The organism is Ruegeria sp. HKCCE4148, from assembly GCF_017872495.1.
Taxonomy (GTDB): domain Bacteria; phylum Pseudomonadota; class Alphaproteobacteria; order Rhodobacterales; family Rhodobacteraceae; genus Ruegeria.
The window spans coordinates 1-57671 of the sequence record NZ_JAEDOS010000008.1 but is presented as its reverse complement, the minus strand read 5'-3'; the positions used below and the strand labels follow the sequence as shown (position 1 = coordinate 57671).

The 57671-nt window shown below is 56.9% G+C and carries 55 protein-coding genes and 1 riboswitch (1 of these 56 running past the window's edge); of the genes, 36 read left to right on the top strand and 19 right to left on the bottom strand.

Features of this window, described 5'->3' with window-relative positions; translation table 11 throughout:
* The 22 genes from I9187_RS17720 to I9187_RS17615 form a co-directional block, all read left to right on the top strand.
* A protein-coding gene (locus I9187_RS17720) for an AsnC family transcriptional regulator (RefSeq protein WP_171177165.1) crosses the window boundary here: on the top strand, positions 1–287 show its 3' portion. The gene continues 703 nt to the left of window position 1, outside the view; only the last 287 of its 990 coding nucleotides appear in the window; the start codon falls outside the window, past its left edge; its stop codon occupies positions 285–287.
* Complete coding sequence (locus tag I9187_RS17715; protein ID WP_171177167.1) at positions 284–733, top strand: Lrp/AsnC family transcriptional regulator; 450 nt, start codon at positions 284–286, stop codon at positions 731–733. Before I9187_RS17720 ends, I9187_RS17715 begins: the two co-directional genes overlap by 4 nt.
* On the top strand, positions 730–1212 hold the full coding sequence (locus I9187_RS17710) for an AsnC family transcriptional regulator (protein WP_171177169.1): 483 nt from the start codon (positions 730–732) through the stop codon (positions 1210–1212). The genes I9187_RS17715 and I9187_RS17710 overlap by 4 nt, the downstream gene beginning before the upstream one ends.
* Before the next feature lie 3 nt (positions 1213–1215).
* Positions 1216–2433 (top strand): heme d1 biosynthesis radical SAM protein NirJ, encoded by a 1218-nt coding sequence (nirJ, locus tag I9187_RS17705; protein ID WP_209940283.1) that lies wholly within the window; start codon positions 1216–1218, stop codon positions 2431–2433.
* 73 nt (positions 2434–2506) lie between these two features.
* Positions 2507–4030 carry a nitrite reductase gene (locus tag I9187_RS17700; protein ID WP_171177173.1) on the top strand — a complete coding sequence of 508 codons (1524 nt, stop codon included), beginning with the start codon at positions 2507–2509 and terminating at the stop codon, positions 4028–4030.
* Positions 3987–4250 (top strand): hypothetical protein, encoded by a 264-nt coding sequence (locus I9187_RS17695; RefSeq protein ID WP_171177174.1) that lies wholly within the window; start codon positions 3987–3989, stop codon positions 4248–4250. Before I9187_RS17700 ends, I9187_RS17695 begins: the two co-directional genes overlap by 44 nt.
* A 214-nt stretch (positions 4251–4464) precedes the next feature.
* Positions 4465–4803, top strand: a complete 339-nt coding sequence (locus tag I9187_RS17690) for a hypothetical protein (protein ID WP_245223278.1) — start codon at positions 4465–4467, stop codon at positions 4801–4803.
* Between the two features lie 44 nt (positions 4804–4847).
* A complete protein-coding gene (locus tag I9187_RS17685) occupies positions 4848–6971 on the top strand; it encodes a NosR/NirI family protein (RefSeq protein WP_216599077.1) in 2124 nt (707 codons plus the stop codon).
* Positions 6972–6986: 15 nt separating this feature from the next.
* Entirely contained in the window at positions 6987–8894 is a 1908-nt protein-coding gene (nosZ, locus tag I9187_RS17680) for a TAT-dependent nitrous-oxide reductase (protein WP_209940282.1), read from the top strand.
* A 3-nt stretch (positions 8895–8897) separates the two neighbouring features.
* Entirely contained in the window at positions 8898–10154 is a 1257-nt protein-coding gene (locus I9187_RS17675) for a nitrous oxide reductase family maturation protein NosD (RefSeq protein WP_171177183.1), read from the top strand.
* Positions 10144–11037, top strand: coding sequence for an ABC transporter ATP-binding protein (locus tag I9187_RS17670; protein ID WP_171177185.1), 894 nt, complete (start codon positions 10144–10146; stop codon positions 11035–11037). The genes I9187_RS17675 and I9187_RS17670 overlap by 11 nt, the downstream gene beginning before the upstream one ends.
* A complete protein-coding gene (locus tag I9187_RS17665; RefSeq protein WP_171177187.1) occupies positions 11034–11855 on the top strand; it encodes an ABC transporter permease subunit in 822 nt (273 codons plus the stop codon). The genes I9187_RS17670 and I9187_RS17665 overlap by 4 nt, the downstream gene beginning before the upstream one ends.
* On the top strand, positions 11852–12367 hold the full coding sequence (locus I9187_RS17660) for a nitrous oxide reductase accessory protein NosL (RefSeq protein WP_171177189.1): 516 nt from the start codon (positions 11852–11854) through the stop codon (positions 12365–12367). Before I9187_RS17665 ends, I9187_RS17660 begins: the two co-directional genes overlap by 4 nt.
* Complete coding sequence (locus I9187_RS17655; protein WP_171177192.1) at positions 12364–13260, top strand: FAD:protein FMN transferase; 897 nt, start codon at positions 12364–12366, stop codon at positions 13258–13260. Before I9187_RS17660 ends, I9187_RS17655 begins: the two co-directional genes overlap by 4 nt.
* A gap of 133 nt (positions 13261–13393) precedes the next feature.
* Entirely contained in the window at positions 13394–13906 is a 513-nt protein-coding gene (gene napF, locus I9187_RS17650; protein WP_171177307.1) for a ferredoxin-type protein NapF, read from the top strand.
* Positions 13906–14199, top strand: a complete 294-nt coding sequence (locus I9187_RS17645) for a chaperone NapD (RefSeq protein ID WP_171177194.1) — start codon at positions 13906–13908, stop codon at positions 14197–14199. Before napF ends, I9187_RS17645 begins: the two co-directional genes overlap by 1 nt.
* Complete coding sequence (napA, locus tag I9187_RS17640; RefSeq protein WP_209509358.1) at positions 14196–16688, top strand: nitrate reductase catalytic subunit NapA; 2493 nt, start codon at positions 14196–14198, stop codon at positions 16686–16688. The genes I9187_RS17645 and napA overlap by 4 nt, the downstream gene beginning before the upstream one ends.
* A 27-nt stretch (positions 16689–16715) precedes the next feature.
* Positions 16716–17534 carry a ferredoxin-type protein NapG gene (gene napG, locus I9187_RS17635; protein WP_171177198.1) on the top strand — a complete coding sequence of 273 codons (819 nt, stop codon included), beginning with the start codon at positions 16716–16718 and terminating at the stop codon, positions 17532–17534.
* A complete protein-coding gene (napH, locus tag I9187_RS17630; RefSeq protein WP_171177200.1) occupies positions 17531–18448 on the top strand; it encodes a quinol dehydrogenase ferredoxin subunit NapH in 918 nt (305 codons plus the stop codon). Before napG ends, napH begins: the two co-directional genes overlap by 4 nt.
* A gap of 12 nt (positions 18449–18460) precedes the next feature.
* On the top strand, positions 18461–18898 hold the full coding sequence (locus I9187_RS17625; protein ID WP_171177202.1) for a nitrate reductase cytochrome c-type subunit: 438 nt from the start codon (positions 18461–18463) through the stop codon (positions 18896–18898).
* A 29-nt stretch (positions 18899–18927) separates the two neighbouring features.
* Positions 18928–19620, top strand: coding sequence for a NapC/NirT family cytochrome c (locus I9187_RS17620; RefSeq protein WP_171177204.1), 693 nt, complete (start codon positions 18928–18930; stop codon positions 19618–19620).
* Positions 19621–19633: 13 nt separating this feature from the next.
* Positions 19634–19891, top strand: a complete 258-nt coding sequence (locus I9187_RS17615) for a hypothetical protein (RefSeq protein WP_171177206.1) — start codon at positions 19634–19636, stop codon at positions 19889–19891.
* Between the two features lie 57 nt (positions 19892–19948).
* Here the strand turns inward: I9187_RS17615 and I9187_RS17610 are convergent, their stop codons facing one another.
* Positions 19949–20995, bottom strand: coding sequence for a glycosyltransferase (locus I9187_RS17610; protein WP_171177208.1), 1047 nt, complete (start codon positions 20993–20995; stop codon positions 19949–19951).
* A gap of 69 nt (positions 20996–21064) precedes the next feature.
* Positions 21065–21763, bottom strand: coding sequence for a class I SAM-dependent methyltransferase (locus I9187_RS17605; RefSeq protein ID WP_171177210.1), 699 nt, complete (start codon positions 21761–21763; stop codon positions 21065–21067).
* A gap of 461 nt (positions 21764–22224) precedes the next feature.
* On the opposite strand from I9187_RS17605, the gene I9187_RS17600 reads away from it, so the two are divergent.
* From I9187_RS17600 to I9187_RS17580, 5 genes are read left to right on the top strand one after another with little or no spacing between them, the layout of a single operon-like run.
* Positions 22225–25437, top strand: coding sequence for an adenylate/guanylate cyclase domain-containing protein (locus I9187_RS17600; protein ID WP_209509357.1), 3213 nt, complete (start codon positions 22225–22227; stop codon positions 25435–25437).
* 38 nt (positions 25438–25475) lie between these two features.
* The gene (locus I9187_RS17595; protein ID WP_171177214.1) at positions 25476–26360 is read left to right on the top strand and encodes a family 1 encapsulin nanocompartment shell protein; all 885 of its coding nucleotides are present in this window, start codon (positions 25476–25478) and stop codon (positions 26358–26360) included.
* A gap of 14 nt (positions 26361–26374) precedes the next feature.
* Complete coding sequence (locus I9187_RS17590) at positions 26375–27199, top strand: DUF3237 domain-containing protein (protein WP_171177216.1); 825 nt, start codon at positions 26375–26377, stop codon at positions 27197–27199.
* The gene (locus I9187_RS17585) at positions 27192–29315 is read left to right on the top strand and encodes an FAD-dependent oxidoreductase (protein ID WP_171177218.1); all 2124 of its coding nucleotides are present in this window, start codon (positions 27192–27194) and stop codon (positions 29313–29315) included. Before I9187_RS17590 ends, I9187_RS17585 begins: the two co-directional genes overlap by 8 nt.
* A 3-nt stretch (positions 29316–29318) precedes the next feature.
* Positions 29319–30389, top strand: a complete 1071-nt coding sequence (locus I9187_RS17580) for a polyprenyl synthetase family protein (RefSeq protein ID WP_209509356.1) — start codon at positions 29319–29321, stop codon at positions 30387–30389.
* Here I9187_RS17580 and I9187_RS17575 read toward each other — a convergent pair.
* The 4 genes from I9187_RS17575 to I9187_RS17560 all read right to left on the bottom strand — a co-directional run bounded on the left by I9187_RS17575 (position 30380) and on the right by I9187_RS17560 (position 34878).
* Entirely contained in the window at positions 30380–30850 is a 471-nt protein-coding gene (locus tag I9187_RS17575; RefSeq protein ID WP_171177220.1) for a hypothetical protein, read from the bottom strand. The genes I9187_RS17580 and I9187_RS17575 overlap by 10 nt on opposite strands.
* A 66-nt stretch (positions 30851–30916) precedes the next feature.
* Entirely contained in the window at positions 30917–31696 is a 780-nt protein-coding gene (locus I9187_RS17570) for a carnitinyl-CoA dehydratase (RefSeq protein WP_171177222.1), read from the bottom strand.
* A gap of 3 nt (positions 31697–31699) precedes the next feature.
* The gene (locus I9187_RS17565) at positions 31700–33715 is read right to left on the bottom strand and encodes an acetate--CoA ligase family protein (RefSeq protein ID WP_171177224.1); all 2016 of its coding nucleotides are present in this window, start codon (positions 33713–33715) and stop codon (positions 31700–31702) included.
* Positions 33716–33717: 2 nt separating this feature from the next.
* Positions 33718–34878, bottom strand: a complete 1161-nt coding sequence (locus tag I9187_RS17560; RefSeq protein ID WP_171177226.1) for an acyl-CoA dehydrogenase family protein — start codon at positions 34876–34878, stop codon at positions 33718–33720.
* Positions 34879–34958: 80 nt separating this feature from the next.
* Between I9187_RS17560 and I9187_RS17555 the strand changes: the two genes are divergently transcribed.
* A complete protein-coding gene (locus tag I9187_RS17555) occupies positions 34959–35897 on the top strand; it encodes a GlxA family transcriptional regulator (protein WP_171727710.1) in 939 nt (312 codons plus the stop codon).
* 160 nt (positions 35898–36057) lie between these two features.
* Here I9187_RS17555 and crcB read toward each other — a convergent pair whose 3' ends face one another.
* The 10 genes from crcB to I9187_RS17505 all read right to left on the bottom strand — a co-directional run bounded on the left by crcB (position 36058) and on the right by I9187_RS17505 (position 47895).
* Positions 36058–36420 carry a fluoride efflux transporter CrcB gene (gene crcB / locus I9187_RS17550; protein ID WP_171177230.1) on the bottom strand — a complete coding sequence of 121 codons (363 nt, stop codon included), beginning with the start codon at positions 36418–36420 and terminating at the stop codon, positions 36058–36060.
* A complete protein-coding gene (locus I9187_RS17545) occupies positions 36413–36784 on the bottom strand; it encodes a CrcB family protein (RefSeq protein WP_171238276.1) in 372 nt (123 codons plus the stop codon). Before I9187_RS17545 ends, crcB begins: the two co-directional genes overlap by 8 nt.
* Before the next feature lie 106 nt (positions 36785–36890).
* Positions 36891–38471 carry an FMN-binding glutamate synthase family protein gene (locus I9187_RS17540; protein ID WP_171177235.1) on the bottom strand — a complete coding sequence of 527 codons (1581 nt, stop codon included), beginning with the start codon at positions 38469–38471 and terminating at the stop codon, positions 36891–36893.
* Positions 38472–38511: 40 nt separating this feature from the next.
* Complete coding sequence (locus I9187_RS17535) at positions 38512–40254, bottom strand: thiamine pyrophosphate-dependent enzyme (RefSeq protein WP_171238275.1); 1743 nt, start codon at positions 40252–40254, stop codon at positions 38512–38514.
* A 322-nt stretch (positions 40255–40576) separates the two neighbouring features.
* Positions 40577–41632: a sn-glycerol-3-phosphate ABC transporter ATP-binding protein UgpC gene (ugpC, locus tag I9187_RS17530; protein WP_171177238.1), complete on the bottom strand. Its 1056-nt coding sequence runs from the start codon at positions 41630–41632 to the stop codon at positions 40577–40579.
* A complete protein-coding gene (locus tag I9187_RS17525; protein WP_348540134.1) occupies positions 41632–42879 on the bottom strand; it encodes a hypothetical protein in 1248 nt (415 codons plus the stop codon). Before I9187_RS17525 ends, ugpC begins: the two co-directional genes overlap by 1 nt.
* Positions 42880–42884: 5 nt before the next feature.
* On the bottom strand, positions 42885–44093 hold the full coding sequence (locus I9187_RS17520; RefSeq protein ID WP_171177242.1) for a carbohydrate ABC transporter permease: 1209 nt from the start codon (positions 44091–44093) through the stop codon (positions 42885–42887).
* Positions 44093–45325 carry a sugar ABC transporter permease gene (locus I9187_RS17515; RefSeq protein WP_209940281.1) on the bottom strand — a complete coding sequence of 411 codons (1233 nt, stop codon included), beginning with the start codon at positions 45323–45325 and terminating at the stop codon, positions 44093–44095. The genes I9187_RS17520 and I9187_RS17515 overlap by 1 nt, the downstream gene beginning before the upstream one ends.
* A gap of 57 nt (positions 45326–45382) precedes the next feature.
* Positions 45383–46738 (bottom strand): extracellular solute-binding protein, encoded by a 1356-nt coding sequence (locus tag I9187_RS17510; RefSeq protein ID WP_171177246.1) that lies wholly within the window; start codon positions 46736–46738, stop codon positions 45383–45385.
* Positions 46735–47895 carry a substrate-binding domain-containing protein gene (locus I9187_RS17505; protein ID WP_171177248.1) on the bottom strand — a complete coding sequence of 387 codons (1161 nt, stop codon included), beginning with the start codon at positions 47893–47895 and terminating at the stop codon, positions 46735–46737. Before I9187_RS17505 ends, I9187_RS17510 begins: the two co-directional genes overlap by 4 nt.
* Positions 47896–48155: 260 nt before the next feature.
* Positions 48156–48359: riboswitch (cobalamin riboswitch) on the top strand.
* A 128-nt stretch (positions 48360–48487) separates the two neighbouring features.
* On the opposite strand from I9187_RS17505, the gene I9187_RS17500 reads away from it, so the two are divergent.
* Genes I9187_RS17500 through I9187_RS17480 form a run of 5 tightly spaced genes read left to right on the top strand, consistent with a single transcriptional unit; the run spans position 48488 to position 51903 of the window.
* The gene (locus tag I9187_RS17500; RefSeq protein ID WP_171177249.1) at positions 48488–49273 is read left to right on the top strand and encodes a DUF4198 domain-containing protein; all 786 of its coding nucleotides are present in this window, start codon (positions 48488–48490) and stop codon (positions 49271–49273) included.
* A 5-nt stretch (positions 49274–49278) separates the two neighbouring features.
* A complete protein-coding gene (cbiM, locus tag I9187_RS17495) occupies positions 49279–49890 on the top strand; it encodes a cobalt transporter CbiM (RefSeq protein WP_171235057.1) in 612 nt (203 codons plus the stop codon).
* The gene (locus tag I9187_RS17490) at positions 49887–50468 is read left to right on the top strand and encodes a cobalt ABC transporter permease (RefSeq protein ID WP_209940280.1); all 582 of its coding nucleotides are present in this window, start codon (positions 49887–49889) and stop codon (positions 50466–50468) included. Before cbiM ends, I9187_RS17490 begins: the two co-directional genes overlap by 4 nt.
* On the top strand, positions 50468–51250 hold the full coding sequence (gene cbiQ / locus I9187_RS17485; RefSeq protein WP_171177257.1) for a cobalt ECF transporter T component CbiQ: 783 nt from the start codon (positions 50468–50470) through the stop codon (positions 51248–51250). Before I9187_RS17490 ends, cbiQ begins: the two co-directional genes overlap by 1 nt.
* On the top strand, positions 51247–51903 hold the full coding sequence (locus tag I9187_RS17480) for an ABC transporter ATP-binding protein (protein WP_171177259.1): 657 nt from the start codon (positions 51247–51249) through the stop codon (positions 51901–51903). The genes cbiQ and I9187_RS17480 overlap by 4 nt, the downstream gene beginning before the upstream one ends.
* Here the strand turns inward: I9187_RS17480 and I9187_RS17475 are convergent.
* Both I9187_RS17475 and I9187_RS17470 read right to left on the bottom strand, forming a co-directional pair.
* Positions 51840–52157 (bottom strand): hypothetical protein, encoded by a 318-nt coding sequence (locus I9187_RS17475; protein WP_174827342.1) that lies wholly within the window; start codon positions 52155–52157, stop codon positions 51840–51842. The genes I9187_RS17480 and I9187_RS17475 overlap by 64 nt on opposite strands.
* Before the next feature lie 477 nt (positions 52158–52634).
* The gene (locus I9187_RS17470) at positions 52635–53558 is read right to left on the bottom strand and encodes a LysR substrate-binding domain-containing protein (protein WP_171177261.1); all 924 of its coding nucleotides are present in this window, start codon (positions 53556–53558) and stop codon (positions 52635–52637) included.
* Between the two features lie 96 nt (positions 53559–53654).
* Here I9187_RS17470 and I9187_RS17465 point away from each other — a divergent pair, with 96 nt between their 5' ends.
* The 3 genes from I9187_RS17465 (at position 53655) to I9187_RS17455 (ending at position 56039) form a co-directional block, all read left to right on the top strand.
* Positions 53655–54740: a hypothetical protein gene (locus I9187_RS17465; RefSeq protein WP_171177263.1), complete on the top strand. Its 1086-nt coding sequence runs from the start codon at positions 53655–53657 to the stop codon at positions 54738–54740.
* A gap of 125 nt (positions 54741–54865) precedes the next feature.
* Positions 54866–55444, top strand: a complete 579-nt coding sequence (locus I9187_RS17460) for a peroxidase-related enzyme (protein WP_209509354.1) — start codon at positions 54866–54868, stop codon at positions 55442–55444.
* A gap of 424 nt (positions 55445–55868) precedes the next feature.
* Positions 55869–56039 (top strand): hypothetical protein, encoded by a 171-nt coding sequence (locus I9187_RS17455; protein WP_171177269.1) that lies wholly within the window; start codon positions 55869–55871, stop codon positions 56037–56039.
* A gap of 540 nt (positions 56040–56579) precedes the next feature.
* Here I9187_RS17455 and I9187_RS17450 read toward each other — a convergent pair.
* Entirely contained in the window at positions 56580–57572 is a 993-nt protein-coding gene (locus I9187_RS17450; RefSeq protein ID WP_171177271.1) for a helix-turn-helix domain-containing protein, read from the bottom strand.
* Positions 57573–57671 lie beyond the last annotated feature (99 nt).

Sequence of the window (57671 nt, the reverse complement as noted above, 5' to 3'; positions counted from 1 at the left end):
CGATGGTCGTTTGGGATTTGCCAGCGGAACAAATTGACACGGCCGGTCCGGCGCTGGCCGCCTATCCCGGTGTCACGCTGTGCTATGAGCGAAATCCGGTTGAAGATGTCTGGCCCTATCGCCTCTATTCGATGATCCACGCCCGGACCCGGAACGAGGCTCTGGGTGTGCTGGCTGGCGCGATGGAGTTGCCCGAGTTGGCCGGCGCGCGGAACAAAGTTTTGTTTTCGACCCGCTGTTTCAAGCAGACCGGAGCCTTGATTCAAGCGCGGGAGGTTGCCGCATGACTCTGGACGACAAAGACCGCGCGATCCTGAACCGGATGCAGGACGATCTGCCGCTCACCTCTCATCCTTATGCGGCAGTGGCCGACGAGCTTGGCCTGTCCGAAACCGAGCTGCTGGAGCGTCTGACACGGCTGAAGGAAGACCGTGTCATCACACGCTTTGGTCCGTTTTTCGACGCTGCTGCTATGGGCGGGGCCTTCTGCCTTTGCGCCATGGCTGTTCCGGCTGAAAATTTCGAAACCGTCCTGACGAAAGTCAATGCACACCCGGAGGTCGCCCATAATTATGAACGTACGCACCGGCTGAACATGTGGTTCGTGCTGGCCACCGAAACACCTGCGGGGATCGAGGCCGCCGCCGATGCCATCGAACGGGAAACGGGGATCGATGTTCTCCGTTTCCCCAAACTCCAGGAATTTTTCATTGGCTTCCGGGTGGCAGCATGATCGATGCAACCGACAGACAGATTATCGAGGCGTTGCAAGGGGGCTTACCCTTGTCGCCGACCCCGTATGCGCAGGTTGCCAAGGATCTTGAGCTACAGGAAACCGATCTGCTTGAACGGCTGACAGCCCTGAAAGCACGGGGTGTGATCCGTCGCATTGCTGCGGCACCCAATCACTACAAACTGGGCATGACCTCGAACGGCATGACGGTTTGGGATGTGGACGATGCCTGCATCACCAAGCTGGGTGCACAGATCGGTGCGCTGCCCTTTGTGACCCATTGTTATGAACGGCCCCGCGCCCTGCCCGACTGGCCTTACAACCTGTTTGCCATGGTGCATGGCACCAACTGCGATGAGGTTGAACAAAAGCGCGCCGAGATCGCCGCAATTCTGGGCGACGCCTGCCGGGCCAAGGATATCCTTTATTCCACGCGCATCTTGAAAAAGACCGGGCTGCGCCTGAAAAAGAAAGGCTGAGACATGTTCCGCCTGACAGAGTACATGCACCAACTGGTCAACCCGACCCCGGTGCGCAAACGCCGCCCGGGCCCAGTGAAGCCGGTGGTGATCTGGAACCTGACGCGACGCTGCAACCTGAAGTGCCGCCATTGCTATACCGTCTCAGCAGATGTGGCGTTCCCCGGTGAGCTCAGCCATGAGCAAGCCATGGTAACCCTTGAGGATCTTGGCCAGTTTCGCGTCCCGGCCTTGATCCTCTCGGGTGGGGAGCCGCTTGACCGGTTCGATTTCTTCGACATCGCCAAACGTGCCCGCAATCTGGTGCCTATGCTGGCTTTGTCGACCAACGGCACGCGGATTTACGAGGAAACCGCCGATATGATTGCCGATGTGGGGTTCAACTATGTGGGCATCTCTCTGGACGGAATTGGAGCAACGAATGACTGGTTTCGTGGCGTCGAAAGCGCTTTTGCTGACGCCTTGCGCGGTGTGCGTGAATGCAAGAAACGTGGCATCAAGGTCGGCCTTCGGTTCTGCCTGACCGAAGGCACGCAGCATCACTTGCCTGACTTGCTGAAGCTCTGTGATGAAGAAGGGGTCGACAAGTTCTACTTGTCTCACCTCGTCTATGCCGGGCGGGGCGACAAGAACCGAGGCGAAGACGCCGCACATCAACTTACTCGCAAGGGATTGGACCTGCTGTTGGAGCGCGCGTGGGAAGCCGCGTCAGGCGGGCGACCGTTGGATATCGTGACGGGCAACAATGACGCCGATGCAGGGTATTTCCTGAACTGGATCCGTGCGCACTTTGATGCCGAAAAGGCCGCGCATGTGCGTACGCATCTGGCCGCATGGGGTGGAAACTCCAGCGGGTTGGGAGTCGCCAATATCGACAATCTGGGTCGGGTTCATCCGGACACCTATTGGTCCGATTACACGGTCGGCAACGTGAAAACCAAACCGTTTTCCGAGCTTTGGACCAGCGATGACCCGATGCTGGCCATGTTACGGACCCGTCCTCGCCCACTGAAAGGTCGCTGCGGTGCGTGTGAGCTGAAGGACGTCTGCGGTGGCAACACGCGTATTCGCGCCTTGCAACTGACAGGCGATCCCTGGGCCGAAGATCCGGCCTGTTACCTGTCTAACGAAGAAATCGGCGTGGATGACACAGGAGAGCGCCTGCAGGTCACGCCGTTCCGGGGGAAAAGCCATGATCCGGCGCATCAGTTCTTTGGATAACCCCTCCCTGTTCCGGCAAATCGTGCCACCTGTGGAGCCTGCGGGAGCCTCCGGCGGGAGTATTTGGAAAAAGATGAAGATCGGACTGTTGTGTTCCGTTCTGACGGCTGGTTCGGCATGGGCCGACGCGCCAGCGGATTACGCTGAGCACTGCGCGTCATGCCATGGCGAGAACCGCTTAGGCGGCGTTGGGCCAGCTTTGATCCCCGAGACGTTAAAGCGAATGCGGGGACCGCGGGTTGCAGCGGTGATCGCCGAGGGCCGCACCGCGACACAGATGCCTGCGTTTTCACATGAGCTCGACGCTTTGCAGATCGAAGAACTGGCGGGGTGGCTAAAATCTCCGCTCGAGAGCGACCCGGAATGGGGTGAAGCTGACATCATGGCCAGCCGTATTCTGGACGAGGATTACACCCCGGTCGAAGCACCCGTGTGGGATAGTGACCCGATGAACATCACGCTGGCGGTGGAGACCGGTGATCATCACGTCAGCGTTCTGGATGGCGACACGTTTGAAGTGCTGGACCGGTTCGAGACCCCTTTTGCCGTTCATGGCGGGCCAAAATTCAGCCCAGATGGCCGATACGTTTTCATCATGTCCCGCGATGGCTGGGTTCAGAAATACGACATCTGGGCGTTGAAGCAGGTTGGACGCGTTCGCGCGGGCCTCAACAGTCGCAACATCGCCATGTCAGGCGACGGAAAATGGGTGGCCGTTGCAAATTACTTGCCCAACAGCCTGTCCCTGCTGTCGACCGCGGACCTCTCGGTTGCCACTGTCATTGAAGTCAAAAGCAAGAAAGGCGTGCCCAGCAGGGTGTCTGCCGTCTATCAGGCTCCACCGCGGGAGAGCTTTGTTTTGGCCCTGAAGGACGTGCCCGAAATTTGGGAGGTGTTCTATGGTGCCAATCCGCCGCAATTCGGAATCGGGCATGATTTCCGCATTGAAGGCCAGTTCAAGAATCCTAATCCTTTCCCCGTGCGCAAGATCACCACGCCAGACTATCTGGACGATTTCTTTTTCGATCAGAGCTATGAGTTTGTCATGGGGGCGTCCCGTGGTGGCAAAGGCGGTCAGGTGATTGATCTGGTGATCGGGCACAAGGTCGCCGATCTGGATCTACCGGGGATGCCGCATCTTGGTTCTGGGATTACATGGAAGCATGGTGATACGACCGTGATGGCAACGCCGCACCTGACCGACGGCACAGTTTCCGTGATCGATATGGAAAGCTGGGAAACCGTCAAACGGATCAAGACAGAGGGACCCGGGTTCTTCATGCGCAGTCATGAAAACTCGCCTTATGTCTGGGCCGATGTGTTTTTTGGCCCGAACAAGGACGCGATGCACGTGATCGACAAGCAGAGCCTTGAAATCGTGAAAACTCTGCGCCCCGCGCCAGGCAAAACCGTGGCTCACGTGGAGTTCACCAAAGATGGTAGCCACGCGCTGGTTTCGATCTGGGAAGATGATGGCGCAGTGATCGTCTATGACGCGCAGACGCTGGAAGAAGTCCGTCGCCTGCCGATGCGCAAACCGTCTGGAAAGTACAATGTCTGGAACAAAATCACCTTCTCGGAAGGCACCAGCCACTGACGGCAAATGGCCGGTTTGGAAACTTGCCATTCTGCTCTATCCCGCCACGGCTCTGACCGTGGCTATCAACCTGTTTTTGTTGGGTTTAATCTCACACGGCATCGGGTTCGGAGCGATTGAACCAGTTCCCGCACTTCTGTGGTCCGTCCCTTTGGGCATTCCAGCGACATGGCTGGCAGGCCGCTGGGTACGCGGTTTGATGGACGAAGCAGACGGCTGAGCAAAGAGTCCGTCTGCCTAACCAAAGTCAAGTATCGGCAAGCAGGAATCCCATACGGTTCAGGAAAGACTTCCGAGTTGGATTCTCCATGTCCGCCTATCACTTTCTCCACATCCTCCCTGACCGCGTCTTGCGTGCGGTCTGTGGAGTGGCGGGCGCCCTTCTTCTGTTGTTGCAAATGCTTGGTCCTGTGCTGGCGAGTCCCGGACAAAGCATGTGGGTAGAGATCTGCTCGGAGGCAGGCGCGGTTTGGGTTGAGGTGGACCTTGAAGAGGAAAACACCGATCCAACCGCGCCCTGCCCGAAATGCGCCGACTGTGCGCTATGCGCGGTAACAACAGCCGGACCTGTGCCAGACACTCCGCTGCTGGTCGCGGACCGCGCCCAGCAAATTGTACTCCCTGGGATTGGTGATCCGTGTAATTACCATAACTCGAAACGACTGTGGCCCGAAACCCGAGGGCCCCCGTTTACGACCCAAGAAGAATCTGAACGCGCCCTGCGCGCGTCCATGGCGTCCACCCAAATATTCGGAGGTGCGCCGTGGTCGTAAGTCGCGCAATCCATTTCCTGCTGGCTTTCTCCCTGTCCTGCCTGATGGCGATCAGCGCCCATGCCGACAGTCTGGCCAGTTTCCTGCCCGAGATTGAACCCGCCGATCTGGCCCCCGGTGCCGATTCCTTTGGCCCGGTACGTGACGACGTTCCGGTAGCGCCTGTCCTGAAGGATGGCGAAACTGTCGCCTGGGCATTCTTGACGTCTGACTTTGTGGGCACGACAGGGTATTCCGGCAAACCCATCCATGTGGTCGCCGGTATCGATGAGGATGCGGTGCTGACTGGCGTGCAACTGGTCAAGCATTCGGAACCCATCGTTCTGATCGGGATCCCCAATTCCCGCATGGTCGAGCTGACCGAAGGCTATGCCGGTCTGGACCTTAGGGTCGAGGCCGAAACCGGTGGCGAGGGGCATGACCTCGACATCATCTCGGGCGCGACGGTCACGATCATGGTCATCGACGACAGCCTTGTGCGCGGCGGCATCAAGGTGGCGCGGGCGCTGGGGCTGGGTGGGTTGTCTCCGCTGCAGGCCGATGGACCGAAGCGCGAGGTCGATCTGGCGCAGGATGCGGTTTACGACTGGACCACCCTGTCGGGCGACGGCTCGGTCCGGCGGCTGACGCTGGATATCGGGCAGGTCAACGCGGCGTTCGAGGCCACTGGCGATCAACGGGCCATCAAACGCCCGGAACCAGGCGAACCGGATGACACCTTCATCGACATGCATATGGCGCTTGTCTCGGTTCCGTCGATCGGCAAGTCGCTGCTGGGCGAGGCCGAATATCATAACCTGTTGAACTGGCTGGATGAGGGCGAGCAAGCCATTCTGGTGCTGGGACGCGGGGCTTACAGTTTCAAGGGATCGGGCTATGTGCGGGGTGGCATCTTTGACCGGATTCAGCTGATCCAAGGCGACAGCTCGGTGCGCTTTTTTGACAAACAACAGCGCCGTTTGGGCAAGGTTGCCGCGCCGGATGCACCCAGCTTTACCGAACTCGACATCTTCAAAATCCCCGCCGATGCCGAGTTTGATCCGGCTGAACCGTTCCGTTTGCAACTGCTGGTGCAACGCGCGATTGGTGCTGTCGAAAAGACATTCTTAACCTTCGATCTGGGTTACAAGCTGCCGGAACAGTACCTGCTGCCGGTCGCCGCGCCCGTGGTGGTCGATGACGCCACCGGTGAAGCCGCCGCCAAAGCCGCACTATGGCAGCGCATCTGGAAGGACCGTACTGTCGAGATCGCGGTTCTGGGTGTGATGCTGTTGGTGCTAACAGCGACGTTCTTCTTCCAGTTCCATGCCACCATGGACGCGCGTGTCTTCTACTGGTTCCGCATCGGATACCTGACCATGACTCTGTTCTTCATCGGCTGGTACGCCAATGCGCAGCTGAGCGTGGTGAACCTGATGGCGCTGGCAGGCAGCCTGCGCACCGGTTTCAGCTGGGATGCCTTCCTGCTGGATCCACTGGTGTTCATCCAATGGTTCGCCGTGGCCGCAGCGCTGCTGTTTTGGGGGCGCGGGGCCTATTGCGGCTGGCTGTGCCCGTTCGGCGCGCTGCAGGAACTGACCAACAAGATCGCGCGGGCGTTCAAGGTGCCGCAATGGACTTTGCCCTGGGGTCTGAACGAACGGCTCTGGCCTGCGAAATACATGATCTTCCTTGGCCTCTTTGGCCTAAGCTTTGTGTCAATCCCGCTGGCAGAAACCTATGCCGAGATCGAACCGTTCAAGACCGCGATCATTCTGAAATTCATGCGCGACTGGCCATTTGTGGTCTTTGCGCTGGCTCTGCTGGGGATCGGGCTGTTCATCGAACGGTTCTACTGCCGCTACCTCTGCCCGCTGGGCGGGGCGCTCGCGATCCCAGCCCGTATCCGCATGTTCGACTGGCTGCGCCGTTACAAGGATTGCGGCAGCCCCTGTCAGACCTGCGCCAACGAATGCCCCGTTCAGGCGATCCACCCCACAGGCGAGATCAATCCGAACGAGTGCGTCACCTGCCTGCATTGTCAGGTGCTCTACCAGTCCGAGGACAAATGTCCCGTCGTTATCCGCCAGTTGAAACGGCGGGCCAAGACAGGGTCGGTCACACCTAATACCCCCCTCGGGCAACCACCGGCGAACCATCCGAACGCCAAACCGCAATCCGTTTCCTAAAAAGGAGGAACGATCATGTCGGAACATGACAAGAAACTAAACGTCACACGCCGCGGGCTGCTGGGTGCATCTGCAACTGGCGCCGTGCTGGCCGGGACCGGTCTGGGCAGCACCCTGATGACCGCCAAAGAGGCCAGCGCCGCCGCTAATGCTCATCTGGAGCCCGGCGAGTTGGACGAGTACTATGGCTTCTGGTCCTCGGGCCAGACCGGTGAGCTGCGCATTCTGGGCGTGCCCTCGATGCGTGAGCTGATGCGGGTGCCAGTATTCAATCGCTGTTCGGCCACCGGCTGGGGTCAGACCAATGAGTCGCTGAAAATTCTGACCGAAGGCCTGCTGCCCGAAACCAAAGAGTTCCTAGCCGCGAACGGCAAGGTCACCTATCACAACGGGGACCTGCACCACCCACACATGTCTTTCACCGATGGCACCTATGATGGTCGTTACCTGTTCATGAACGACAAGGCCAACACCCGTGTGGCTCGCGTACGCTGCGACGTGATGAAATGCGACAAGATCATCGAGATCCCGAACGCACACGATATTCACGGCCTGCGTCCGCAGAAATATCCACGCACCGGCTATGTCTTTGCCAATGGCGAACACGAGGCACCGCTGGTCAACGACGGCCAGATTCTCGACGATCCGTCGCAATACGTGAACATCTTCACCGCCATCGATGGTGATACGATGGAGATCGCGTGGCAGGTGATGGTCTCTGGTAACCTCGACAACACCGACTGCGACTATCAGGGCAAATACGCCTTCTCCACCTCATATAACTCGGAAATGGGCATGAATCTGGCCGAGATGACCGAGAATGAACTGGACCACGTGGTCGTATTCAACCTGAAAGGCATCGAAGAGGCCGTTGCTGCCGGCAACTATCAAGAGTTGAACGGCGTCAAGGTCGTGGACGGGCGCAAAGAGGCAGGCGGCAACCTGACCCGTTACATCCCGATCCCGAACTCGCCGCATGGTGTGAACGCCGCGCCCGACAAGAAGCATATCATGATCAACGGTAAGCTTTCGCCGACCGTGTCCGTGATTGATGTCGAAAAAGTGGACGCGCTGTTTGCAGACAACGCTGACCCGCGTTCCGCGATCGTGGCTGAACCGCAGCTGGGTCTTGGCCCGCTTCACACTGCGTTCGACGGTAAGGGCAACGCCTACACCACCCTGTTCCTGGACAGCCAGGTGGTGAAATGGGACATCGCCAAGGCCATCGAAGCCTATGGTGGTTCGGACGTTGATCCGATCCTCGACAAGGTGGATGTGCAGTATCAGCCCGGCCACAACTCGACCTCGATGGGTGAGACCGCCGAAGCCGATGGCAAGTGGCTGATTTCGATGAACAAGTTCTCGAAAGACCGCTTCCTGAACGTGGGTCCGCTGAAGCCTGAAAACGAGCAGTTGATCGACATCTCGGGCGACAAGATGAAGGTAGTTCATGATGGCCCGACCTTCGCGGAACCGCACGACTCGATCCTTGTGCACCGGTCCAAAGTGAACCCGGTCAATGTCTGGGATCGAAATGATCCGATGTGGGAAGATGCCCGCAAACAGGCCGAGGCCGATGGTGTTGATCTGGACGAAGGTGCCGAAGAGCCCATCCGGGACGGCAATAAGGTCCGCGTCTACATGACCTCGACCGCGCCAGTTTTCAGCATGGAGAAGTTCACAGTCAAACAGGGTGATGAAGTAACCATCTATGTCACCAACCTGGATGACGTGGATGACGTGACCCACGGGCTGTGCCTGTCGAACTTCGGTATCGCAATGGAAGTGGCACCACAAGCCACCGCGTCTGTCACCTTCATCGCCGACCGTCCTGGTGTACACTGGTATTATTGCCAGTGGTTCTGCCATGCGCTGCACATGGAGATGCGCGGCCGGATGTTTGTTGAGCCGCGGAGCGCATAAGCAATGCGCTGGTCCCTGCTCATACCGCTCCTGCTCGGCTCGCCCCTTTGGGCGGCGGACTGGGATGTGCCCAACCGGGCGGGGGCCATCAACGAGATACTGGCGCAGGCGGCGGATGGAGACACCCTCCGCCTGAGCCCCGGTGTTTATACTGAAACGTTGGTTCTGGACCGGCCCGTCACCCTTGACGGGCTGGGACAGGCCACCATCGACGGACAAGGCCAAGGCAGCGTTATCACCGTGACCGGGCCGGGCGTGACGGTGCGCGGGCTGACGGTGATCGGCTCAGGCTCGGACCATGACGGGATCGACAGCGGAATCCAGCTGACCAAGACGGCATTCGCACCGGTGGTCGAGGATAATGTCCTGCTAGGTAATCTCTATGGCATCGACATCCACGGTGCGAAAGACAGCATCGTGCGGCGCAACCGGATCGAAGGACGACAAGACCAGCGCATGAACGACCGCGGCAATGGCGTCTATGTCTGGAATGCGCCGGGTGCGCGGGTTGAAGACAACGACATTCGCTATGGCCGCGACGGGATCTTTGTGAACTCGTCGAAGAAGAACACCTTTACCAGCAACCTGTTCCGCGATCTGCGTTTCGCGGTGCATTACATGTACGCGGACAATTCAGTGGTCAGCGACAATGTCTCGATCGGTAACGATCTGGGCTACGCGGTGATGTTTACGACCAATGTGACCGTGGCCAACAATGTCTCGATTGGCGACCGCGAACATGGCGTGATGCTGAACTATGCCAACAAGAGCGTCATCACCGGCAACGTTGTGAAAGGTGCGAAAGAGAAATGCACCTTTCTGTATAACTCGAACAAGAACGAATTCACCGACAACTGGTTCCAGGGGTGCGGCATCGGCATCCATTTTACCGCTGGTAGCGAGCGCAATCGCATCGTTGGAAACGCCTTTGTCGGCAACCGGACACAGGTGAAATACGTCTCGACCAAGTGGGTCGAGTGGTCTGAGGACGGGCGCGGAAATTACTGGTCCGATTTCGCCGCCTTTGATGTGGACGGCAACGGCATTGCCGATGCCCCCTATCGCCCCAATGACTCGATGGACCATGTGCTGTGGACCCAACCCGCAGCCAAACTGCTGCTCGGCTCCCCTGCCGTGCAGCTGGTGCGCTGGTCGCAATCGGCCTTCCCGGCGCTGCTGCCGGGGGGTGTGATGGACAGCAATCCACTGATGCAAGCCCCTGAACCCCCAGCAATGAAAAAGGTGCCTCATGACGGATAAGGCCCTGTCAATCGACCATGTTCTCAAGGACCGAGGCAAAACCCGCGTCCTTGACGACATCACCCTGTCTCTTGCCTCTGGACAGCGCGTTGCGCTGCTGGGCCATAACGGCGCGGGCAAGTCGACGCTGATCAAATCCATCCTCGGCCTGACGCCGATCAACGGTGGAACAATCCGGATCGGAGAGGCAACCCCGGGCAGCGCGCAAGCGCGGCGCGAGACGGCCTACCTTCCCGAGGCAGTGTCGTTCCACCCTGCCCTGACCGGACGCGAGCAACTGACTCTGTTTGCGAAACTGTCCGGCGCAAAAGCTGATGTGCCCGGCCTTCTGGAACGCGTTGGCCTGAGCGACGCGCTGGACCGCCGGATTGGTGCCTATTCGAAAGGCATGCGGCAGCGATTAGGTCTGGCGCAGGTGCTGCTGGGCCAGCCAAAAGTGGCGCTGTTAGATGAGCCGACAAGCGGCTTGGACCCGATTTCCCGGCAGGATCTTTATGCCATCATCGACGAGCTGGCTGCGCAAGGCACCGCCGTACTGATCGCATCCCACGCGCTCACCGAGGTCGAGGCTCGCACCGATCTGATCGCTATCATGCGCAAGGGTCAGATGGTCGCCGACGACACGCTGAACAATCTGTCGGCTTTGGCCGGTCTACCGATCCGCTTGAAAGTACGCGCCAGCGTCAATGCTGATGCCTTGGCCGCCGAATTGGGCGGCAGCCGCATCAACGGCGCGTCGGTGGAACTACTCTGTAGCCCAGCCGACAAGATGGAAGCCCTGCGCCGCATCGCTGGCATGGGCGACGCGGTGGCGGATGTCGAGATGACACCGCCGAAACTGGAAGACCTCTATCGCCATTACGCACAGGAGGAATTGAAATGACCCGCTTCCTCGCCGTCACCCGCACCGAAATGCTGATCCTGAGCCGCAACCGCTGGCTGCTGGTTGCGACATTGATCATGGTGCTGTTCGCTTTAGCCCTTACATTTGCGGGCAGCGCACCAACCGGCACACTGGGCGTGGACATGCTGACCGTCTCGGTCGCGTCGATGACCACCTTGTCGGTCTATCTTGCGCCCTTGCTGGCCCTAATGATCTCGTTCGACGCGATTGCAGGCGACTTGGATCGGGGCAGCCTGTCGCTGCTGTTGTCCTACCCGGCGGGTCGCGGGGAAATCCTGTTGGGTAAGTTCACCGCCCATCTGGCGGCGCTGGCCTTTGCCATGGCCGTCGGCTTCGGCACCGCAGGCGCGGTGGCCGCGTTCTTTGGCGGCGCAGGGCCCGAAAGCCTAATGGCACTGGCGCGCCTCATCCTCACTTCGATCCTGTTGGGCGCCGTGTTTTTGGCGCTGGGATACCTTCTGTCTGCCCTGGCAAAGGGGGCCACGGCGGCGGCGGGTTTGTCGGCCGGGCTCTGGCTGGTTTTTGTCGTCCTCTATGATCTGGGCCTGTTGGGGGCCGTCGTCATGGACAAGGGCGGCACCTTCACCCAATCCGTCTTTCCATGGGTGATGGTGGCCAACCCGGCCGACGCATTCCGACTGTGGAACATCGCCGCGACCGAAGGCGTGGCCATGGCATCCGGCATGACCGGGGCTGCGCAAGCCCTTCCCGTCTGGGCCGCGCCTGCGTCTCTGCTGATCTGGCCCGTGTTGGCCTTCGCCCTCGCCCGGCTTGCATTCCGGAGGGTTGAACCATGAAACGTCTCGCGCTGATCGCGCTGGTCGCGCTGGCGGCTTGCAAGGAAGAGGTCGCCGAAGCCCCCGATCCGGTCGATCTGACCCCAGATGCGCTGAGTTTCTTCTGCCAGATGAACATCGCCGAGCATGGCGGACCCAAGGGACAGATTCACCTGGAAGGCTACCCAGCCCCACTGTTCTTTGCGCAAGTGCGGGACATGGTGGCATATCTCAAAAGTCCGGAACGTGACGCGAAAATCACGGCCGTTTATGTCAGCGATATGGGAATTGCGCCAAGTTGGCGCCAGCCGGGGATATCCAACTGGATCGCCGCAAATGACGCGACCTTTGTCGTCGGCGGCAATGTGGCCGGGGGCATGGGCGCGCGCGAGGTGGTGCCGTTTGCCAATCCCACTGACGCTCAGACATTTGTTGACACTTACGGCGGGACGGCGATGCCCCTTCCAGACATCCCCGATGCAGAAGTGCTCGGCCCTGTTGATCTTGATCTGTCGTTGGAGACCCCTGTATGACCGCCCTATCCCGCCGTCGATTTCTGTTTATCTCAGCCGCGTGCGCGGCGGCGAACCCGGCATGGGCCTCGGACGCGCGATGGAATGGAACGGCGTTGGGTGCTGCTGCAAGTTTGCGGCTGGTTGGTTTGTCGAACACGGATGCCGCACCGATCATTGCTGCTGTTGAAGCGGAAATTTCCCGACTGGAAGACATCTTTAGCTTGTACCGCCCAGACTCGCAGCTGAGCCGGTTGAACCGGGACGGTGTACTTACTGCTCCGGCTCAGGAATTGTTGAATGTGTTGAGCTTGTGCACAGCCCTGCACCAAGCTTCGAAAGGTGCGTTCGATCCAAGTATTCAACCGATGTGGTTGGGTTTGGCGAACGGGGCTCGCCCCAAAGACTTGATTGAGGCTCAACGCCTGGTTGGTTGGGAAAAAGTGTCTTTTGACGCGTCTAATGTGCGCCTTCCGGATCCGGGCCAATCGGCCTTGACGTTGAACGGCATCGCGCAGGGTGCCATCACCGATCGCATCGCTGCTCTGCTACGCGACTTTGGCTTGCGAGATGTTCTGGTAAACATGGGAGAGGTCGCCGCTTTGGGCACGCGAAGCGATGGAACGCCTTGGAAAGTTGGGTTGGCCAAACCGGATCAAAGGGTGTTGAAACGCATTGCGTTGCGGAACCGCGCCGTTGCTACGTCGTCATCCTTGGGCACACAGCTAGGTCACGGGCTTGGACATATCCTCACCTCTGCAGGGCCAGTGCGCCGCAACAGAACAGTTTCGGTTTCAGCACCGAACGCAAGCCTAGCAGATGGGCTTTCAACCGCCATATGCGCCGCCCCAGACAGTCACGCAGAGGAAATTGTTCAACGGTTTCCCGGCACCCGGATTGAATTGAACGCCTAAGAAAGCCGCCAAAGTGTCAAAGTGATCAATAAAATTTCTGAACGAATATGACTTGGATCAAGTCAGATTCGCGACTTGGCGGTTATCAAAACAAACACGCGAACAAAAAATGTCCACATTCGAGTCACCAGCCATGAGCCAGATGACGAGTAGACGCGCTTTTCTCAGCGCGCGCATACTTAGGGAAGATCGCGATGCGATCCGCCCGCCGGGCGCGGCCGTTTCGGACTTTGCAGATCTGTGCACACGCTGCGAGGATTGCGCCTCGGCTTGCCCCGAAAACGTCATCACATTCGATGACGGTGGTTTTCCCACTCTCGACTTTTCCGCAGATGGTTGCACCCTATGTGGAGACTGCGCCCAAGCGTGCCCAACACTTGCGCTGTTGCCCGAACGTGTGGCCCAATGGCCGTGGCGTGCACAAGTTGATGCGGCAAGCTGCCTGTCAATGAACGGGGTCAGCTGCCGCGTATGCCAGGACAATTGCGAGCAAGACGCCATCCGCTTTCGTCTGCAACTGGGCGGACGGGCGGAGCCTGCGCTTGATACCGAAGTCTGTATCGGTTGCGGAAGCTGCTCTGCTGCCTGCCCCGCCGGGGCCATCTCGATGCACCGCCCCACCCCACAACACCCGGAGGTGACCTAATGAATATCTGTGGCTGTCTCGTCCACATCGCCCCAGATCACACCGACGCCGCGCGTGCGGCAATGACTGGAACCCAAGGCGTCGAGCTTCATGCCGAAGCCGAGGATGGCCGGTTTGTAGTGGTTGTCGAGGATACCGCTGAAAAGCTGGCCTCGGACACCATTATGGATCTGCACCAGATCCCCGGCGTGATCTCTTTGTCGCTGACATATCACCATTTCGAAGATCCGGCGGAGACATCTCCGCAATCAAATGCCCAAAGCCAACCGACCAGCAGGAGGCCCATGCAATGACTGTTTCTGAATCCCGTCGTACTTTTCTAAAGGCATCCGCCGCTGCCGCAACGGCCTCGGCCGCTGGCATTCCGATGGCCGCCGGTCAGGCCAATGCGCAGGCCGATGCGCCCGATATTCGCTGGGACAAGGCCGCTTGCCGTTTCTGCGGCACTGGATGCTCGGTTCTGGTTGGCACCAAGGATGGCCGCGTTGTCGCCACACAAGGCGACCCCGACGCACCCGTGAACCGGGGTCTGAACTGCATCAAAGGCTATTTCCTGTCCAAGATCATGTACGGCAAGGATCGCCTGACCACCCCACTGCTGCGCAAAACCAACGGCGAATACGACAAGAACGGTGAATTTGAGCCCGTCAGCTGGGATGAAGCCTTTGATGTCATGGCCGCCAAATGGAAAGAGGCCCTGGCCAAGAAAGGCCCGACCAGCGTCGGCATGTTCGGCTCGGGCCAATGGACCGTCTGGGAAGGTTACGCTGCGGCCAAAATGATGAAAGCAGGCTTCCGGTCAAATAATATCGACCCCAATGCACGCCATTGCATGGCCTCGGCTGTTGTGGGTTTCATGCGTACCTTTGGCATCGACGAGCCGATGGGGTGCTATGACGATCTGGAACACGCCGATACCTTCGTGCTGTGGGGTTCGAACATGGCCGAGATGCACCCGATCCTGTGGTCGCGCCTGACGGATACGCGCCTGACAAAACCGGGATGCGAAGTGCATGTACTGTCGACCTTCGAGCATCGCTCGTTCGAACTGGCCGACAACGGAATGGTGTTCGAACCACAGACAGACCTGGCAATCCTGAATTATATCGCCAACTACATCATCCAGAATGGCGCGGTGAACGAGTATTTCGTGCGTAACCACGTCAATATCACTAAGACCGCAACCGATATCGGTTATGGCCTGCGTGAAACCAATGCGTTGCAGCAGGAAGCCGCGAACCCGAACTCGGGCAAGCTGGAAACCATCAGTTTCGAGGAATACGCCGAGGCTGTCGCACCCTACACGCTGGAGTACACTTCCGAGCTGTCCGGCGTCCCTGCGGATAAGCTGGAAAAACTGGCGCAGCAATATGCAGACCCAACACGCAAGGTCATGAGCCTGTGGACCATGGGCTTCAACCAGCACACACGCGGGTCCTGGGTGAACTCTCTGATGTACAACGTGCACCTGCTGGTGGGTAAGATATCGGAACCCGGCAACTCGCCCTTCTCGCTGACCGGTCAGCCCTCGGCCTGTGGCACCGCGCGTGAGGTCGGCACCTTTGCCCATCGCCTGCCCGCCGACATGGTCGTCGCGAATGATGAGCACAGGGAAATTTGCGAAACCGCTTGGAACATTCCGGCTGGCACCATCCCGCCAAAGCCCGGCTTCCACGCCGTGTTGCAGCACCGCAAACTGAAAGATGGTGAGCTGAACGCTTACTGGGTTCAGTGCAACAACAACATGCAGGCTGCGCCCAACATCAACGAAGAAGGCTATCCCGGTTACCGCAATCCGGAAAACTTCATCACCGTATCTGATCCTTATCCGACAGTTACGGCGGTGTCTGCCGACCTGATCTTGCCCACCGCGATGTGGGTCGAGAAGGAAGGTGCATATGGCAACGCGGAACGCCGCACCCAATTCTGGCGTCAACAAGTCAAGGCGCCGGGCGAAGCGAAATCCGACCTGTGGCAGTTGATGGAGTTTTCGAAACGCTTCACCGTCGAAGAGGTCTGGGGCGAAGAGCTGCTGGCCAAGATGCCCGAACATCGCGGCAAGACCATGTATGACGTGCTGTTCGCCAACGGCAGGGTTGACCAATTCCCGCTGTCCGAAACTGCGGAAGGCTTCGACAACGACGATGCCGAGCATTTCGGTTACTACGTCCAGAAAGGTTTGTTCGAGGAATATGCCGATTTCGGGCGTGGTCATGCGCATGACCTTGCTCCGTTCGACATGTATCATCAGGCACGCGGCATGCGTTGGCCGGTCGTGGATGGCAAGGAAACGCTCTATCGCTTCCGCGAAGGATATGACCCCTACGTGCCCGAAGGCGCGGATGTGAAGTTCTACGGTCACAAAGACGGTAAAGCCAAGATCATCTTTGCGCCGTACGAACCTGCCGCCGAAGTGCCCGATGAGGAGTACGATCTGTGGCTGTCAACGGGCCGCGTTCTGGAGCACTGGCACTCGGGCTCGATGACTCGCCGGGTTCCGGAACTGCACCGCGCTTATCCGTCGGCTGTGGTGTACATGCACCCAGAAGACGCGCGTGATCGCGGCTTGCGGCGCGGGCAAGAGATTGTCCTGTCCACCCGTCGCGGGGAAGTCACCAGCCGAGTGGAGACCCGAGGCCGGAACAAGGTGCCGCGTGGTTTGGTCTTCATGCCCTGGTTCGACGAGCATCAGTTAACCAACAAACTGACGCTGGACGCGACCTGCCCGCTTTCGAAAGAGACCGACTTCAAGAAGTGCGCCTGCAAGGTCGAGCGCGCGTAACCAGCAAGGATTGTACGGGTAATTCCCATGCCTCTTGTCGACACACCCCTTTCGCCGCAACGGCGCCGGTTCCTGCAGGACTCGGCCCGCGCGGCGGGCGGCTGCGTTGTCGCCGGGTCGGTGCTGGCCTATCTGGCCCGCGACGCCCGCGCGCTGCCAGCCGAGGCTTTGCGCCCGCCCGGCGCATTGCCGGAAAAGGAGTTTCTGTCGGCCTGCATCCGCTGCGGTCTGTGTGTGCGGGATTGCCCCTACGACACCCTGAAGCTGGCCGAACTTGGATCGGATGCGGTAGCAACCGGAACGCCGTTTTTCACCGCGCGGGATATTCCCTGCGAAATGTGCGACGACATTCCTTGTGTGGCCGCATGTCCAACAGGGGCATTGGACCCCGGGTTGGACAATATCGACGATGCCAAAATGGGCGTCGCGGTGCTGGTCGATCAAGAGAACTGCCTGAACTTCCTCGGCCTGCGTTGCGATGTCTGTTACCGCGTTTGTCCGGTGATTGATGAAGCGATCACGCTCGAGACCGAGCATAATACTCGATCCGGTCATCACGCGCTGTTCATTCCGACCGTCCATTCCGATCGCTGCACTGGCTGCGGCATGTGCGAAAAAAGCTGTGTTCTACCCGAAGCAGCCATCAAGGTTCTGCCTACGCGGCTGGCGCGTGGTAGTTCGGCAGAACACTACCGGAAAGGCTGGGAAGAAAAGGCTGCCAAGGGCGCGCCGGTTGTCGAAGGGATCATTGATTTGCCCGACCGTTTGCCAGGACCTGGCACCGACAACTTGGTTTCTCCGGGCGGGTTTGCCCCCGGATATGAACTACCCGGAGTCGGACAATGAGCGCCCGCACGCATATGCCTGTAGGTCACGAGGCAGTCGAAAGCAAAGGTTGGATCGGCGCACATCGCTATCTGTTATTGCGCCGCGTAAGTCAGCTGTTCTTTCTGGTTCTGTTTCTGCTGGGTCCGTGGTTCGGCATATGGATCGTGGAAGGAAACCTGGCGGGGTCGCTGACGCTGGGCGTGTTGCCCCTGACAGACCCTTTCATCCTGTTGCAAAGCTTCGTTGCGGGTCATTTGCCTGAGGTGACGGCACTGATCGGCGGGCTGATCGTTTTGGCGGTTTATGCGCTGATCGGCGGTCGGGTCTATTGTTCCTGGGTTTGCCCTATCAACCCGGTGACGGATGCCGCGAACTGGCTGCATCGCAAGCTGGATCTGCCCAAAGGTTGGCAGCCCAAGCGCAGTTCGCGCCTGTGGGTTCTGGCAACTGTCTTGCTTGTGTCGGGCCTGAGCGGTGTGATCGCGTGGGAGCTGGTAAATCCGATCACCATGCTCCATCGCGGACTGGTTTTCGGCATGGGTTTTGTTTGGGCCATGATTGCCGCGATCTTTATCTTTGACGTGATTGTCTCACGTCATGGCTGGTGTGGTCATCTGTGTCCAGTCGGTGCGTTCTATGGCCTGATCGGGTCAAAAAGCCTGCTACGTGTAAGCGCCACCAATCGCGCCGCCTGTGACGACTGCATGGATTGCTATGCGGTCTGTCCGGAAAATCAGGTGATCTCACCCGCGCTGAAAGGCAAGTCGGGACACACGCCACTGATCCTGTCACCCGACTGCACAAACTGCGGACGTTGCATCGATGTCTGCGCAGTCGACGTTTTTAACTTTACTCACCGGTTTGACGACCACGTCGTTCAACCTTCCGATCCAGTTGCCGCGCCTGAACCGCGCGCTGCCAGACCTATCTAGGGGAGTGCCAAGATGAAAAGATCAATCGTTACAGGCGGAATTGCCCTTCTACCCGTATTGTTGCTGAGCGGATGGGCCCTCGCGCAATCCGTACAAGTTGAAACCCTGCGAGGCGCGGACGTGGACGAACCGATCCCGCTGGATCAAATCCACAAAAATGTAGAAGGACGGATGCAGCGCAATTATCGCCAGCAGCCGCCGCTGATCCCACACTCGATCGAACAATATCAGATCGATGTGCGCACCAATCAGTGCCTGTCCTGCCATGACTGGTCCAAAGCTGGCGAGAGAAATGCACCGACCCTTTCGATGACCCACTATCTGGACCGCGAAGGCCGCGAGTTGGATCGCATCGCAGGAACCCGGTATTTCTGCAATCAGTGCCACGTTCCGCAAGCGGACGCGCCGCCGCTGGTCGATAACGTGTTCCAGCCCTCAACTGGCAACTGATTCAACTCAAGACTGAAAGGAGCAGCGACATGGCAGACTCCCCCGAAAAACGCGGCTTTTTAGGTCGACTGTGGAACGCGATCTGGACACCGGCGGTAATGTTCAGCTCGGGCTTTCTGATCCTTGCAGGATTTCTGGCCGGTATCCTGTTCTGGGGTGGGTTTCACTGGACCCTGGAATTGACCAATACAGAAGAGTTTTGTGTTTCGTGCCACACCATGGAAACGAATCTGGGCGAATACCGCGAGACGATCCACTACAACAACCATTCCGGTGTGCGTGCGATCTGTTCCGATTGCCACGTTCCGGATGAGTGGAACCACAAGATCAAAGCCAAGATCATGGCCGTGAAAGACGTCTATCACGAGCTTGCCGGAACCATCAGCACGCCCGAGAAATACGAGGATCACCGGCTGGCAATGGCCTCGGCGGTGTGGAAAAAGATGAAAGCGTCCGACAGCCGCGAATGCCGCAACTGTCACAACTTCGACTATATGGACTTTACCATTCAGGAAACCCGCGCCGCGTCGGAACACCAGCGCGCTATCGACACAGGCATGACCTGTATCGATTGCCACCAGGGTATCGCGCACAGCCTGCCGCCGAACTACCTGGAAACATATGAGAATGTGACCGCGGGACTTGAAGGCGAAGTTCTGGAAGAACATGCGACCGCATCTGGCGACGATATCCGTGACTTCCTGAACAACAGCTCGAATTGAAGGGGGAGCGGAGATGCTAGAGATACTGGGAACGATAGGCGGCAACATCCTAAGCCTGCCCGGCATTCTGGGGCTGGCCCTTGGCATGATGACCCGCAAGCTGTGGCTGGGCGCGGCATTGGGTGGCGCAGTCGGTATATTCGAAACGCTGGTGTTTGCTGGCTTTCAATTCGCGCAAGTCGAAGGTTTAGAGCTTGTCATCGCCGTCGTGGTCGGTGTCTGCGCAGGCAGCTTGGGCACGGCCATTCGACTCAAGGGTTCTACGGCCTGACATAGATCCGGTTCCGCCACCCCGGCGGGACCGACACACGCCAACAGACCTTAGGGCTCAATCTGGATTCAATCCAAGGAAGTTAAACAGTTCAGGAAACGGGTAGTCCTGCCTGTCGGCATCCGCCCCAAAAGCAAGAATGCCGGATTGGCGGTCTGCAAATGTGCCGTCTGAAAAGTAGGGCAAGCTTTTGTCGTATCTGGACAACGTTTTCTCCGAAATGCCATGCGTTCTTTTCATGTAGTGCGTCAGACGTTTCTTCGGAAAATTCTCAGCCGCGATTTCATTATGCACATCATCAAGTCCGAAGTGCTTTAGAAAAGCCAAAAGGGACAGGGTATAGATCTCTTCTATTTCGCGGGTCGTGTTGGCCCAGGGTTTGACTGGTCCTGTAAAGTGAACGTAACGGGGGTTCAGCAAAGCTATGATCTTGCCCGGCAGGTATGAGTGCTGCCAATTCCACGATGGCGACAACTCTAGCCAGTTTCCGTCCACAGCAATGTTAAGTGCGCTTTGGTCGGCCAAGGGCAGAGGATCACTCGCACCAGTCAACGCGCCAAGCGCCTTTTCAAAGATGTTTTCCGCAATCAAAGCCCTGCTGTTGACGAACAGCATACCGGCATTGAAGTACTTTTGCTGCGCGCCTGCAGGTAATAAATTGAAGTCTGCGTTTTTCCAGAACCGGCCCTGCGTCCAGCGGGTGTTATCGGCCACGGCCGCAATGGGCTGTTCAAAACCCTGCAACTGCATCAGGTCTGACGGCGACCCCCAACGTTGCACGATGTCATTATCAAGATACAGTACAAATTCGTGCAAATGAGACAGATCGCCTAGTGCTTTTAGCCTGAGCAAAGTCGCCTGGGACACGTAACCATGCGACTTGAATTTTTCGGGCGGGACAATATCGTCCAAACAATAGACGATCCTGAAATATCTTGAAAACAGAGTTTCCAACCGCGGATCTACCTGAGCCGAGACATAAAGGTAATGCTGAATCTCGTTGGTCGTGTCGAGCAAGAATGATCGCACCAACGCATAGGCCGCCTGCCAAATCTGGTTTTCGTCCGTGCACAGCACGACAGCCATTTTTTTGTCGCTGGTCATCCGACACAATCCTGCGGGTCATAACTTGAACGCAAAAATGGGCCGAAAGGTATCGAGAGCGATAGGCTATCAATCATATTGACCAAGTACTTTTTGCATCGCTAGGATTTTGGGTGCGCCGCGTCGCTTGAACTTGTCGGGGAAGACGAAGGCGAACCCGATTTCATCCGCAAGAGCGTTCAGATCGCGCTCGATCTCCTGATCAGAGTGCGCAAACCTACGGGTACGTTGGAAGTCATGGAATAGATCTCCCGTCTTGGGAAAATCCGGGTTCTCAAACGTGCCCGGTTGCCAGTGGAGGTCCTCGATAATGTAAATCCCACCATCCTTGAGTTTTGGCCACATCTCCAAAAGCGCGAATTGCTGATGATGCGAGGCGTGCGAAGCGTCGTCGATGATCACATCAAAGGGCTGTTCAAACTGGGCCGCTGCAGCTTTGATGTTCTCACGCTTTTCCATATCGCATTGGACGAAATCAAACCTAGGCCCCTTGCGCCAAGAAAAGTCCGAGATATCCAGACCCGTGACATGAGCATGTTCGAAATATTCCAGCCACATATCAACCGATGGAACGCGATCCGTTTCACGGTCTGCCCGACGCCCCCGCACCTCGGGGCCACCGCGCAACAACCCCATTTCAAGCAACCGAATAGGCTTGTCCCGAAGCGGGTGAAACAGAAGCTCGTACAGCCGCGTGTAACCATGAGCCAGATCCGTCAGTCCCTTGTCGGTACCGTGTTTTTTGGCCAGCTGGGTGAGATTGGGCATTTTTGGGGCCGCGCTCCGTGAATTCAGACTTGTGATCATCCCTACTGCATTGAGCGAGGGCCGGGTATTTGTCAATCAGCGATCCTGTTGGCCTTGAACGCTGTTTGGGTCGAGTACCTCGTAGCGTTCTAATTCAACACGCGGCCTCGTTCTTTGTCATTGGGTTGCTGCAATTCATTTCTTAACCGATTTCAATTGGCAAGCTGAGCAGCAAAAACGAACCTGTGGAACGGGATTCCCCCTTTCCAATATCGCTTTGATACCCTGACTCACTATTCCCAACTGAAGGCAGCAAAGGCGGGTTGAAATTTCAACAGGATTTCTTCAAACAAGATAACTCGTTAACGAAGTTGCCCTTGCGTCAAGCGCCTTCTAAAAAATCCTCTCTATTTTTGCCTATGCAAATACAATATAAACTGTGGGGACTATGAGGGGAAAAATATGGGCGGGATCGCAAGACTATGACGCGGGTCCTTGAGGCAAAACGTATTTCCAAAGTTCTAAATCTGGCCGGTCTGACGGATCATTTATCGATGTTCCGGCAAGAAGGCGTGGACGACCAGCTTTTGGACGATCTGACCGACCCGGAACTGCGCGACCTTGGGTTGAGCGTTGGGGAAAGAAAAAGGTTTCGCAAAGCTCAGGCGGAACTCAAAAGCAAAGACGCGTCAGGCCGAGATGGAGTAAAGTCCGAGGCCGAACGAAGGCAACTGACTCTGGTCTTTTGCGACCTCGTCGGATCCACGCAGCTTGCACAGCGCTATGATCCCGAAGACCTGATGCAGATCATGAATCTGTACTTGGATACAGCCATCGGCACCTTGAAACAGCATGGCTGTCATCTGGCCTATCGTCAGGGCGATGGCATCATGGTGTATTTTGGGTATCCCAAAGCAATGGAAGACGACGCTGAGCGGGCTGTAAGGGCAGTTTTGGAAACCATTGAGGCTGTTCAAAACCTGGACAACAAATTCGGTGAAAAACTTAATCTGCGTGCAGGAATCGCAACCGGAATGGTCGTTGTTGGCATCGTGTCCTCGAAAAGCCTTGGGTCTGAGGAATTTTTGGTTGGCGAGACGGCGAACCTTGCGTCCCGGTTGCAAGGGCTCGCTAAGCCTGGGGAGGTGATCGTCTCATCAGAAACAATGCGGCTGACACAGGGAACGTTCGAATTCGAGCCGCGCGGTAGCCATGATTTGAAAGGGTTCGAAGACCAGCGCAAAGTCTTTTGCGTGCTCAAGGAAACCGTATCTGCCAGTCGATTTGAGGCCCGGACCGGACAATCTGCAGTCAAACTGGTGGCACGGCACGACGACCTGTCGACTTTGACTCAGCTTTGGTCTGCAGCACAGGAAGGGGCCGGCAGAATGGCACTTGTCGGCGGCGCGGCAGGTATAGGCAAGTCGAGACTGATCAAGTCGCTGTCTGAAACGGTCGGGGTCAAACCGCTTACCCTACAATGTACGCCACACCTGACCAGTCTACCTCTACACCCTATAATAAACGAGTTACGACGTGTGTCAGGCGACCAATCCGACGAAAATATCCAGGCTGCGGTAACAGGTTTTGTTCAATCCGCCTCGCGTGTGAACGAAACGGACTTGCCCGTCCTGCTGGATTTGGCAGGTGTCGACTCGGGCGCGCCCGCCGAACCTGATCCGCTGAAAAAGGCGCGGAAATCCATGGATGTGCTTCTGCGCAGCCTTGCCAGCATATGCGACAGGCGCGGCACGTTGCTGTTGGTTATAGAAGATGTTCACTGGGCAGATGCCACCACATTGGATTTTCTGGACACACTTGCTGCCAATCTGGCAGGTTTCCCGGTACTTATGGTTCTGTCACACCGGCCTGAATACGAGCCGCCAGAGCATTACCTGGACAAGGCGGCAACCGTCGATCTGTCACCGCTTGCAAGGACAGAGGCATCCGAGTTGGTACGCCGTGTGGCCGAGCCCTTTAGTCTGCCAGTTATTCTGATCCGTCAGATCATTGAAAAAGCGGATGGGGTTCCTCTGTTCATTGAGGAAATAACAAAGGCGGTTCTGGATCAGCTACCCGCCGACGCGCCGATCAATGCCGAGGTGCTGGATGCGCTGAGCGTTCCATCCACGCTGCAGGATTCGTTGATGTCACGCCTTGACAGAATGGAAAACGCCAAACCTGTTGCGCAGTTGGGATCAGTCATCGGGCGCAGCTTTTCAGCACGCATGATCGACGCGGTCGCCCAGGACAGCATGGATGTCGACAAAGCCTTGCTGGAATTGATGGCGGCCGGTGTACTGTTGGCGACCAGCGACGAAGGGTCCGCCACCTATACGTTCAGCCACGCGCTTGTTCAGGATACCGCCTATAACTCTCTGCTACGCGACGATCGTCAAAAACTGCATCTGAAAATTGGCAAAGCCCTACTTGAAAAGCACAAGGCCTTTGGCAACCCAGCCCCTGACACCATCGCGCATCACTGCGATTTGGGTGGTTTAAAGGACGAAGCTGTCGCCCACTGGTTCACCGCAGGCGAGCAAGCCCTGTCCCGACTCGCGAACTTGCCCGCGATCTCAGCCTTTCGGGCGGCGCTGCGCAATCTCGGGTCCATGCCCGCAACTGCCGAACGTGACGGGTTCGAATTGCGCGTTCAGATGAACATTCTGCCCGCTTACATGGCGATCTATGGCTGGTCTGCTGATCAGGTCGGAGAGACAGCCGCGCGCGCCATGGAGCTTGCCCAGTCTCTGGGTGATGGAGAGACGCTTTTCGCTGCAACCTTCTGCCGTTGGACCAATTTCTTTGTTGGTGGCCAAATGAATCACGCAATGGAGATGGGACAGGCGCTGGATGCGATGGCTGGAATGACCGGGGATCCGGTTGCCAACGTTCTCACCGCCCGCGCGCTGAGCTTCACCCATTACTTCCGTGGTGAGTTCGCCGAATGTGAGCGTCAGCTTGACCGGGCCTTTGCCCTGATATCGCCAGAACTTGATATGGCGATGATGCCGATGACGCAGTCTTCGACCATGGCTTCGCTGTTGGCGATTCAAGGATGCCTGCTATGGCAGCAAGGTAAGTTCGACAAAGCTGAAACTGCGCGTCTTAAGTCCATTGAAGTCAGCAGGGCGCTGAACCACGCGCCCAATCTGGTCTATATCATGGGTGCCTGCTGCATGTTCCTGCCTTACGCTGGTGAGTGGGACAGGATGGACGTAACGATGAAGGAAGCCCGCAAGATCGCAGATGAGGAAGGGTTCCTGTATCTGCACGCCATGCAGGACATCTATATGGGTCTTGCACAGGCCGGGAAAGGCGACCTTGCTGATGTGCCCGAACAGATCGAAGCGCGCATGAACCTGATTTCGAAATCAGGCGGCAACTTCACTTTCCCGCAGAATCAGATCGTATTGTCGGAAATAATGATCGATCATGGTGACCTCGATAGGGCGATGGACCGGCTCGAGGCGGTCTGCGCACCCGGCTGGGAACGCGGAGAAACGCTAAACAAGCCTGAATATCACCGCGTGCGAGCCAAGGCCTTCGCGGCAAGCGGGAAAATAGATGCAGCCAGGGCTGAAGCCGTGCAGGCACTAACGCTGGCGCGCAGCATTGGGGCTATTGTGCAGGAAGATCGGGCCAGACAATTTCTGGACCAACTGACCGAAAAAAAATTGAACAAAACCAAGTGAACCGCCAAATATGGCGGCAAAACCAAGAGGGATTTGACATGACCGATGCATTGGACTGGGGCGACGCCCAGTGGAACGCCGTGAACAAAGCCGTCCATGATGAGGCGCTCCGCGCGCGGGTGGCCGCAAGTTTTCTGCCACTATACGGGCCGCTCCCCGCTGATACACAATCGGTCCCGCTGAACCGGCTTGAACTGGTCGACAACGAAAACGGCACTGCAAAACGCCTTGGTGTCAACGACTTTGACACCACGCGCCTGACCACTGTGTCTGTGAACGTCTATCTGAAAAGCGCGCAGATGGCCGACCCCGAGCTGTCCGCGGCGTTGATCATGTTCCGCCGTGCGGCTGCGATTGTGGCACGGGTCGAAGACGACATCATCTTCAACGGCCAACCGGGCACCGGGCAAGGTCCCAAACCCAACTCTAGCGCGCCCACCTCTTTGCCACCGATCTATACCGTCAGCGGCGGCGGCAAATACGAAGGCTTGCTGGAAGCGGGTGAGACATCTTCTGGTTCGTCGTCAGCAAAGAAGACAACCTACACCGGCACCAAAGTGTTCGAAGCGGTGGTTGCGGGTATCAATGAACTGGAATCGCGCGGGTATCTGGGCCCCTATGCCTGTGTGATGGGCAATGGCCTGTTCCAGGCCGTGACGACGCCGCTGGAAAACTCGATGGTGCTGCCGCGGGACAGCATTCTGCCGTTTCTGGATGGTCCGTTGCTGCGCTCGGGCACCCTGCCCGCGAATAACGCAGCGCTTGTGTCGCTGCAAGGCGCACCTGTTGAAATCGTGGTGCCATCTGAAATCGCGGTCAAGTACTTGCAGACTTCGTCGGAAGGTGAGCATGTCTTCCGTGTGCAACAGAAATTCCGCCTGCGGATCAAGGAAGAACAGGCCATCTGCACCCTCACCTGCTGACCGGAGGCTTGGCTGTGCGCGAGTTTACAGACCGGGGTGTAACCCTGCGCTGGTCAGAAACGATCAGTGCAACCGGTGACAAGCGAGCTTTGATAGAAGCTGGACCATCCGTTTCGCCTCATGACACAATGCGGCTGATCTGTTCACCGGATGGCGGCCCCGAGCGGGCCATTCGCGGCTGGCCTTTGAGCTATGATAAGAAAACCGGGCTTCAGCGCTTTGCGGCAACACTTCCCTCGGTAGCACAGGACAAGACACTTTGCTGGCGTCCGGTATTGACGTCTGGCGGCCATGAGTATGACCCAGGACCGGACACTGCCCCCAAGACAGCACCGGTGCAAAAGCCAAACCCCGCGCCACAACCACCGGTTTTGGACCATATCGCCAAGTTCGTTGTCCCCTTCGCCAGCGATTTCCACCCTTCGGGCGAGACGCCGGACGGGGTTTGGTTGCATTTCGCCATCAAGGAAGGCGGTACGGTCGAAGGCCCTCATTTGAATGGGGTGATTGAACCGGTTGGAGGCGACTGGATGCGTGTGCGTCCTGACGGCGTGGGGCTTCTCCATGCCAAAGCGCTGATCAAGCCAGCGGACGGCGGCGCTCCGATCCTGTTTGAAGATACCGGCATGTGTGAGTTTGGCCCCGATGGTTATGCCGCACTGTTGAAGGGGAACCTGCCTGCGTCGGCCCCTGTGCGGGTGGCGTCGCGCTACCTGACCTCGAACCTGCATTACAGCTGGATGAATCGGGTGCAGGGGTTTGGCATTGGCGAAGCCAGCCTGTCGGACATAACCCTGCGCTTTGACGTCTATTCCGCGAAAGGAACATCAGATGGCTGAAAAGGTTGTCATTCTTGGGGGTGGCGTGGCCGGCATGAGCGCCGCGCACGAACTGATCGAACGCGGTTTCGAGGTTGAGATCCACGAACGCCAAATGATCCCCGGCGGCAAGGCACGCAGTATCCCTGTGATGAAGGGTGAAGGCGATCACGGCTCGAAGGCAAAGCATATCAAAGCGCTGGAGAATTGGGCCGAGATGGACGGGGCCAGCTATCCGCCCGGAGTGAAACGCCCATGGTTGCCAGGCGAGCATGGGTTCCGGTTCTTCCCGAACTTCTATCGACATATTACCGACACGATGGCCCGTACGCCTTATTACGACAAAGGCACGTGCTTTGATAATCTGGTGCCGACCACTCAGGTTCTGGTCAGTCAGTTCGACAAGCCCGGCATCATTGTACCCGAGCGATTTCCTCGCACCCTCAAAGACGTGGCGGATGCGTTCAAGACAATTGCCTTCGCGCTCTCGCCAAGGGACCAGATAGCATATGAGGATGTCGAGCATTTCGTTGCCTGCATGTGGCGGATAGCGACGTCCTGCAAGGAACGCCGGTTCGACGAATATGAACGGATCGGATGGTGGGATTTCATCGGGGCGGAAGACCGTTCGGAAGCGTATCAGAAGTTTCTTGCCATCGGCCTGACACGGTCTCTGGTGGCCGCTAAAGCCACGACTGCCAGCACCAAGACCGTTGGCGACATTGCCGTGCAGCTGCAGTTGGGCATTGCCACGCCTGAGCCGCATTGCAACAGGTTGCTGAACGGACCGACCAACTTAGTATGGATTCAGCCCTGGCTGGATTACCTCAAAAGCAAGGGGGTCGTTTACAACTTCGAGTCCAAGGTAACAGGCATCGAATGCCAAAACGGGCGGATCACCGGTGCGACGGTTGAACAGGATGGCAGAGAACAGAACGTAACAGGCGACTGGTTCATCAGTGCCATGCCGATCGAGCGCATCGCGCCACTTCTCACGCCCGAGATGATGGCAGCCGATCCGGCGCTTGCCAAACTGCCACTGCTAGCAAACGACGTTCAGTGGATGAACGGTATTCAGTTCTATCTGACCAAAGAGGTCACACTTACAAACGGGCATGTGATCTTCATCGATAGCCCGTGGGCTCTGACCGCCGTGTCGCAAAAACAGTTTTGGCCGGGGATCAACTTTGACAACTGGGCTGAAGGCAAAACCAAAGGCCTGCTTTCAATTGATATTTCGGAATGGGACAAGCCGGGCTTGAACGGAAAGACCGCGCGCAATTGCACCCGGGAAGAGATTGCAAAAGAAGTTTGGGAGCAGCTCAAACGCAGTCTCAACGTGGATGGCGAGACTCTGCTGCGGGATGAGGATATGCACTACTGGTTCCTTGATCCCGACATCGTGCAGGACCCCGAAGATCCCAAACGCCAAAGCAATGTGGAACCTCTGCTTGTCAACCGCATCAACAGTTGGCGATTGCGGCCAGATGCGGCCACGCTGATCCCGAATTTCTTTCTGGCATCCGACTATGTGCGCACCTTTACTGACCTTGCCACAATGGAAGGGGCGAATGAGGCCGCGCGCCGGGCAGTCAACGCGATCCTGCAACGCAGCGGATCGGATGCCGAGCCCTGCCAGATCTGGGACCTGCACGAGCCTGATATCCTGAAACCGCTGCGCGCCTATGACTACGCGCGTTATCAAGCGGGTCTGCCGTGGGACAACAGGTTTGCTGTCGCGGTCGAAGCTGCACTGAAAATGGGCCAAGACACCGCAGGGATTGATCGCGGTGGTGACGGGCCATTGGCAGCCATCGGTGAACCGGCTGCAGAGTATTCAAAACCCGGCGGTATCATCGAAGACCCGGCCATTGCCGAAGCGCTGCGCATGATTTGCCCGCCAAAAGAACTGTTTGATCTGATGGCCAGCTATGAACCAACGGCAGATCTTCCGATACCCGGAGATGAGGTTGCCGAAGATGTGGCCTATGATCTGGGCCGGGACAGCGGTCAGTCTGATGTGCTGTCCAGAGCCCTGCCGATAACGGATGCACCCTTTGCCTCTGCTGGAACCGGGTTTGCCCCCGCCAGCGCGCAGAGCAGCAAACCTCGCGTGATCATCACGCAGAAGGGTTAACCTTTGAAACCCGGAACCGCGCATCTGGACCCTGCGGCACAGCAGGAGTTTCTGAAACAGCTGACCTCTTACGGGGATCGCGCGCGCGAAACTCTGTTGGGGCTTTTGCCAACGGGTGAACCCCAGGCTTACCTGTATGGTCCGATACGGGATTACATCGAAACATCAGGCAAAGGACTACGGCCCGCGCTATTGCTGGCCACATGCGAAGCCTTTGGCGGCAACACCGAGGAAGCACGAGTGTCCGCAGCTGTGCTGGAGCTTTTGCACAATGCCTTTCTGATCCACGATGATATCGAAGACCAAAGCGATTTCAGGCGTGGGCGTGCATGTATGCACCAGCGGCTTGGGATCCCTTTGGCCATAAATACAGGCGACGGGATGCAGGCGCTGGCCCTGCGGCTGTTGCGACAAAATCTGGGGTCGCTTGGACTGGAAACCGGGATGCGTGTCGTGGACGAGTTCGACCATCTGCTACAGCAGTCCATCGAAGGTCAGGCGTTGGAGCTGGGTTGGATACGGGACAATCGGCTAAACGTGGGCGCCTCGGACTATCTGCGGATGTGTCTCAAAAAGACCTGCTGGTACAGTTTCATTCACCCCATGCGGATCGGCGCATTGATTGCACGGCCGCAGGATGTCGCCTCGGGCACACTGAATTTGGATGACTTCAACGCGTTCGGTTTCTTTCTGGGCGCGGCGTTTCAAATTCAGGATGACGTTCTCAACCTTGTTGGTTCGCAAGATAAATACGGCAAGGAAATTGGCGGCGACATCTATGAGGGCAAGCGTACGCTGATGTTGGGGCAACTTGGTCTGCACGCAGATGAGCCGGAACAGAAGCGATTGGCCGAACTGCTATCAAACCCGCGCGAAAATCGCTCAAGTCAAGATGTTGAATGGGTGCTTGAGCGTATGGACCACTATGGCAGCATCCGATTTGCGCAAGATGCGGCCAACGATCTTCTTGCTTCCGCCCGTCAGGAATTTGCGCAGGTATTTGCAGGCACCCAAGACGCCCCGCGTGCATTTCTCGCGCAGTTCATGGATTACCTCGTGACCCGTCAGGTCTGAGCACCTGCAACCTCAAACACCACAACGATCGAAGTCTGCTCGGTCCCGGTGCAGGCGATCCGACCATGATAAGCGCCCGGTTCCGTCAGGTCCGGTACAGTGACAACTACCGCTACATCTGTGGCCTCACCTGCGGCCAATCGAATCTGGGGCGGAATAACGTTGACGCGGTTCGCAGGCAGAATATCCCCATTCGGATTGGTCAGATCACCAGGTTCGAACTGCATTTCAACCGGCTCGTCACCTTCAGCCGCAGCAAAGGACAACAAGATTGTGGCCGTACCGCCGGGATGGCAGATCTTGCGACAGGTAAAAGGCCCTTTGAGGTGTTTTTGGTTGCCGCGCTCTGTCTCAAGCACGCGGCGCGCGATATCCGAAATCGGTTGCGTGTCCGGCTGCGATGCAACAGAGCTAATTACGCGCGACGGGTTTTCGTAGGGTTTACGCTCGAAATAAGGCATAACTTAATGTGCACCCGCAGCGTGGATCAGTAAATGGCAAATTCACCTACTGATCGCCGGGTTTGTTTATTTCCCTTTCCACACCGGATCACGTTTTTCGGCAAAGGCGCGGGCACCTTCCAGTTGATCTTCACTGGCATAGAGTACGTCCACAGTGCGCAGCTGACGTTTGGTGATATGGTTCATCGCATCCTGGAACTTGGAATCTTCCGCATCGCGCACGATCTCTTTGATTGCGGCGTAAACCAGGGGCGGTCCCGACGCCAACAAACGCGCCAGTTCCGACGCGCGGTCCATAAGTTGATCTGCGGTGACAATCTCATTCACCAAACCCCAGCGATTAGCTTCTTCAGCATCGAACCAGCGCCCGGTCAAAAGCAGTTCCATGGCGATGTGATAGGGAATGCGTTTTGGCAGCTTGACACTGGCTGCATCAGCCACAGTGCCTGATCGGATTTCCGGCAAAGCAAAAGTGGCGTGATCAGCGGCAAGGATCATGTCCGCTGACAGGGCCAGCTCTAGCCCGCCCCCGCACGCGATGCCGTTTACGGCTGCGATCACAGGCTTGTTCAGGTCGCGCAGCTCTTGCAGACCTCCAAACCCGCCAACGCCATAATCTCCGTCCACCGCGTCACCATCAGCAGCAGCTTTCAGATCCCAGCCGGGGCAAAAGAATTTCTCGCCCGCGCCGGTCAGAATGGCCACGCGCAGGTCCGGGTCATCGCGGAACTCGGCAAAAACCTCACCCATTCTGCGGCTGGTGGCCAGATCGATGGCATTGGCCTTGGGTCGGTCTAGCGTCACTTCAAGGATCGTTCCATCACGTCGGGTTTTGATCGGGTCCAATTCTCAGGCCTTTCTTATCAAAGCATCCACAGCAACCGCCTTTTCAGGCGTGCACAGAAGCGGGTTAATTTCGACCTCGCCAAGCGCGTCGGCATTTTGCGTGACATAGGCCTGTACGGCCTGGACTGCGGCAATGATCGCATCCATATCAGCCGCAGGTTGACCGCGATAGCCTTCTAGCAAGGGTGCTATCTTCAATGTGCCAAGGGCGCTGCGGATCTCCGCAGGAGAGCTGGGCACCAACAACGAAACCGTATCGCGCAGCAGTTCGGTCAACACGCCCCCTGCCCCCAATGTCAGCACAAATCCATGCGCTGGGTCCCGAAAGACGCCAATTAAAAGTTCGGCGACAGTGCCGGTGATCATCTCTTCTATCAGAATGATTTCCGTGCCGATTTCAGCGGCAACAGCGGCAACATCTTCCGCCTGAATGCCCAACCGAACGGCGGCGTGTTCTGATTTGTGAGCAAGCCCCACGCCTTTTACAGCAAAGGGGCCGTTCATGTCCTGAGCCGCCGCGCGGGCCTCTTCCCTACCTCTGACCGAACGGTTTTGCGGGATACGTAAACCAAACTTGGCCAGCGCCTGTTTCGACTCACCTTCGGTCAGGGTTCGGGACACCTCGGCACAGCCCGGCAGCAAAACAGGCTGTACACAAGGCGCACAGATCTGACCCGCTGCGCGTGTTGCGGCCAGCGCTTCGCGCAAGCCCATAAATGGCACCACTCCGCCAGCCATCAAGTCTTGCGCGACATCCTCCGGCAGCAGTTCTGGCAATGTAGCGACAACAGCAAAACGCGCTCCAGTGTCAGCGCGCACCTTCAAAGCCGCTCGGGTCGCGCTGGCCCAGTCAGTTGGATCGGTGGTCGGGTAGTCGACAATAGAAAACGTCAAATCGATATCCGCGCCAGTCATACCTGACCATGCCCGGGCCATCGCCTCTTCATCGCGCCAGATATAGGTGTGATAGTCCAGCGGGTTATTCAACGCGACCATCGGACCGAGCGCGTCTCGCAAGCGAACCTTTTTATCATCGCTTAACATTGGGAAAGTCAGGTCAGTGCCAACCGTCATGTCTGCAATCAGGCTTGCTTCCCCGCCGGAACAGCTGATCGAAGCGATACGGCCGCCGGGAAGCGGCCCGTAGCAATGCAGAAGTTTGAGCGTTTCGAGGAAATCCGGAAGCGCAGTCAGGCGCGGGATGCCAAGCCGGTCCAACAGCGCCTGCGCGCCTGCATCACTGCCCGCCAAAGATGCCGTATGAGAGACAGTCGCTGCCTGCGCCTGTTCCGATGCACCGACCTTGAGGGCAACAAGCGGGATGCCCTTTTCATGCCCCTTGACGGCCAGCGCCTCCCACTCGCGGATGTCCTTGAAGCCTTCGATATGCAGGCCCACGGCTGTCACGCGTGGATCATCTAGCAGGGCCGCAGCAATCTGCGCCTGGCTGGTCTGAGCCATATTTCCGCAGGCCACCATATAGGCAATCGGCAAACCGCGTTTCTGCATGGTCAGATTGATCGAGATGTTCGAACTTTGCGTCAGGATCGCCACGCCTTTGTCCACCGGCGTCGCCCCGTGCTGGTCAGGCCACAGCAGGGCTCCGTCTAGCGCGTTGATGTAGCCATAGCAGTTAGGGCCAAGAATGGGCATTTCACCGGCTGCGGCGATCAGCTGCGCCTGCAAGTCCCCGCCGCTATCATCTTCAGCGACGGCTTCGGAAAAACCCGAGGCGAAGCAGACCGCCCCGCCCGCGCCCATGCTGGAGAGGACCTGAACCGCCTCAATCGTGGCGTGGCGGTTGATGCCAATGAACACCGCATCCGGGGCTTCAGGCAGGTCTTCGATGTGGCCATAAACCTTGTGTCCCGCGATCTCGTTGGCTTTGGGATGCACTGGCCAAATCTGCCCGGCATAGCCCATACGTTCGGATTGCAGAATGACCTGCTGGCACCAGGCACCACCGCCAATGACAGCGATGGTTTTGGGGCGCAGCAGCCGAGTTAGGTCTTTGTTCATGGTCAGGCGCCCAGTGGACGCAGAAGATCACGACTGATGATATGGCGCTGAATCTCACTGGTGCCGTCCCAGATGCGTTCAACGCGCGCATCGCGCCAGAACCGTTCGATCGGGAAGTCGTCCATAAGGCCCATACCACCATAGATTTGCAGCGTCACATCCGTCACCCGCGCCAGCATTTCCGAGGCGTAAAGCTTGGCCGAGGCAATTTCACGGTTCGATGGCAGGTTCTGATCCAGCCGCCAGGCGGCGGCGAGGGTCAGCCAGTCGGCGGCGTCGATCTCGGTGATCATGTCTGCGATCTGGAAGCCGATGCCCTGAAACTTTCCGATAGGCTGGCCGAACTGCTTGCGCTCGGCCGCATAGTTCAGCGCATAGTCAAAGCAGCGCCGCGCGCGCCCAACCGAGAACGCCGCAACCGTCAGGCGGGTTGCGTAGAGCCATTCGTTCATCACGGCAAAACCACCATCGACTTCGCCCAGAACCTGCGCATCCGGCAGACGGCAATTATCGAAATACAGGATATAGTTCTTGTAGCCCTTGTGGCTTACCGAGTTGTACCCTTCGCGCACTTCAAAGCCCGGGGTGCCGCGATCCACCAGGAAAGTAGTGATGCGCTTTTTGGGGCCCTTGGGGGTCTCGTCCACGCCTGTTGCGATAAAGACGATGAAGAAATCCGCGTGTTCCGCGCCCGAGATGAAGTGTTTCGAACCGTTTACAACCCAGTCACCACCATCGCGCGCCGCCTGACATTTCATACCGCGCACATCCGACCCGGCATCCGGTTCGGTCATCGCCAAAGCATCCATCTTTTCGCCGCGCACGGCGGGCAGCAGATAGCGTTCGCGTTGCTCTTCGTTGCAGGCCATCAGGATGTTTTGAGGGCGTCCAAAGAAATGCGTCAGTGCCATCGAGCCTCGGCCAAGCTCGCGCTCAACAAGGGTGAAATCCAGATGGGATAAGCCCGCGCCACCGACCTCTTCAGGGAAGTTACAGGCATAAAAACCCAGATCGATGCATTTTTGTTTGATTTCGTTGCCCAGCTCCAGCGGGACCGTACCGCTGCGTTCGACGGCCTCTTCATGCGGGTAGATTTCGTTTTCAACAAAGCTGCGGACGGTCGAAACGATCATCTCTTGTTCTTCGGACAAACCAAACTGCATAGCGCGCATCCCTTGGATCAGTTGTTGACCCAAAGAACGTCATCCTCCAAGTATTCGGCATGCAGACTTGGTCGCATTTCATGCAGGATTCGAAATTTTTGCCACAGCACTACAATATTCTGCTTTTCAATGGGTTCTCGAACCATTGTCTTGCGAACATGGTCGAACCATTGCGGGCGGCGAACAACATGTCACGGCAAACGCTCTATGCATGGAGGTTCTGTTCGCTTGATGGGGCGCCCGTACGCAGTTCCAGCGGCCTAAGCGTAACCCCGGATTGCGCCCTCGAAGGTCAGAGCGGAGATGTTTTGGTGGTTATGCCATCTTACGGCTTTCTGAAACTCGATACCCGGTCGACTGCGCGGGCAATTCTGGCCGCATCAAAACGGCACCAGCAGATCGCAGGATTGGACACCGGAAGCTGGCTTCTGGCACGAGCCGGTTTGCTCGATGAATGCCAAGCGACCATTCATTGGGACGAGCTTTCGCGGTTCGAAGAAAGCTTCCCGGCCGTCGATACCGTGCGGGAGCGATTTGTGATTGATGGCAATCTGCTGACCTGTTCCGGGGCAATGGCGGCGTTCGATTTGGCCTCTGCCCTCATTCAGCGGGATCATGGCCCGCTTTTGTCCATGGAGGTAGCGCACCTGCTGATGGGCCGTAAGGGGCGCGACGCTTATGCTCTTCCGTTGAAATCCAAAGACACACTGGTCAATCGGGTACTGGACGTGATGCAGGCGCATATTGAAACGCCGCTTTCAATCGCTCAGGTTGCACGACGCATTGGATGTTCGCAAAGACGGATCGAGGCTCGCGTCCGGGCGGACCTGAAAACAACGCCGCAAGCATTGTACCGACGTCTACGCCTAACGCTTGCGCGTAATCTGGCGGAGGATACGGAACAGTCCATTGCGGAAATCGCCGGGCGTTGCGGGTATGATAACGCCAGTGCGATGACACGGGCATTCAAGGCGGAATTCGGCCAGACCCCGACCGCGTTTCGAAAAATGAACGCCTAATACGCGTTTCAATCTGCCTAGGCAGATCATGTTGGCGAGGCTGCCAATTTCGTCATCGCAAAAAGGCACCATTATCTAGGGCGACAGACACTGGCCTGGCATACTCGTGCTGCGTTCAGCCAAGGGCAACGAAATTTCAAGCCTCCGGTTTCGGCAAGGCTCAGAGCATCGCACGAAGGCCCAACCAGAATGCAATCCAGCATAGACCCACGCTGAGAAGGATATTTCCTGCCGCCATAAGGATGGTGCGCTCGCGGTGCAGTTGCAGAGACTGGTAGGCAAAGCTGGAAAAAGTGGTGAACCCTCCGCAAAAGCCGAACACCAGGCGGCGTTCCTCGTCCGGCAGAACCTGGGGATCGCCCAGATAACCGACCCACAACCCGAGCAGCAAACAACCTGCCACATTCACGATCAGCGTCGACAGCGGTAGTTCGTGCGTGATCACGCGGTTGAGCATGTGCCGTGCGACTGCGCCCAGACCGCCGCCAAGAGCAAATGCTGCGTGTAAATAGAGATCACTCATCCGGGTGCTCTCCGGCGTGGTACTTGCGCCCGATCGCCTCACCCAAGATAGCGGCGGCAAGGCCCAAAACAACCTCAAGGGTCAGAGCTGCGACCATATAGGTGACATCTGCTTGGTGCAGCCGGTCAAGCTCGGCCACGAACGAGGAAAAAGTCGACAACCCGCCGCAAAAGCCAACCGCGCCCAGGTGGATGACATGGGCATGAACCCTGTGCCGCACCGCATAAAGCCAGCCGATGAACAGACAGGCCGCGATGTTGATTCCGAAGGTCGCAGTCACGAAGGGCACACCGGGTATCTCAAGCGACAGCACTTCGCGCAGCAAGGACCCAAGCGCGCCGCCGACAAAGACGGCGAGGTACATGAGTGTTCTCTGCAAGCCCTTGGCCCCCCTGATCAGAATCGTATTCTTCGATCTATTTCCATACAGGCTTGGGTGGTAAAACGCCAATGATCGAGCCGTCGGTACTTCAGAACCGTTGGGCCGATGCACGCTCCCAATCGCTTGCAAATCCCGCAGGGACACTGTCTGCCAGCAACCCACCTTCCGGAAGCCGTTCATAAAGGTCCGCGTATGTAAGCTCTTTTTCGTCCGTTGAGCGGCGCAGAATGTCCGAAGGGTGCAACTCCGTGACCTTTTCATAGCCCATTGCACCCAGAATTTCGCGGAAGCTTTCCAGCGTCGCATCATGATAGCGATGCACCCTCTGACGTTTTTGAGGTACATTCACAGCCTTGGCGCGTTCCTGATCCTGAGTGGCGATGCCCGTAGGACAGCGGTTGGTGTTGCAATGCAGCGACTGGATGCAGCCCACGGCAAACAACATCGCGCGGGCTGAGTTGCACATATCAGCGCCCAAGGCGAGTTTCTCGATAACGTCATAGCCCGTCGCCACCTTGCCCGAACAAATGATGCGGACCTTGTCGCGCACGCCGATGCCACGCAAGCAATTGTCGACAAAGATCAACCCTTCGTTCAGGGGCATCCCCAGCCTGTTGGAGTATTCCACTGGTGCAGCACCGGTACCACCCTCAGCTCCATCCACGGTAATGAAATCGGGCAAAATCCCGGTATCCAGCATTGCCTTGCAGATACTCATGAACTCGGACCGTTTACCGATGCACAGCTTGAAACCCACTGGCTTGCCGTCCGACATCTCACGCAGATGTTGCACAAACTCCATCAGCCCGGTGGGGGTCTCAAAGGCCGCATGTGCAGGAGGTGAGATCACGTCTCTATGGGGTTCAACACCGCGAATTTCAGCGATTTCTTCATCAACCTTAACCGCAGGCAGCACGCCGCCATGAGCGGGTTTTGCGCCCTGGCTCAGCTTGATCTCAATGGCCTTGACCACGTCCTTTCCGGCTCTTTCGGCAAACTTGTCCTTGTCGAACCCACCTTCGGGGGTGCGACAGCCGAAATAGCCGGTACCGATCTGCCAAATGAGATCACCGCCTTCCGCCAGATGATGCGGGCTTATCCCTCCTTCACCGGTGTTGTGGGCAAAGCCACCGTCCTTGGCCCCACCATTCAAAGCCCGGATCGCGGTATGGCTCAACGCTCCGAAGCTCATCGCTGAAACGTTCAGGCGCGACGCATCGTAAGGCTGAGAGCATAGAGGACCACCCAGCGTAACACGCTTCTCGCTTTCCCCCACCTCTTTCGGCACCAACGAATGATTGGTGCGGTGATAGCCCACCTGCGTGATGTCGTACTGGGTGCCAAACGCCTGTGTATCCTGTTGACCCTTGGCACGGGCATAGACCAGACTGCGCGTAATCCGGTTGAAGGGCCGTCCGCTTTCGTTTGTTTCAACAAAATACTGGCGTATTTCTGGGCTGACGAATTCCAGCATGTAACGAAAATGGCCCAGAACCGGATAGTTATTAAGCACATTGTGTTTGGTCGTCATCAGGTCATAAGCCCCGATCGCGATATAGGGCAGCACGATCACCAACAGCCACAGCGCTGGGGTCCAGAACCAGCCAAGCAACAAGGTCAATGGTAGACCAAAAAAGGCCACCGCGTAGTATATATTGCGTACAATCATGCGTCCGATCTCCGGTTACTAGCTTGGATTGGCACCTGCACTAAAGCTGCGCCTTGAGTTCTTTGACCCAGTTGTCCCACTGCGCGTGGTCGCCCTTGGCCAGAAGGATGCCCTCTTTCAGTTTGGATATGCCAAATCCCCAGGCCATCTTTGTGTCCACATGAGGTGGCATGACCAACTCACCCGGCGTGACCATGGCGTCGATGATGAACGGCTTGGTGCTGGCTTTGGCCTGTGCCACGGCTTCTTTGATGTCAGCGGCATGTTCCACGCGCACGCCATCACCACCGCAGACCTTGGCGTATTCGGCAAAATCCGGGTTCACCAGATCCGTTGCCATAGGGTTCACAGCATAGCCCGCGACCTCCATCTCCATCTTCACGAAACCCAGTGTCTGGTTGTTGAACACAATCACCTTGATCGGCCAGTGGTAGCGCACGGCGGTCACGAAATCCTGCATGGACATACCAAAGCCGCCGTCGCCACAGAACGTCCAGACCTCACGCGAGGGATCCAGCGCAGCCGCGCCGAGCGCCGAAGGCAAGCCAGAGCCCAGAGAGGAATGGTTGAATGATCCCACCATACGCCGCCCACCCTTCATTCGGGTCTGCCGCGCCACCCAGACAGTGCATTCACCTATGTCCATCGCAAAAACCGCATCTTCTGCGGCCTGATTGGATATCTCGCGGGCGAATAACTGCGGGTGCAGCGGTTCGCTGGCACGTTCAAGGCTGGCCTCTTTGTCCTGTTGCGCCAGCCACTTGTTGCACAGTTTGACCTGATGATCAGCGAAGCTTCGGTCTTCTTTTTCGGCTATTTGAGGCAGCAGCCGGTCCAGCGTTGCACCGACATCCCCCAACAAGCCCGATGCGATAGGCGCACGGCGACCCAGATTTTCAACGCTGCGGTCGATCTGCACGATCTTGGCCGCTTCTGGCAGGAACCATTCATAGGGAAAGTCGGTGCCCAGCATCACAAGCACATCGCAATCGCGTACCGCATAATAACCACCGGGGTTGCCGATGAGACCAGTCATACCAACCACATTCGGGTCATCGTAGTCGAAGATGTCCTTGCCCTTCAACGTATGCGCAAGCGGAGCGTTGAGCTTTTGCGAAAGGGCCAAAACCTGATCTTTGGCCTCGCGGCAACCTACACCGGCAAAAAGCGCCACCTTCTTGCCTGCGTTTATGATCTGCGCAGCACGGGCAATCTCAGCTTCGGGTGGGATCAGGGTAGAGGGCTGTTTCAAAAGCGGGTGGAACTGGTGCAGGCTGGGCACCTTTTGTTCGGATACATCGATGGGCAGTTCAATCCGCACCACCTCGCGGTTGATGAGCGCACGTTGCACGGCGATCTGGGCAAGACGCGGCATCTGATCCGGCGTGTGGATCACCGCCTGATAGTCGCACACATCATCAAATGCCTTTTCCAGGTTCACTTCCTGATGATAGCCAGTGCCGCGCTCGCGATGGGCGACTTGGCCAGTGATCGCCACCACGCCCGCGCCTTCGCGTTTGGCATTGTAGAGCCCGTTAATCAGATGCAAAGCACCGGGACCAACCGTGCCGGCACAAATGCCGATACCACCGGTCAGATGCGACTGCGCATAAGCCGCGTAGGCTGCGTTTTCTTCATGCCGCAAACCCTTCCATTCAAAACGGTCGTCCCCGCGCATGGCTTCGAGAAACGGGTTGAGCGCATCGCCAACCACGCCAAAGATCTGGCAACCACCTGCATCCGACAAAATGTCCAGCAGGACCTCACACACGTTTTTCGCCATGTCTCTCTTCTCTCGTTTCGAGCAAATTCAACAAGATGTAGCCAACATCCTGTCCGCCTTTAATTCAATAGCCATCCTAAAAATCAAAGTCGCTTCACCGACTTTTCAAATCACACAAGGGTCAATTGGATGTGACGGACACAAACACAGTATGATCCTGTAGGCTTGTGGATTGCCACAGGTTCCAAGTGTTTTTGACAATAAACCAGCCGGGGCAGGCGAATGCAGTTACTAAGCTGCACATAACCTCAAACAAAACACGTTGCGGTTCAGGAGTTGAAACCGCAACGCGTGCTTGAAAAGCTATCGGCAGTGTATTGGGTTATTCCCGACCCACAGCTTGACCATCTTCATCAAAAAAATGCAGCTTGCTGGTCGGAAAATGCAAACCGATATGTGCGCCCGGTTTGAGGTCCGTGTCTCCATTCAAACGCACAGTGACGTTTTCTTCAGCACCGACATCGACGATCAGGAACGTATCAGCACCCAGGTATTCGATCACCTCGATCACACCGTCCGTCTGGCCCTCGCCCGCTGCAACCACTTCAATGTGTTCAGGACGAACACCCAATCGGTTGGCTTCGCCGGAAAACGCAAATTGGCCCCCTCTGCCGTGTGCCAGCGTATAACTGCCGCCTTGAGCGGAACAGGTCAACACGTTCATTTTCGGGCTTCCAATGAACTGCGCCACAAACAGATTGGCCGGACGTTCATAGAGCTCGCGGGGCGTACCGACCTGCGCGATCTTGCCGTATTCCAGAACCACGATCCGGTCGGCCAGCGTCATGGCTTCGACCTGATCATGGGTCACATAGATCATCGTGCGCTTGAGGCTTTGGTGCAGCTTGGCGATCTCGTATCGCATCTCAACGCGCAGCGCCGCATCAAGGTTCGAAAGCGGCTCGTCGAACAAAAAGGCCGTCGGGTCGCGCACGATGGATCGGCCGATGGCCACACGCTGGCGCTGCCCGCCTGACAAGTCTTTGGGTCGGCGTTCCAGAAACGGCCCGAGTTTCAGAACCTCAGCCGCTTTGTTGACCTGTTCTGCGATTTCAGCCTTTGGCACCCCGGCCACTTTCAGCGAGAACCCCATATTTTCAGCAACAGTCAGATGCGGATACAGCGCATAAGACTGAAACACCATCGTCAGGCCGCGTTTCGAAGGCGGATGATCGGTGACGTCATTGTCGTTTATCAGAAGCGATCCGCGCGAAATATCCTCAAGCCCGCCGATCATGCGAAGCAGAGTGGATTTTCCGCAGCCCGACGGACCGACAAAGACAATGAACTCGCCTTCTTCAATCTTGAGGTCCACACCTTTGATGACCTGGGCGGACCCAAACCATTTTTCGACGGACTTCAGTTCGATGCTGCCCATTAGCTCCTCCCTGCCCAGTGTAGCCAGACCGCGGCTGTCCAGGTGAAGGCAGTGCCGCCAGCAGCGCTGCCTGTGTTGGGGTCAAAATACTCGGCGAAGCCGTAGGTCGAAATCAGCTTTGCTGTTTTCAGGCGCAGGTCTTCTGCCTGCCGCGTGTGTCCCATATCAGCCAGACCGAACCCAATCATCATGTTCATGATCGCCCAGGTCGGACCACGCCAATAGCGGCGCGCATCAAAATTCGGCATCGACGTATCATAGCTTGGAACCGGATAAGGAACGGTGTCCAACACAGCATCCAAACGCTTCAGCATCTGTTCCGACTGGATGCCTGCGTACCAGCACATATATGAAGCGTTCGAGATGCTGCCGGCCCATTCATCTGTACGAACGTCACGGGAATCGAAACTACCCAGATCCTCATTCCACAAGGATCGCGCACCATTTTCGAGCCTCTCAACATCCGAATGCAACCCTTCGGCGTCGACGCCCAGCTGGTCGCTGATCGCCAGCAGATCCCGCGCAGCGCGCAAGGTCGTGAATGTCATTGTCGGGTCGGCGACCCGAAACGGGTTTTTCTCCAACAGAGCCTGTTGGTTCCATCCGGCCTCTCGGCCAATCTGGACCAGTTTGATGTAACGATCATAGTCAAACTTGGTAGGGCGATCGTCGCTGTTCACATGCGCGATGTCCCTGCGCTGGTATTCCCCCACGTCAGAGGCGTCCATGCGCGCCATGGATTTATCCCAGTCAGGGGCATTGTCGCGACCTGCCTCCCAAGGGTGCGTCGTACAGACAGCGTCCTTTTCATCAAGCCGCCACTTCATGATCCAACGATGCCAGGCCAAAAGCTTTGGAAAGAGGGCACGCAGGCGCTGGTCGCCCACCTTTTTGTCCTGCTCCCAAATTTTGCGAACCATCGTTGCTGCGATGGGTGGCTGAATAATACCCGACGACGGGATCGGGCCGTTGCAACCCCATACATCCGGGCCTGGAAAATACCCGTCGTCTTGCTTGTGGAACAGGATATGCGGCACCATGCCGTCCGCCCATTGGCCCGAGAAAAGCGTCTCGACCTCAGTCCAGGCGCGGTCGATGTCGAATTCGGCAAAGCCCACGGCGGCAATCGCGCTGTCCCAGTTCCACTGATAAGGATACAGCCCCTCGGTCGGGATTGTGTAACCCCCGCGATCATTGGCAATCAGGATATTGCGCGCTTCGCGGTTGTGGTTCGTATGTTGATTCATTTCTGTCATCCTTTGACGGACCCCGCAGTCAGGCCTTTGGTCATGAAACGTTCAAGCCCCAGGAACAACGCCATGATCGGCAAAGTGGCGATTACCGCGCCAGCCATGAGATGTTGTCGGGGAATTTCCGAGGAGTTCAGCATCGTGACGCCTCGGGTCAGGGTAAATTTCGACGGATCGTCCAGCAGCATGAAGGCAAGCAAGAATTCATTCCAGGCGATCATAAAGACATAGAGCGAGACCGAGGCCAGCGCAGGCAGGCTGAGCGGCAGGGTGATCTTCCAAATCACGGCCAGACGCGACAGACCATCCATCAGACCAGCCTCTTCCACTTCGGTGGGCAGACCACGGAAATAGCCTTGCAGCATGTAAAGCGCGACGGGGATCGTCGTGACCGGGTAGATCATGACAATGCCGAGGATCGAGTTCCGTAGGCCCGTAAGCGAAAACGCGATATAAATCGGCAGCGCCAGAACGATCATCGGAACCATGTAGATCAGCAGGATCGACCGCGAAAACGCCTTTTGCCCTTTGAACCGGAACCGCGCCACCGCGTAGGCACCGGGGACACTGAACAGCAACGTGATGAATACTGTCAGGACCGAGACGTAGAAGGACGTCCAGAGATAAGTGCCGAAATTGAAGTCGCGGAACAGCTCGGTATAGCTGCGGAACAGTGCAGTGCCCTGGCTCAGATCAACGGAAAAATCCAGCGGGTTCTGCAATAGCGCCTGCTGAGATTTCAGGCTGGTCATCACCATCACATAGAAGGGGATGACGACAATTGCCGTGAAAAAGATGTACCCGAATCCGGTGCAAAAGCGGATCACCGCATCTTCGAATTCATGGCGTGTCAGTTCGGTGAAGGGCAGTTCCTTAAGGATCTCGGCCAATGACAGGTGCATGACAACCGCAACAGCGATGACAGTAGTTAGGCTTGCCTGCAGCGTCGTATCCGGACCAATCAGAACGGGACCCAAACCGCTTAGGCAAGACAAACCCAGCAGCACAGAGATCGCCAAACGCGCCGGAGCATGACGCGCCGGAAACGCAACATAGGTAAGACCTGCCACCGCGCCCCAGATCAGGCTCAACCCCACCTGCGGGCGAAACGCTGCGCCCGTGGCGAAGGACATGGTGACGGAAACGGTGGTTGAAATGATGACCAACCAGAGTGCGCCCAGAACCGGGCCAGTGATGAAACCTTTGCGCATCACAAACCCTCCTCACGGCTGATGAAGCGGAAGAAGACAAAGCTGAAGGCGATCAGGCACAGCAGGATGACCACGGCCACCGCCGCGCCTGCCCCGATGTTTGAGATCGCAAACGCCTGCTCATAGACATTCACAGTCAGTGTGCGGGTACCCGCATTACCACCGGTCAGCAGGAAAATGTCGTCGAACTTGTTGAACGTCCAGATAAAGCGCAGAAGGAACAGTACCGACAGGATGCCCAACAATTGCGGGATGCTCAGCAACCAGAACTTCTGGAAGGGCGACGCTCCATCCATATCAGCGGCTTCATACATGCTGCTATCAATGGATTGCATCCGCGCCAGAATGAACAGGAAAGACAGCGGGAAATAGCGCCAGATTTCGAACACCGTGACCATGATCAGTGCCAGAGGGCGTTCGCCGAAAAAGTTGATCGGCGCACTGGTCAGACCCATCTGGATCAAGAGCGCATTGGCTGAACCCGAAAACGGATCAAACAGCGTGACCCAGGTAAAGGCCACCGCAATGACAGGAGCGACATAGGGAAACAAGTAAAGGCCCCGGATGACCCCCTGCCCTTTGACGCTCTTGTTCAGCAAAAGCGCTGCAAACAGGCCCATAACCAAGGCGCCAATGGTCCCGAACACCGTGTAAAACAACGTTACCCAAAGCACGCCCCAGAACTCAGCTCCGTCAAAGACGCGAGCATAGTTTTCGAGGCTGAATTCAAAGTTGGTCAGAACGTTCGGTCCACTACCAGTCAAACGCGGTTCTGACGCTTCGACCACGTCTTCAAAGGCATCGGGATCGCCGTCGACGGCAACAGGAATGCGGATACGCTCACGCTGGCCCCCTTCCAGAGTGCCGAAGTCACAAAACAGGTCCTGCCCGTCCAAAACGCAGGGGGCGGCAACGTCCCCCGCAACGACACCGTCGGGCAGAACGTCACTAAGGGTGACGCCGTCGATTGCGATCTCCTGACTAGAGTTGCGCAGACGGTATTCAATCCGCAGATCGTCGCCCGATCCGCGCAGGCTTTCACGCACAACCGGTGCGGGTGGGCGGAGATCGGACAGGGTAAATGGCTTGAAGCTGATCCAGAAGATTGCCAGCAAAGGCAAGATCACCACAAGCGATACGCTGATCACGGTCGGAGCCAGCAGCGTCCAGGCCAGACGCGCCTCGCGTTTGGCTAACGCCCCGGTTCCGGTCGGTGGGGTGGCCGAAGTCATGGGGTACCTCGAAGGGTTAAGTGCAGCGGCGCGCACGCCGCTGCAGATGCCACTTGATTACTGAACCTTCGCCAGTTCTTCGTTCATGGCTGCAACCGCTGCGGCTGCGTCGATCTCGTCATCAATGTACTGACGTACAACACGATTGATGGCCTGAGAGTTGATCATTTTCGACGCCAGCGCCAATTGACCCTCGGCTACGCCCCAACGCTGCGCCACGTCCAGACCACCGACGATCTCATCGATCATCGCCTGTTCATACAACTCGCCCAGAGGGGCCTTACGGTCGACACCGACAGGCAGTTCCGCCCAGGCTTCAGAGAATGCAGTCGGATTGTCTGCATTACCACGGCGCACGGGGAACTTACCCTCAGGCGCAATGGCCAGCGTCTGGGTATAGCCGTCATCCATGGCAAACCTTACGAATTCCATGGCCGCGTCGGTGTCCGCATCATTGGTGATACCGAAATACCGCACGTCGCCCCAGGCCGCGCCATCGGGGTTCGACGGGCCCGACAATTTGGTCACGATACCGGTCTTGCTGGCCAGATCGCGCGATGTCGGGTCGTCGTTGATGGTCGGAGGGGCGCTGTCCCGCAGACCGGCCAGTTCATCAAGAATGAAAGGCGACCAGATGATCATCGCGGCTTTACCGTCGAAATACAGCTCACGCGATTGCTTCCAGAAAAGTTCACCCGGAGGCGAGGCTTTGGAAATGGCCTTGTAGAAATCCAAAACCTCGGTGGTCTTGGCCTCATCAAGCGGCTGGAAGCCATCGGGGCCAACCGGGCTGACGCCGTTTGCCAGGAATACATGCTCCAGCACCTGGCTCATGAAGTTCTCGTCAACTTTTGTGGCCGAGACAAAGCCATACATTTCTGGCGGGTTGTGCAGCGCCTCAAGTGCGGCCTGAATATCTGCAAAACTGTCGGGCGCTTCCAGACCGGCCTCTTCAAAAAGGTCCTTCCGGTACACAACCATTTGCGTCCAGCCATCCACCGGAACCGAGGCGGTTTCACCATTGAACGCAGCCATGCCCAAAGCACCCGGAGCGAAAGTATCAGCGCCCAGTTCTTCGATCACTTCGGTCGCAGCTTCGGTGTCCAGAATGCCAGCTTCGGCCCACGGCAGGGCGTACTGCAACGGGTGGTAGACCACATCTGGCAAGTCACCTGCGGCAAAAGCTGCTGTCGCGCGGGTGCCCAAATCTGTTTCTGTGACAGGGATCACCTCAACGGTCGTGCCGGTCTGCGCCTTGAACTGGTCGGCCATTTCCTGTTGTTTCGCCAGACGCTCGGGCTGCTCTTCGGTCGTCCAGAAACGGATCGTGTCCGCCTGTACCGACATTGCCGTCAGCGCCATTGCCAACGAAGAGCCGAGCATCAGCTTGGCTGCTTTTGGTGTAAGTTTCATGGTCGGTTTCCTCCCCGATTGTCTTCCATGGATCGTTTGATTTTTTTCGCCAACTCGTTCGAGGTCAGCAGCGGCGGTCCGTCAGAGTCGCGTTCAATCAGCACCGCCTGACTGAGTTCGCGCAAAGTTGCGGGTTCTTCTCCTCGGGTCTGACGTATCAGCATCGTAGCAAGGCGTTCACCTGCCCGTTTAGAGTCGACGCTGAACGTCGTTAGCCCGGGGCTGGCGTATTGGCATTCCGGGACCCCGTCATATCCAAGAACCGAGACATCGCGCCCGATCTCAAGGCCAAATTCTGCGCAGACAGAGTAGCTTCCCAGTGCCGCTTGGTCTGTCGCAAATACAATCGCGGTCGGCGGGACAGGAAGACGCAATAAAGCGCGCGCTTCAGCGGCCCCTTCTTCGCGGGTGCGGGCCCCTTCGCGTATCAATTCGGGATCAACTGGCAATCCTGCGTCCCTAAGCCCGTCGACATAGCCATCCCGACGCAGGTGGCTGTAGTTGAACTTTGGATCACTGCCGACAAACCCGATACGGCTGTGACCAAAACGGGCCAGACGTTCGACCGCGTCGCTCATGGCTGTTTCGCCGGAAATATCAAACCACGACGTATCGTCCTGAAACCCGACCTGACCATAGCCAGTCCGCCCATAAAGGATGAACGGCACCTGCAAGTCCTTCAGGTATCCAACGCGCGCATCATCGACTTCGGCTCGCGGCAGTATAAATCCGTCGGCCTTACGTTCTTCAACCAAACGGCCCAGCATGTTCAGCATGTCCTGTTTCGACTTCGCGGTCGAAATTGTCATCGTCCAGTCAGACGCACTGGCAGCTTCACAAGCCCCTGCCAGAAAGTCTTGGAAAAACGGATTGTGCCGATCCGGTTCTTCACTGTTGATGACCATTGCAATGGCACGCACGCGCCCCGTTCGGATGGCCTGAGCGTGGCTGAGCGGGCGATACCCCATCTTGCGCGCCGTCACCTCAACCCGCTTTCGCGTTGATTCTGAGATGTCGGAATACCCATTCAATGCCCGCGACACCGTGCTTTTCGAAAGGCCGAGTTGATCGGCCAGTTCATCAAGCTTCACCCGTCCAGTCGCCGAGGCGCGCCGGGATCGGATTTGTCGCTGTCGCGTGTTGAGATTCGCTGTCATTCCATCATTTTGCGTTTCCGAAACCGGTTTCGGCAATGGAAAAGTCCAATTTTTGTGCGTATTGTAAATTTCTGGTTTCACAAGCCGGGATACTTATGCTTCGGCATCAAATCTGAGGTCACCGCACTGATTGTCAGACAGTGACACTGATCACCTCTATGCACCGAGCCGCAACTACACGGCAGAAACACCTTATTGAAATTCGGTATTGCCCTAAGCGATGCCGCAAACGAGAGTTGACCGTGTACAAGTTTTTCTGCCATCAACGCGCCATGTTCGGTTCCGGGGACTCACCCGGAGGCAATAGGGAATGCAGTGCGGCTTTTTCTTCGCCAATTCTGCAACTGCCCCCGCAACTGTAAGCGGCGAGCGCGGCTGATCGTGCCACTGGGATATGCCCGGGAAGGCCAGCCAAGCGTTTTGACCCGCAAGTCAGGAGACCTGCCGAACATGCGCCCTCGGAATGGGCGTTGATCGTCGGCGACGGGGTGTGCGCCGAAACTGTTTGCCTATTTGAGCAAATGGTTTCGCATTCCCCAATGTCAAAAACCAATGCGTGCCGGGGAAGGCGCGACGTGAGAAGGACTTGTTTGTGAAACACTTTTTGTTGGCGGCAACAGCTGCCATTGCATTGCCTGCGATGGCTCAGGCTCATTTCCTGCTGGAATACACCGAAGATACCATGATTGATCGTCCTGGTGACGTTCCGGTCAAGTTGGTCTTCTGGCATCCGTTTGAAGCCGGGCACGTGATGACCCTGGAAAAGCCAGAAGAATTTTATGTGATCCACAACGGCGAAAAGACCGATTTGTTGGGTACGTTGGAAGAAACCACGTTCGAAGGCCCCGAGAACACGGCCAAGGCCTTTTTGGGCTCGGTTCCAGTGAAACGTTCTGGCGATTACGTCGTGGTAACGGTACCTGCGCCTTATTACGAGGAATCTGAGGATATCTATATCCAGCAGGTCACCAAGGCATATCTGAACCGAAACGAGCTGCCCACCGACTGGGACCAGCCGCAAGGTTTGGCTACCGAAATACTGCCGCTGAACAAGCCCTATAACATCATCGCTGGCTCGACCTTCACGGGACGTGTATTGAGCGAGGGCAACCCAGTGGCTGGCGTAGAGATTGAAATCGAATACATGGCCGCGGAACCCGACTTGGCCGGAAACGGCGCAAAAAACGCAACTGCTTCCCCACTGCCAGGCGGCGCACTGGTCGCAATTTCGGACGAAAACGGCTATTTCACCTTTGGCGTGCCAAAAGCAGGCTACTGGGGTTTCGCAGCGTTGGGTTCGGGCCCGAAGACTGAACATGAAGGCAAAGAACTAAGTCAGGACGCTGTGATCTGGATCCGCGCCTGGGATCTGGAGTAACCCATATGCATATTGTGGACGGAGCCCTTTCGAACCCTGTTGTGATTGGCGGCGCAATCGCGGCAGCAGGCGGGATCGCCATGGGGCTGAAATCGCTGGACCTGGATCGCATTCCCACTGCCGGGGTGTTGTCAGCCAGCTTTTTTGTCGCCTCACTGATCCATGTTCCGATCGGCCCGTCCTCTGTGCATTTGATCCTGAACGGTCTGGCCGGGCTTTTGCTCGGCTGGGCGGCCTTTCCGGCGCTTTTTGTTGGCTTGCTGCTTCAGGCTGTGTTCTTCGGCTTTGGAGGACTGACAGTGCTTGGGATCAACACAGTCAACATCGCCCTTCCGGCGGTGCTTACATGGATAATCTTCGGTCGTCTGATCGCCAAGGGCACGCCTGTTCAAGGAGCAGTTTGGGGCGGCATAGGCGGCGCTTTCTCAATCGCAGCTACGACGGCTTTTGTCGCAGTATCGCTGGCGCTGTCGGGCGACGAATTCCTGCCGGCTGCGAAGCTTGTGTTATTTGCTCACGTCCCTGTCATGGCCGTCGAAGCGGTTCTGACCGGGTTCGCCATTTTACTGGCTCGTCAGGTTAAACCAGAACTCTTTTATAAAGGCGCATCGGCATGAGGCAACTGCTCGTTGTTTTTGCGTTGTCACTGATGCCGCTTCCTGCGCTGGCCCACAAAGTTATCGCAGGGGTCTTTCCTGCAGGCGATGCAATCGAAGGCGAATTGGGCTTTTCAAACGGCGATATGGCGCAAAACCAAAAAGTCATCGTGTACGGGCCCGATGGTGCTGAGTTGGGACGAACACTGACCGATACAGATGGTTTCTTCCTTTACACCCCGACCAACCCGGTAGAACACACGTTCAAAGCAGACTTGGGCGCGGGGCATGTGGCAGAAGTCACCATGCCTGCTGCCGATGTCGCGGCGATAATGGGTGTTGAAGCTGACGTGGTCGAAACTGCCGCAATGATTGCCCCTAAGGAAGGTGGGACGCAGGTGACTGTTGCATCATTGACGAACGAAGAACGCGCCGCAATTGCTCAGGCGGTCCGAGACGAAACCCGCCCGCTGCGACGCGAGATTGCCTCCTATCGTGAACACAATGATCTGCAAACGATCCTGGGTGGCATCGGTTACATCATTGGTTTGTTCGGAATCGGCTTTTACATCGCCGCACGCAAGAAGATGACCTCCTGATGGCCCACGCCCTGGAACCCCAGGCCAAGACATTGGCCGAGACTGGTACGGGTGCATCCTTTTGGGTGATCCAAGGCTTGGATCCTCGGATGCGGATCGTGGTGGCGAGTGTTTTTTCCATTGTCACGGTCTCGCTCAGCACCATTCCAGGGCTGATTGCGGCATTGGCTGTTTCTATCGGAGTGCTGCTGATGTCTCGCCTGCCCATTCGCCGAACGCTCAAACGTATGGCGATGATGGACAGCTTTATCATCTTCATGTTGGTACTTTTGCCATTTACCACGCCCGGGGATGCGATGTTCAACTTGTTTGGGTTTCCGGCCAGTTGGCAAGGCCTTTGGAAAGCCACTGAGATTGCGCTGACAGCTAACGCCGTCATATTGTCCCTGATGGTTCTGGTTGGAACGATGGAACCGGTTACGCTTGGCCACGCGTTGCATAAACTGCGCTGTCCCGAAGCACTCGTCCACCTTCTGATGTTTACCATTCGCTACATCGAAGTTTTACGCGAGGAATATATGCGCCTGCGCGCGGCGATGAAGGTCCGTGGGTTTCGACCGGGCACTAATTGGCACACGTATCGCAGCTTTGGCTATCTGGTTGGCATGATGTTGGTCCGCGCCATCGAACGGTCCGAGCGAATCTTAGCAGCGATGAAATGCCGAGGGTTCTCTGGACGGCTTCTCTTGCTGCAGGAATTTAACCTGACCCTGCGCGACTACGTGTTTGCGGCGACTCTATGCATAGTGTGCATTGGGCTTCTTTGTCTGGATTTCGCATGACGATCCTCAAGCTGGAAGACATTCATTTCGCCTATCCCGGTCAAGCACCCGTACTGGACGGCGCCTCGCTTACGCTTGAACCAGGGCAACGCCTGTCGATTGCAGGACCTAACGGAGCAGGGAAATCCACCCTGTTTGGAATTGCGCTTGGTTTGCAAAAGCCAACCTCGGGTAGTGTGATCGCCCTTGGAAAAGATCGGCGCACCGAGGCCGATTTTCACGAGGTTCGCCGCGAGATCGGACTGGTGTTTCAAGACCCTGACGATCAGCTGTTTTGCCCCACTGTGGCAGAAGACATCGCGTTTGGGCCTCTCAATCTAGGGCGCAACAAGGACGATGCTCTCGCCATCGTCGACAGAGTTCTCTCTGATCTAGACTTGATGCACTTGCGTGATCGCATAACACATAAATTGTCGGGGGGCGAAAAGCGTCTTGTGACCCTTGCCACCGTATTGGCGATGGAACCCCGGGCACTGTTATTGGACGAACCAACAAATGCGCTCGATATCCAGAACGAAGCCCGCCTGCTGGAGATACTACAGGGTTTGCCACAGGCCATTTTACTGGTCAGCCATGCGCCATCCTTCCGTCAGGCATTGGCCCCGGACACGCTTGAATTGAGAAACGGTAGACTTGTCGCCGCGGGATTTTGAACTGCTGCGCTTTGCCGACGATTGGTCAACACATCGGCCCCCTGCCCCTCATCAGGCGAAACGGTATACGGAAAAGGCCGGTAAGCCCGCGCTGTGGTGCCCATGGATGTCGTTTCAGCTTCGATAGCGCTGTCCAGTGCTTTGCGGAACAGTTTTGCGCCCTTATCCAGACCAAGATCAATATAGGGTGTCTTGGCGTGCTTAATACCCAGATGCACCTGCTCCAACACCCCTTTGTCTTCGAGAAACGCCATCCGCATGCGTCATTCATGAACTTTAAAACCTCTGCGTTATCGGGGTCTGTGTTTCGGTGCTGAAACCAAAAGTACCGGGTTCGGTCCTCGTCAAACGGCGTCATGAAATTGTACGAGATATTGACTTAGATCTTGTCGAATGGGGGTTGCCATAGCCACCGGTTCCAACAGGCGCGTAAACGGATCTGTTCAGCGCGATAGCAGGCAGGCACATCTCGTAATGCTGAAGCCGGTCGCAATCGCTCGGAAACGACACCGGGGTGCCATCTTCCTGCCGGAAGAAAACGATGTTCTTAGCCAGAAACGTTTCGGCCTTCAGCACGCGCCCGATATTTTTTCTCAAGGCCACAACTTACCAGCAATTTCTCAGAAACATCGATTGCCCGCCAATCCATCATTTGGCTTGCTAAAGTATGGGCGCCCAAACGCCGCCATGCCATGTCAGAGTAGTAATGGGTTGTATAAGCCTGACTAATTTCAAACTGAAGCCGGCGGAGGGATGTCAGGTTGCGCAGCAACCTCGGAATGAATCCAGCTCAAGAATTCGGCAACCTTTTCGCTACCCTTGGTTTCGTGCGGTCGGACCAGCCAATAAGACAACGGCGATTGGGTCATTTCCGCAAAGGGTCGGACCAAACGCCCGTCTGCCATCATGTCAATGACCAAAGGCTCGCGCCCCAGTGCCACACCTAATCCTTCAATCGCCGCCTGAACAACCATGTTTGACTGCCCCAGTCGCCGTGTCCGCAGCGCGGCTGGCAAGGTCAGGCCACAGCGCCGCGCCCAGAATTCCCATGTGGGGCTCGCCGCTCTGTGATGTAGATTCTCGTCCACCAACATCGTGTGACGTGCGAGGTCATCGACCTTGCGAAGGTCCGGCAACAACGACGGCGCGCAAACCGGAAACAGCTGCTCTGTCATAAGTAAATCGACCTGACAGCCCGGAAAATCGCCCAAGCCATAGCGAATTCCGATATCCGCATCCGCACCGGAAAACGGGAATTGTCCGGTATCGGTTGCTATCGATATCGACAGGTTCGGGTGGGCCATGTCAAAGCGTAAAAGTCGTGGAAACAACCAGTTGAACGCAAAACCCGGCAGACATGAGATAACGATTGTCCGATCCGAGCGTGTTTTATCCCTGAGTTGTGCGCATACATCCGAGATGCGCCCCAGTCCTTCCGAGATCGCAAGGGCCAACAACTCTCCTTCACGGGTTGGGCGCGACTGACGTGCGCCCCGCACCAAAAGCTCGCGCCCCAACCATTCCTCAAGGCTGCGCACATGCTGACTGACAGCGCTCTGGCTGACGCCCAATTCGGTAGCAGCGGGTGAAAACCCCGAATGTCGGACGACGGCCTCGAACGCTCTTAGTGCGGAATAGGGCAAGTTCAAGATCATATTAGTAACTCTAATGTCACTCATTAATACTTTCAAATAGATTGGCTGCAAGCCCCTGGCGTAACCTTGACCAATTCGATCCTATGGGAGACGCGAATGTCGGACATCACGCCGGAACGTGGCGCGCAAAACCTGTTGGCAAACTGTGCCCATGCAACGGCCGGAGACCGGCTGCTGATCGTCTACGAACCGCCAGAGTACGGGTATTTCGACGCGGACAGTGTCGAAATCGTCTCGCGTGTTGCCAAGTCCATGGGCCTGTCCGTCGAAACGGTTGATGTGGGGTTCAACCCTGACACTCCGCATCTGCCTGTGGACTTGCTTAAAAGGTTCGAAACCGCCGATGTTATCCTGTTTCTGGCCCGCCTCGGAGATCAGCTACGGTTTTCGCAAATGCCCAAGGGCAAAAAGATCATCGTCAGCTTTGCCCTCAGCCGCGAACAATTCGGGTCGGGGTTTTCGAACGGGCACCACGACGCCTTCATGGAACTCAAGGCCGAGATCAACTCTGTACTAAATACCGCGCAGGAAGTGCGTTTCACGTGCCCCCTTGGCACGGATGTGCGGGGGCGGCCTGAAATGAACCTGGACCCTTCGGGTGATACCTCCATCCTGCGCTTCCCGATGTCGGTTTTCACGCCTGTCCCTGCACACAGCTTCTCTGGCCAAGTGGCCCTGACCTTCCTGACAGGGACCGGATCAAAATACTATGAAGGTTACACTACCGAATTCACTCATCCCGTTCTTGCGCGCCTAGATCAAGGCCGCCTGACCGGGTTCGAGGGGCATCCTTCAGATGTAGCGCGGGCAGAGACTCATTATGATCGGGTGGCCGAACAGTTCGAAATTGACCGGAACTTTGTGCATTCCTGGCATGCTGGCATTCATCCCGGATGCGGCTACCCCTGGGACATGCGTGAGAACTATGAACGGTGGGGCGGGGCGGCATTCGGCAATCCGCGCATCTTGCATTTCCACACATGTGGTGCTTACGCTCCCGGTGAAATCAGCTGGAACGTGATCGACCCGACCATTGTCATCGACGGCACAACCTATTGGCAGAGCGGGCGTTTTTACGCCGATCGTCTGCCGCGCGGTTCAGAGATACTAAGCCGGTATCCTTGCGCCGCAGGGCTATTTGCCCATCCCGACACAGATATCGGGTTGCGCAAAACAGGTTAATCATACTGACACTAATGCGCGCGCTCTACATTGGTTCACCAAGATACGGAATTCGCCAAACAAACGTGGCGTGACACCAACGATCGCTCAAAACCTGGGCTATGAATACAAGGAAGGAACCAAATTTGTCTGCCTGGATCAGGATGATATCTGATGAAGAGGCCGAAGCGCCGCTTAAGGCCGTTCTGGACCTTGCGCGAACTCCGCATGGAACGGTGGACAACGTTATGCGCGTGCATTCCCTGCGCCCCAATACCATGAAAGGGCATGTGGTTTTGTATCGCGCCTGCTTGCACGATGACAGCAACACGATCCCAATGTGGTTTCAGGAAGTGGTCAGTTCTTATGTTTCGACGTTGAACACATGCCCGTATTCCTACGCAAATCACTGGGCCAACGCGCGGCATCTGATCGGGGATGACGCGCGGGCGGACAAGATCGAGGCCGCGCTCAAGGCGCAACGACCGCAGGATGCGTTCGACGGCGAACATCTAGAGGCCTTGATCTACGCCGAAAAGCTCACTGTGTCGCCTGGCACTATGGTTGAATCCGACGTCACCGCACTGAGACACGCAGGTTGGGACGACGGCGAGATTCTCGAAATCAACCAGATCGTCGGCTATTTCAATTATGCCAATCGATTGCTCAACGGATTGGGCGTCACAACGGATGGCGATGTCGTAGGGTACTATGCCGACGAATGACCTGAGCGCGACGCGTGCTGGTTTCATTGTCAATCGACAACCATCCTGATTTCGCCGAAGACCTTGAGTGAGGCGCTCTTGGTTCAACCTTTTACGCCACGGAAACTGGCAAACGCTCAGAGAAGAAGACTTCAGTTTTCACGCGTTTTGCCAATGGCGGGATTAGCCAGCCAGACCAAAGCGCATACGCTCGGTTTGATCTGGCCAACTTGCTCTGATGTCCTCGCTCCAAGCCAATGGAAGAAACGCACCTCAGGATAATTGTCGTCCTTGGCGATCAGCTGACCCCCCAAGATCGCCGCGCTGCGTCGGGGCATCGCCGCGCGTGATACCGTTCTTGTTTGCCGCAACACGGGACAACGCGCTGGAGCACTTTGTGCAGACGGCCTTACCGCATTTCGGTGACTGTCAGGACGCGATTTAGATGGGTGAACCGTTTCATTATTATTCGGTCCTAGCTCAGTATCTGAACGCCGGGCTGCTGTATCCACTGGAAATCTGCCGACGGGTTAAACGCGCCTATTATGACGGTCATGCCCCGCTGAACGCGGTCGAAGCCTCCAATGTCATTAGCTTGAGTCAGTTTGCCGACTGAGGATTGCTGGGATCGAAACCCTATGCGGCCAGCAGCAATTACATCAACAAAATGTCGGATAATAGCGACACGTGCCGATATGATGTAAAGCAAAAAACCGACCCGAAAGCTAGCCCGTTCAATCCGCTGTATTGGGATTTTTCGTTGCGCAACGTAGAAAAACTGCGCGGCAATCCTCGCCTCAGCCAAGCCTAACGAACGTGGGACCGGATGAGCCAAAAGAAAAAATCAGGGCTATCTTGAAAGCGCGGCGAGGGTGTTGGACAACCTATGGCTCATCGGTGGGCGTACCACAGCAGCGCGACAACTATGGCTAAAATCAACGAAAGAGGCGGCAGCAGAAAACCTCGGAAAAGGTGTGCCATTGGTCAAAACTGCTGTCCAAATTCTTGACGTAAATGTCCAACAGGAAACGCCGCGACAGGGCAGTAATAATACAGCTTGTTGAAAACGGCCAAGTCATCGGGACAGCTACCCTTGATCCGGCCACAGCACCTATCGCCCGTACCGCTAGATCGCTGGAAACCCGCAACTGCTAATTCAAGCAGACATGTGTCCAAGAAACCGTCCGTTCCGAACCTGTTCTGGGCGTAATTTGTAACGTTTAATAAAGGCCCGCGACATTGCCGTTCGGGACGAAAAACCAGTTGCAGATGCGACCTCAACAAGTGGCATGTCAGTATACTTCAAAAGACTGTTGGACCTCTCAAGGCGGAGTTCCTTATATGTGTCCAAAAGAGTCATGCCCGTTTTACACAAGAACCTTCGCTGAAGCTGCCGGATGGACGTCCCGACCAGTTCAGAAAGCTCAGAAATCCTGAGCGGGTCTTCGATGTTATCCAGCATTGTATCCACGGCAAGGCTCACAAGCCTGTCTCCATTGGACTTTCGAATGAGGCGATTTGCGACCTGGCTTTCAGTTGCACCCTTGGGTTCGGCCAGCCCGACATACCGCCGCAACGTGTCTGCCAAATGCTCACCATGATCCATTGACACAAACTCGGCCAGCAGACGTAGGGCGCTGATCCGTGTGTTTGCGCTGTGCGTGCGCCCATCTGGGGGAAAATGGATCGAAGTTCCGCTGTTTCCAATCCCCAGTTCCAGCGCTGCGGCTTCGAAACCCGAATGCACGGCTGCTGTGCTTCTGTCAGCACTTCCGAGTTGGGCCAGCAGCATCACCGCCCCCCCTACAAGAACAGACCTGGGGGACAAGTTCAGCACCTGATTCACCCAGGACCTTTCAGCTGCAGTGGGGCACCAGGCGCGTTCAAAATCCCCCCAAAAAATCGCGGTACGTCCGGCCCAATACAGCGGACCTCCTACTGGCTCTCTAGCAAGGACACGTAAATTCACAACATAGGTGTGTTTTTCCACCAAAGTGTTCAGCGCCCGGTAAAACTCCATAATCAGTTCAGCAGAGGCTTTGTCAGAGTTTCGGTACAAAACGACATCGATGAATTGTAACCGATCTGACACCGGGGCAGAGCCTTTGGCAGCATTCTCGTGATCATTCGTGACAACGTAGTGTTTCATTGGATGTACCAACCTTGGTTTGGTCAGTGCCAAATTGTTTGGGAAGTTTCCGATTGGCGAAAACCCCGCCTATGTTTTGGCGGGGTTTTGTTATGGGAT

Excerpts from the sequence above, each read along its gene's own strand:
- I9187_RS17575 (WP_171177220.1), bottom strand. The coding sequence starts at position 30,850 with ATGCCTTATTTCGAGCGTAAACCCTACGAAAACCCGTCGCGCGTAATT.
- I9187_RS17710 (WP_171177169.1), top strand. The coding sequence starts at position 730 with ATGATCGATGCAACCGACAGACAGATTATCGAGGCGTTGCAAGGGGGC.
- I9187_RS17520 (WP_171177242.1), bottom strand. The coding sequence starts at position 44,093 with ATGCGCAAAGGTTTCATCACTGGCCCGGTTCTGGGCGCACTCTGGTTG.
- I9187_RS17615 (WP_171177206.1), top strand. The coding sequence starts at position 19,634 with ATGCTAGAGATACTGGGAACGATAGGCGGCAACATCCTAAGCCTGCCC.
- I9187_RS17605 (WP_171177210.1), bottom strand. The coding sequence starts at position 21,763 with ATGCCCAATCTCACCCAGCTGGCCAAAAAACACGGTACCGACAAGGGA.
- I9187_RS17525 (WP_348540134.1), bottom strand. The coding sequence starts at position 42,879 with ATGAATCAACATACGAACCACAACCGCGAAGCGCGCAATATCCTGATT.
- I9187_RS17480 (WP_171177259.1), top strand. The coding sequence starts at position 51,247 with ATGACGATCCTCAAGCTGGAAGACATTCATTTCGCCTATCCCGGTCAA.
- I9187_RS17715 (WP_171177167.1), top strand. The coding sequence starts at position 284 with ATGACTCTGGACGACAAAGACCGCGCGATCCTGAACCGGATGCAGGAC.
- I9187_RS17645 (WP_171177194.1), top strand. The coding sequence starts at position 13,906 with ATGAATATCTGTGGCTGTCTCGTCCACATCGCCCCAGATCACACCGAC.
- I9187_RS17625 (WP_171177202.1), top strand. The coding sequence starts at position 18,461 with ATGAAAAGATCAATCGTTACAGGCGGAATTGCCCTTCTACCCGTATTG.
- crcB (WP_171177230.1), bottom strand. The coding sequence starts at position 36,420 with ATGAGTGATCTCTATTTACACGCAGCATTTGCTCTTGGCGGCGGTCTG.
- I9187_RS17655 (WP_171177192.1), top strand. The coding sequence starts at position 12,364 with ATGACCGCCCTATCCCGCCGTCGATTTCTGTTTATCTCAGCCGCGTGC.
- I9187_RS17585 (WP_171177218.1), top strand. The coding sequence starts at position 27,192 with ATGGCTGAAAAGGTTGTCATTCTTGGGGGTGGCGTGGCCGGCATGAGC.
- I9187_RS17595 (WP_171177214.1), top strand. The coding sequence starts at position 25,476 with ATGACCGATGCATTGGACTGGGGCGACGCCCAGTGGAACGCCGTGAAC.
- napG (WP_171177198.1), top strand. The coding sequence starts at position 16,716 with ATGCCTCTTGTCGACACACCCCTTTCGCCGCAACGGCGCCGGTTCCTG.
- ugpC (WP_171177238.1), bottom strand. The coding sequence starts at position 41,632 with ATGGGCAGCATCGAACTGAAGTCCGTCGAAAAATGGTTTGGGTCCGCC.
- napH (WP_171177200.1), top strand. The coding sequence starts at position 17,531 with ATGAGCGCCCGCACGCATATGCCTGTAGGTCACGAGGCAGTCGAAAGC.
- I9187_RS17565 (WP_171177224.1), bottom strand. The coding sequence starts at position 33,715 with ATGAACAAAGACCTAACTCGGCTGCTGCGCCCCAAAACCATCGCTGTC.
- napF (WP_171177307.1), top strand. The coding sequence starts at position 13,394 with ATGAGCCAGATGACGAGTAGACGCGCTTTTCTCAGCGCGCGCATACTT.
- I9187_RS17675 (WP_171177183.1), top strand. The coding sequence starts at position 8,898 with ATGCGCTGGTCCCTGCTCATACCGCTCCTGCTCGGCTCGCCCCTTTGG.
- I9187_RS17545 (WP_171238276.1), bottom strand. The coding sequence starts at position 36,784 with ATGTACCTCGCCGTCTTTGTCGGCGGCGCGCTTGGGTCCTTGCTGCGC.
- I9187_RS17515 (WP_209940281.1), bottom strand. The coding sequence starts at position 45,325 with ATGACTTCGGCCACCCCACCGACCGGAACCGGGGCGTTAGCCAAACGC.
- I9187_RS17510 (WP_171177246.1), bottom strand. The coding sequence starts at position 46,738 with ATGAAACTTACACCAAAAGCAGCCAAGCTGATGCTCGGCTCTTCGTTG.
- I9187_RS17455 (WP_171177269.1), top strand. The coding sequence starts at position 55,869 with ATGGGTGAACCGTTTCATTATTATTCGGTCCTAGCTCAGTATCTGAAC.
- nirJ (WP_209940283.1), top strand. The coding sequence starts at position 1,216 with ATGTTCCGCCTGACAGAGTACATGCACCAACTGGTCAACCCGACCCCG.
- I9187_RS17540 (WP_171177235.1), bottom strand. The coding sequence starts at position 38,471 with ATGATTGTACGCAATATATACTACGCGGTGGCCTTTTTTGGTCTACCA.
- I9187_RS17475 (WP_174827342.1), bottom strand. The coding sequence starts at position 52,157 with ATGGCGTTTCTCGAAGACAAAGGGGTGTTGGAGCAGGTGCATCTGGGT.
- I9187_RS17465 (WP_171177263.1), top strand. The coding sequence starts at position 53,655 with ATGTCGGACATCACGCCGGAACGTGGCGCGCAAAACCTGTTGGCAAAC.
- I9187_RS17555 (WP_171727710.1), top strand. The coding sequence starts at position 34,959 with ATGCAGGATTCGAAATTTTTGCCACAGCACTACAATATTCTGCTTTTC.
- I9187_RS17670 (WP_171177185.1), top strand. The coding sequence starts at position 10,144 with ATGACGGATAAGGCCCTGTCAATCGACCATGTTCTCAAGGACCGAGGC.
- I9187_RS17610 (WP_171177208.1), bottom strand. The coding sequence starts at position 20,995 with ATGACCAGCGACAAAAAAATGGCTGTCGTGCTGTGCACGGACGAAAAC.
- cbiQ (WP_171177257.1), top strand. The coding sequence starts at position 50,468 with ATGGCCCACGCCCTGGAACCCCAGGCCAAGACATTGGCCGAGACTGGT.
- I9187_RS17560 (WP_171177226.1), bottom strand. The coding sequence starts at position 34,878 with ATGCAGTTTGGTTTGTCCGAAGAACAAGAGATGATCGTTTCGACCGTC.
- I9187_RS17700 (WP_171177173.1), top strand. The coding sequence starts at position 2,507 with ATGAAGATCGGACTGTTGTGTTCCGTTCTGACGGCTGGTTCGGCATGG.
- I9187_RS17695 (WP_171177174.1), top strand. The coding sequence starts at position 3,987 with ATGTCTGGAACAAAATCACCTTCTCGGAAGGCACCAGCCACTGACGGC.
- I9187_RS17505 (WP_171177248.1), bottom strand. The coding sequence starts at position 47,895 with ATGACAGCGAATCTCAACACGCGACAGCGACAAATCCGATCCCGGCGC.
- cbiM (WP_171235057.1), top strand. The coding sequence starts at position 49,279 with ATGCATATTGTGGACGGAGCCCTTTCGAACCCTGTTGTGATTGGCGGC.
- I9187_RS17535 (WP_171238275.1), bottom strand. The coding sequence starts at position 40,254 with ATGGCGAAAAACGTGTGTGAGGTCCTGCTGGACATTTTGTCGGATGCA.
- I9187_RS17490 (WP_209940280.1), top strand. The coding sequence starts at position 49,887 with ATGAGGCAACTGCTCGTTGTTTTTGCGTTGTCACTGATGCCGCTTCCT.
- I9187_RS17600 (WP_209509357.1), top strand. The coding sequence starts at position 22,225 with ATGACGCGGGTCCTTGAGGCAAAACGTATTTCCAAAGTTCTAAATCTG.
- I9187_RS17665 (WP_171177187.1), top strand. The coding sequence starts at position 11,034 with ATGACCCGCTTCCTCGCCGTCACCCGCACCGAAATGCTGATCCTGAGC.
- nosZ (WP_209940282.1), top strand. The coding sequence starts at position 6,987 with ATGTCGGAACATGACAAGAAACTAAACGTCACACGCCGCGGGCTGCTG.
- I9187_RS17690 (WP_245223278.1), top strand. The coding sequence starts at position 4,465 with ATGTGGGTAGAGATCTGCTCGGAGGCAGGCGCGGTTTGGGTTGAGGTG.
- I9187_RS17620 (WP_171177204.1), top strand. The coding sequence starts at position 18,928 with ATGGCAGACTCCCCCGAAAAACGCGGCTTTTTAGGTCGACTGTGGAAC.
- I9187_RS17470 (WP_171177261.1), bottom strand. The coding sequence starts at position 53,558 with ATGATCTTGAACTTGCCCTATTCCGCACTAAGAGCGTTCGAGGCCGTC.
- I9187_RS17660 (WP_171177189.1), top strand. The coding sequence starts at position 11,852 with ATGAAACGTCTCGCGCTGATCGCGCTGGTCGCGCTGGCGGCTTGCAAG.
- I9187_RS17450 (WP_171177271.1), bottom strand. The coding sequence starts at position 57,572 with ATGAAACACTACGTTGTCACGAATGATCACGAGAATGCTGCCAAAGGC.
- napA (WP_209509358.1), top strand. The coding sequence starts at position 14,196 with ATGACTGTTTCTGAATCCCGTCGTACTTTTCTAAAGGCATCCGCCGCT.
- I9187_RS17685 (WP_216599077.1), top strand. The coding sequence starts at position 4,848 with ATGGCGATCAGCGCCCATGCCGACAGTCTGGCCAGTTTCCTGCCCGAG.